This is a genomic window from Ensifer sp. Root423, assembly GCF_001426275.1.
GTDB lineage: Bacteria > Pseudomonadota > Alphaproteobacteria > Rhizobiales > Rhizobiaceae > Ensifer > Ensifer adhaerens.
Window position 1 is genome coordinate 279,415 of sequence record NZ_LMEG01000034.1, and the last position, 40,586, is coordinate 320,000.

Below are 40,586 nucleotides of genomic sequence, written 5' to 3' on the forward strand. Positions count from 1 at the left end.
GCAGACACCGTACCGGCGTCGATGAAGGGAACAACCCCGATCGTGTCGGTGATGGCGATGCGGGCTTCGAGCGAGGCGTTGACATAGGAACGTCCGCCGGTCTCCTCGTTGTCGGAATTGCGCGGGCCGATCTCCTGGTAGGAATAGCCGCGTACCGAGCCGCCACCGCCGAGGTAGAAGCGGCGGTTGGCAGGAATGTCTTCGAGCCCGCTGCCGCCGACGAGTATGCCGGCGCCGATCTTGCCGGCAAGCACGAAGCGCTTCTCGTCGCCGAGCGCATGGTAACCGGATGCCGAGGCTTCGAAGGACGAGAAGAAGGTCTGCCCCTTGATTTCGTAGCTCGGCTTGGCGTTGATCATCGCCCGGTAGCCTTCGGTCGCGTTCAGCTTGTCGTTGCGGGTATCGCGCACATATTCGAGCGGGATCGCGGCCGTCAGATAGGAGTTCGAGCCGAAGGCGTCGTCGATGTTGGCCCAGCTGAGCTCGCCGCCGCCTGAGACGGTGTCGGTGTCCGAGAGCTCGAAGGTGGCGCCGGCCGCTGCCGTCAGGATCTTGGCGCGGTAGGCGTCTGGGTCCTGGATGTTGGCCTTGACGCTCGCGGTAAAGGTGGAAGCCGGGCCGAAGGCACCGGGTTTGGCAAACAGGATGCCAACCGAATAGTCGAGCTTGTCCAGTTCCTTGGTCTCGCCGATGCGGTCGACCGATCCTTCGATGCGCAGCGATTCGGCGCGGCCGAAAAGGTTGCGGTGTCCCCAGTAGCCCGAAAGCCCGAGGCCGTCGGTGGTCGAGACCTGGGCGCCGAAGCCGAAATACTTGTGCTTGCCTTCGGACACCTCGATCTTCATCGGGAGAGATCCATCGGGCGAAAGCGCATTGGCTTCCTTGATGGTGACGCTCGAGAAGACGCCGAGCTGGCGCAGGCGCTCGGAGGCTTTGCGGATGTCCGCGGGCGAATAGGGACGGCCTTCGTTGAGGCGTGAGTAGTCGCGCACGAAACCCGGGTCGACGGTTTTCGTTCCGTCGACGCTGACTTCGCCGACTGGGGCAACCGGGCCGCCGCTGGCGCCGATGACGATGTCGACGGTCGAGTTGGCGTGGTTGGCGACAGCGCTGCGTTCGGTGAGCTTGGCCAGGGGGCGACCCTGCTCGCGCAGATCGTTCACGACCTTTTCGCCGGCCTTGATGATCAAGGTGGAATCGGCACGCGCGCCGCCGGGCAGGCCGTAATCAGCGGGACTGAAACCGGCCGCATCGCCTTCGAACTTGACGGAACCGACGTTGAAGACCGGACCCGGCGTCACGGTGACGGTGACCGGAATCGGCTTGCCATCCGGGAAAGACGGATCCGGCGGCAGACTGTCGATATCCTGGCCGTTGATGCGGATCGCGATGGTGCCGCCGTAGCGGGCCTTTTCGTAGAGTGCGGCAAGCAGCCGGTCGCGGTCGTCACGCGCCCGAATTGCCAGGCCAAGATCGCCGGAGACAGGCTTTTCCTGGCCCTGCACGAGCTGCGAGCTGTTTTCCAGCGCTTCCTTCAGTTCCTTGTCTTCGGTGCCGGCGTCGAAGGTGAGGGTATAGTTGACCGGGTCGATGACCGGCGCCTCTTCCTCGTCGCTCTCGAAAAACTTCATGCCGAAGAGCTTGAAGGCATAGGCCTTCTCGGCGGAAAGCGGGCCGAGCGCGCACGAAAAGGCAACAGCAAGCGAAGTCGCTGCCTTCCAGTACGCAATACTCGACCGTGGTGGGGACATTCGCTTCCGCATCCCGTCTTCAGGCGACCCAATACAAACTGCCTGCTTATGCGGCTGGGTCACTATCGCATGCCTAAGGTTTTCCATCTGTTAACGATGACGATCCGCTGCATCCACCCCTGATGCCGAATTTCGGTGCCGATTCCGTCGAAAAAGCGCGGAAATGTTGTCGGCGCAGCACAACCACCGCCGACAACCAGCAGGGCGCTGCGCCTTTTGGGAGGCTTAAATGCCGCCTTGTCCGCTGTATCGAGCCGCTACGCGGCCTCGGGCAGCGCCCGCAATTGCGGTACGCCGGAAGCGATGATGACGAGGAACTGGATGAGGAAACCGACCGCTGCGACGGCAAGGCACGCCTCGACGCCGAAGCGTGTGGCGACGACGGCGCCGAGCGCTGCACCGATCGGCCGGGCGCCGAAGGTGGCGGTGGTGATGAAGGCCGATACGCGCCCGAGCATCGCATTGGGGGTGACGGCCTGCCGCAAAGTGAGCGTGGCGATCGACCAGAGCACCGGGCCGGCGCCGAACAGGAAGAAGCTCAGACCGGCAAGGGCGCCTGAGGGAATCCAGATGGTCGAGAGCATCACGGCCGCAGCCGTCAACCCGCCGAGCGGGCCGAGGGCGATCATCAGGCCGAAGGGGATCCGGCGCGCAATGGCGGGGGCTGCGAAGGCGCCGATCATCATGCCGGCGCCATAGATGCCAAGCGTGATGCCGACGCCGGTCGCCGTCAGCCCGAGGGTCTGAATGGCATAGGCGACATAGACCGCCTGCAGCACGAACCAGGCCGTGTTGAAGACGATGGCGGTCACCAGAATGGGCCTGAGCAGCGGGTGGCCGCCCAGGAACCGGGCGCCTTCGGCGAGATCCTGAAGGAGGTTGCGCCTGGGAGCGGTCGGTTGCTGCTGGTCGCCAAGGCCGGCGAGCAGGACGACAGAGAGAAGGGACAGGGATGTGGCGGCGACATAGGCGAGCGATGCGCCGGTCCATGCGACGATCGCGCCGCCGATCGCCGGTCCGCCGGAATAGGCGAGACTGCGGGCGAGCTCCAGCCAGCGATTGGCGTCGGCGAGTTGGTGACGGGGCACGATCGCCGGCACCAGGGCTGGGGCGGCGACATTGTAGCAGACCGTGCCAATGGCGCCGACGAAGCCCATGACGGCGAGCAGCGGCAGCGACAGCAGGCCGCCGAGCATCAGCAACAGCGTGGCAACCAGCGACAGCGCGCGCAGCATTTCCGAGGAGACCATCAGCCTGCGCCGCGATGCGCGGTCGGCAACGAGACCGGCGGGAATGGAGAGCAGAAGGAATGGCAGCGTCTGCGCCATCTGCAGCCATCCGGTTTCCGCAGGGCCTGCGGCGAGCAGAAGCACGGCGGCGAGCGGAGCGGCGGCCAGCGCCATCTGCTCGGAAAACTGTGCGAACAGGTTGGACCAGCCGATGCGCTTGAAGGCCGGTGGCAGGGTGTCGCGTGGTGGGTTTGGCATGGAAGAACCTCGATCATGAAACGTCGAGGTCAGCAGACGAGATTGCTTCGGCGGTTGCCACCCGATTTCGGCGCCTTCGTTGGCCGCTGCGCGTTGTGTGCGGCAGAGGATGCGGTTGCCGCAACGAAAAACCCCCTCAGGGCGGTCAGCCGTGAGGGGGAAACATCAAACCAGACCGTCGGGCGGCTCAAGCTGCAGCCGACGGCAGGCTGCCTGTCGCCTTAGCGCGGGCAGGAGTCGATGTAGCGGCGGCCGTAGCGGTCGCGATAGTAGCACTGGCCGGGCTGCTCGGTGACGTTGCCGATGACTGCGCCGGAAACACCGCCGATTGCCGCGCCGACTGCAGCGCCACGGACGTCGCCGGTAACAGCGCCGCCGATGATCGCGCCGGAAACGGCACCGATGCCGGCGCCCTTTTCCGTCTGGGTGCAGCTTGCGACCGCCAGGGCGACCAGCACAAGTGCGATGGCTTTCTTCATGTTGTTCTCTCCGATGTCTACGGATCTCAAGCCTATCGCTCAGTCCGTCCCGTGGATGATGGCGAAGCCGGGAACATCCCGCTCCACCGGAACTTGCGGTTCGGAAAATACGCGGTCCCCATCGAAAGTCTACGGGAGCGCTGCGGTTTCTTCCTGCCGGCAAGATAATGATATCGTTCCTGAACGGGACATGAAGGCAGTTCCCTTCGGCACAACCGGCGTGGAAAAATTTTGTCGTTCGGCGGGCAGGGGCGGTTGCGGCATTCCAAAAAAAGACAAATGATACAAACAAGCCTGCGAAAATCCGGAGGAGCGGATCCGTGGGCGACGGGCATCGATATCAGTTGGCGCGTACCCTAGTCGCGTGAACCATCTCACCCGACTTTCCGGCCGCGCTCGTGTTGGCATTGACCGACCCCGGAGGAGCGAAATGGCGAAAGTAACAATGACGGTCAACGGCCGTCAGGTGAGCGGTCATTGCGACGACCGCACATTGCTGGTGCAATTCATACGCGAAAATCTCGGACTGACCGGCACCCATGTCGGCTGCGATACCTCGCAGTGCGGCGCCTGCGTCATCCATATGGACGGAAAGTCGGTCAAGAGCTGTTCCATCCTCGCCGCGCAAGCCGCAGGCTCTACGATCACCACCATCGAAGGGCTGGCGGCCGATGGCGAACTGCATCCGGTGCAGGCGGCCTTCAAGGCCAATCACGGCCTGCAATGCGGCTTCTGCACGCCCGGCATGGTGATGACGGCCGTCGACATGATCCGCAGGCATCAGGGTCAATTGGACGAGGCGACGGTGCGCGCCGAGCTCGAAGGCAACATCTGTCGTTGCACCGGTTACCACAACATCGTGAAAGCGATCCTTGCCGCCGCCGCCGAGATGAGCGGCGCCCGTGTGGCCGCAGAATAGCGGCAGAACGGGGGCGGGATCTCGCCCCTGACGCATGTCACTCAGGACCGATGCATGGCCGTCGGGACTGTCGCTGGATATCTCGGGAGGAGATAGGCAATGGGCGTTGAAGGCATTGGCGCGCGCGTGGCGCGCAAGGAGGACAAGCGGTTCCTGACCGGCAAGGGCCGCTATACGGACGACATGTCCGTGCCGGGGATGAAATATGCGGTGTTCGTGCGCAGCCCGCATGCGCATGCGAAGATCCTCAAAGTCGACGGGTCGGCGGCGATCGGCATGCCAGGCGTGATCGGCGTGCTCGACGGCAAGCAGTTGCTCGCCGATGGTATCGGCAACCTGATCTGCGGCTGGATGATCCATTCCAAGGACGGATCGCCGATGAAGATGGGCGCCTGGCGGCCGCTCGCGCACGAGACCGTGCGATACGTCGGCGATGCTGTGGCGATCGTCGTTGCCGACAGCGTCGCCGAGGCGCGTGATGCTGCCGAAGCCGTCGTCGTCGAATACCAGGAGCTTCCCGTCGTAATCGACGCCTCAAAGGCGCTTGAGGCGGGACAGCCGCAGCTTCACCCGGAAGCGCCTGGTAACCTGATCTTCGACTGGCAGATCGGCGACGAAGCGGCGACCGACAAGGCGATCGGCGCTGCGGCGCATGTCACCGAAATCACCATCCACAACAACCGGCTTTCGCCCAACCCGATGGAGCCGCGTGCGGCGCTCGGCATCTACGACGCCGGAGACGACCACTATACCTGCTACACGACCAGCCAGAACCCGCATGTGGCGCGGCTGGTGATGAGCGCCTTCTATAATGTCGCGCCGGAAAACAAGCTGCGGGTGATCGCGCCCGATGTCGGCGGCGGCTTCGGCTCGAAGATCTACATCTATCCGGAGGAGATCGTCTGTCTCTGGGCGTCGAAGCGCACCGGCGTGCCGGTCAAATGGACGTCGGACCGCACCGAAGCGTTCCTCACCGATGCGCATGGTCGCGACCATGTGTCGAAGGTGAAGATGGCCTTTGACGCCAACAATCGCATCATCGGGCTCAAGGTCGATACGATCGCCAATCTCGGCGCTTACATGTCGCTGTTCTCCTCGGCGGTGCCGACTTATCTCTATGCGACGCTGCTCTCCGGGCAGTACGACATCCCGGCGATCCATGCGAATGTGCGCACCGTCTATACCAACACCGCGCCCGTCGACGCCTATCGCGGTGCCGGGCGGCCGGAGGCGACCTATCTCTTGGAACGCACGATGGAGACGGCGGCCCGCGAACTCGGCGTCTCGCCTGCCGAATTGCGTCGGGTCAATTTCATCCGCTCCTTCCCGCACCAGACGCCTGTCATCATGAACTATGACGCCGGCGACTACGACGCTTCGCTCGAAGCGGCGATGAAGGCGGCCGACTGGAACGGCTTTGCCGGTCGCAAGGCGGAAGCCGCCGGTCGCGGCATGAAGCGCGGCATCGGCATGAGCTGTTACATCGAGGCCTGCGGCATCGCACCGTCGGCAGCGGTGGGTTCGCTCGGTGCTGGCGTCGGTCTTTGGGAATCGGCCGAAGTGCGGGTCAACGCCGTCGGTACGATCGAGGTCCTGACCGGCTCGCACAGCCATGGCCAGGGCCACGAGACGACCTTTGCCCAGCTTGTCGCCGACCGCTTCGGTGTGCCGATCGACAGCGTCAACATCGTGCATGGCGATACCGACAAGGTGCAGATGGGCATGGGCACCTATGGTTCTCGTTCCGGTGCCGTCGGCATGTCGGCCGTCGTCAAGGCGCTCGACAAGGTCGAAGCCAAGGCGAAGAAGATCGCCGCACATCTGATGGAAGCGGACGAAAGCGACATCGTCATCGAAAACGGCGAACTGAAGGTCGCCGGCACCGATAAGGCCGTGCCGTGGTTCCAGATGGCGCTTGCCGCCTATACCGCCCACAATCTGCCGGCCGGCATGGAGCCGGGGTTGAAGGAAGGGGCCTTCTACGACCCTGCCAACTTCACCTTCCCGGCCGGCTGCTACATCTGCGAGGTGGAGGTCGATCCGGAAACGGGCCGAACCAAGATCATCCAGTTTGTCGCGGCCGACGACTTCGGCAACATCATCAACCCGATGATCGTCGAGGGACAGGTGCATGGCGGCATTGCCCAGGGCATCGGCCAGGCGCTGCTCGAGGGCGTGCACTACGACCCATCCGGCCAGCTGCTGACGGCGAGCTACATGGATTACGCCATGCCGCGCGCCGACGATCTGCCGTCATTCCAGGTCTCGACCTCGAACACGCCCTGCCCGAACAATCCGCTGGGCATCAAGGGCTGCGGCGAGGCCGGCGCCATCGGCTCGCCACCGGCGCTGATCAACGCCATCACAGATGCCATTGGCAACAACGCACTTACCATGCCGGCGACACCGCAGAAGGTGTGGGCGGCGGCGCACGCGGCCAAGTGAACGGGAGGACACCTCATGTACGAGACCCAATATCACCGGGCGTCCTCGGTTCAGGACGCCGTCAGCCGAATGGATGCGGCCGGCGAAGGCAAGTACGTCTCCGGCGGCATGACCCTCATTCCGACGATGAAACAGCGGCTGGCGTCGCCGAGCGATCTGATCGACCTTCGGCACATCGCCGAGATGCAGGGCATCTCAGTCAACGGCCGATCCGTGCGGATCGGCGCGGCCACGACCCATTATGACGTCGCCTCGTCGGCGGCGCTCAAAGCCGTCTGTCCGGCGATCTGCAGCCTTGCCAGCCATATCGGCGATCCGCATGTGCGACACATGGGCACGATCGGCGGCTCCATCGCCAACAACGATCCGGCGGCGGATTATCCGGCAGCGATGCTCGGGCTCGGCGCGACGATCGTGACCAACCGGCGGGAGATCGCGGCCGACGATTTCTTCACCGGTCTGTTCGAAACGGCGCTGGAAGACAGCGAGATCGTCGTCGCGGTCAGCTTCGACGCCCCGGCAAAGGCCGCCTACCAGAAGTTCGCCAACCCGGCCTCGCGCTACGCGATGACCGGTGTCTTCGTCGCCAAGCGCGACAATGGCGAGGTCCGGGTCGCGGTCACGGGTGCGGGCGCAAATGGCGTTTTCCGTCAGGCGGAGATGGAGGCAGCCCTTGCTGCCAACTGGACGCCGGATGCGCTTGGCAATATTAGCGTCGATGCCTCGGAGCTGCTCTCCGACATTCACGCGGATGCGGCCTATCGCGCCAATCTGGTGAAGGTCATGGCCAAACGCGCCGTTGCGGCGGCATGACCAGCCTTCGCCGTCACACCAACATCGAAAAAGGGCGGCTTCGGCCGTCCTTTTTTCATCCTTGCTTGACTTCGATCAAGCTTGACGTGATGAACATGCACTAAGGCTTTCTTTGGAATGTTTCAAAACTAGGGCTGTTCCCGTTGAAACGGTTTCAGTGAAAGCAGCGAAGATGCTCAGGCTCAAAAATGCTAGATCATCTCGGATGCACTCGCTGGGAAGGCAGCGCGTCAAGGGCCTTTTGCCGCAGTTGGCAGATGCCGGGCATTCCGAGGTTGACCCCAGGTCGCTTTGATTGAAGAAAGCGGCCGGGCACTGGAGAAAATGATGGATTTCGAGAATTTCTTTAAGAACGAGCTGGACGGGCTGCATCAGGAAGGCCGCTACCGGGTTTTCGCAGACCTCGCCCGTCATCGCGGCCAATTCCCGAAGGCCGCGCGCCATACGGCTGAAGGCGTTCAGGAAGTCACCGTCTGGTGTTCGAACGACTATCTCGGCATGGGCCAGCATTCTGTCGTCACCGAGGCGATGAAGCGCGCCATCGACGAATGCGGCGCCGGCGCCGGCGGCACCCGCAACATTTCCGGTACCAACCATTACCACGTCCTGCTTGAGCGCGAGCTCGCGGACCTGCATGGCAAGGAATCGGCGCTGCTCTTTACTTCGGGCTACGTGTCCAACTGGGCCGCGCTCGGAACGCTCTGTTCCAAGATTCCCGGTGTTATCGTCTTCTCGGACGCCGGGAATCACGCTTCGATGATCGAGGGGATCCGTCACTCCAAGTGCGAACGCGTCATCTTCAAGCATAATTCGGTCGCTGACCTCGAGGCCAAGCTCGCTGCCGCCGATCCGCGTGCGCCGAAGCTCATCGCTTTCGAGTCCGTCTATTCGATGGATGGCGACATCGCGCCGATCAAGGAATTCTGCGACCTCGCCGACAAGTACGGCGCCATGACCTATCTCGACGAAGTGCATGCGGTCGGCATGTACGGTCCGCGCGGCGGCGGCATTGCCGAGCGCGAAGGCCTGATGCACCGCCTGACGGTGATCGAAGGCACGCTCGGCAAGGCTTTCGGCGTGATGGGCGGCTACATCACCGGCTCAGCCGCACTCTGCGACTTCATCCGCTCGTTTGCCTCCGGCTTCATCTTCACGACGGCGCTGCCGCCGACGCTTGCCGCCGGTGCGCTCGCCTCGATCCGCCACCTGAAGGAAAGCCAGGTCGAACGTTTCGCGCACCAGGAGCGTGTGCGTCGTCTGCGCTCGCTGCTCGACCAGCGCGGCATTCCGCACATGCCGAACCCGAGCCATATCGTGCCGGTCATGGTTGGCGACGCTGCCAAGTGCAAGTGGATCTCGGATCTCCTGCTCGACAATTTCGGCGTCTACGTGCAGCCGATCAACTATCCGACGGTGCCGAAGAAGACCGAGCGCCTGCGCATCACCCCGACGCCGCTCCATTCGGATGCCGACATCGACCATCTCGTCGGCGCGCTGCATTCGCTGTGGTCGCGCTGTGCGCTGGCCCGCGCTGTCGCGTAAGGCCAATCTTGCCGGCGCCATGCGCGCCGGTCAGAAAGCTCTGAATTACCGAAGCAGCCCGGCCGCCAAGTGCCGGGCTTTTTCGTCGGCGGCAAAGACGTCGTCCATCGTTGCGGCCGCCGGCAGGTCGGCAAGCTTGTCCATGACCTTTTCGACGATCTCTGCCATGGCGAGAAAGCCGGTGCGGCCGGCGATGAACGCGTCGAGCGCGGTTTCCTTGGCGCCGTTGAGGACCGCACCCTGCACGCCGCCTTCGACCATGGCGCGCCGCGCCAGGCGGATGGCAGGGAAGCGCACTTCGTCCGGCGCCTCGAAATCGAGGCGCGACAGCTTGGCGAAATCGAGCCGCTCGATCGGCAGGCTGCAGCGGCTCGGATAGGAGAGCGCATAGCCGATGGCGGTGCGCATGTCCGGGCAGCCGAGCTGGGCGAGCACCGATCCGTCGGTATAGCCGACCATCGAGTGGATCACCGACTGCGGGTGCACGATCACCTCGACCTGCGCGGGTTCGAGCGCGAAGAGGTGCTTTGCCTCGATCATCTCCAACGCCTTGTTGAACATAGAGGCGCTGTCGATCGAGATTTTCAGCCCCATCGACCAGTTCGGATGGGCGCGCGCCACGTCCGCCGTCACGTGACGCATTTCTTCCAGCGACTTGGTGCGGAACGGGCCGCCGGAAGCGGTCAGGATGATACGCTCGACCGCATGGCGCTGGTGTTCTTCCAGAACCTGGAAGATGGCATTGTGTTCGCTGTCGACCGGAAGCAGCCGACCGCCGCCTTTCTTCACCGCGTCGATGAACAGACTGCCGGCGGAAACCAGGCACTCCTTGTTGGCAAGCGCGATGTCGGCGCCGCGGCGGGCCGCGGCAAGCGTCGGCGCCAAGCCGGCATTGCCGACAATCGCCGCCATCACCCAGTCCGCGTTGCGCTCGGCCGCCTCGATCAGGCCGCTCTTGCCGGCGGCAACCTGAATGCCGGTGCCGGCGAGCGCGGCCTTCAGGTTTTCGTACTGGCTATCGTTGGCGGTGACGGCGAGTTCGGCGCGAACTTTCACGGCCTGCTCGGCGAGCAGGGGAATGTTGCCGTTGCCGGTGACGGCGACGACGTCGAAGCGCTCACGGCCGCCAAGGCGCTCGATAACGTCGAGCGTGTTGGTGCCGATCGAACCGGTCGAGCCGAGGATCGTCAGTCGGCGCTTCGCACTGTCGTGGGATGCCATGCCAATACCCATGTTCTTCTTTTCGGACGGAATGCCCGGCTGAGCCTTCGCCGCGGGCGCATGATCTTCACGAGATCGATCCGAGTCTTTTATGTTGTTTGCTAGGCTCTACAGGCGAAATCCGCCGGCAACAAGGGTGCGGTCTTCATTCCGTCTCGTCCGCAGGCTAAGAATTGGGTGCCTTGAGTCGGGGTCCGGAGGAGTTCGCGATGCTGAAAATCATAACCGCCGTTTCCTGCGCCTGTGTCGCGATCGAAATGGCATCGATGCAGCCGGTTGCGGCGGAAAACGTGCCGCCGCAGCTCGTCGCCACCTGGCTTGCCGAAGATATCGGTGGGGGTGGGGTCATCGACAATCTCCAGTCGACCCTGGAGATCCGCGAGGACGGGACCTATGGCGGCATGGCCGGCTGCAACCATTTCACCGGTACTTTCAGTCTCTCCGGCTCGAAGATCACCTTCGGCCCGGCGGCATCGACACGCAAGATGTGCGTGCCCGCGGTGATGAACCAGGAGCAGAAGTTCCTCAAGGCGCTCAGCAACGAGCTTTCCTGGTCGGTGGAAGGATCGAAGCTCGTGCTTGGCAAGGCCGGCGGCGGCATCGCCCTGAAACTGGCGTCTATGACGGCAGCGTCTGGAGGCGCCGACGTGACGATCCGCGTTCCCGGCGCCGATGCGGTGGACCGGCAATCGGTCCGCTACGACTGCGGCGGCAAGGCGATCGAGGCGGAATACATCAATGCCGGCCCGGTTTCGCTGGTGACCTTCACCATCGACGGCACATTCGTCGTCGCCTCAAACGTGATAGCTGCGTCCGGAGCCAAATATGCCGGCGGGCAATATGTCTGGTGGACGAAGGGCGAGGAAGCAACGCTGTATGATGCCACCAAAGGCGACGAGGATCGGGGAACCGCCTGCAAGCCGGCATCCTGAGCCGGCTTCTCGCCTGAGCGGAAACACCAGGCTCGGCCTGCGCCTGGGTGAACGAGTGGCATAAGTTGTCGCCTCGATTGGAACTTTTTCCTTCGCGTCCTAGTTACAATCCCGACGCCATCGCGGCGCTGTTGTGTGAAAATGGGAGTGTTCCATGGGGCTGCTTATCGGAATTCTGATTACCTTCCTCGTCATCGTGCTGGTGCTCTATCTCGTCCAGCGTCTGCCGCTCGACGCGCGCGCCAAGCAGATCGTCCAGATCATCGTCATCATCATCGGCATCATCTCTCTGTTGAAATATCTCGCCGTCTTCTGATGTGTCGCCTTCCAGCCAAAGGCCGCCGGATCGCAAGGCCCGGCGGCCTTTGGCTGTCCGGTTGATGCTGACAGGATCTGACAGCGGCAGTGCCTAGGGTCCGGGCATCGAAAAGGAGACCCGACGATGCTGTCACCGAACCTCATCCTGCTCTATGTCGAAGACCCAACCGGAAGCGCTGCCTTCTATACCGGCCTGCTTGGACGCGAACCTGTTGCATCCTTCCCGACCTATGTCGCCTTCCAACTCGAAAACGGGCTGACGTTCAGTCTCTGGTCCACCGGTGCACGGGATTTCGTTTCGTCGGGAAGCGGTCACCGCTCTGAAGTCGCCTTCATGGTGAAGGACGATGTCGAGGTCGAGCGCCTTTATGCGGAATGGCGCAGCAAAGGGATCACGATCGAGCAGGAGCTGAAGACGGCGGTCTTCGGCCGCACCTTCGTCGCGCTTGACCCGGATGGCCATCGGCTGCGCGTGTGCAGGCCCGATGATTGAAATCATCAGGTTTTGGTGGACCGAACGCGGATAGCAACGCTTATTGCGCGGCCGTCGGCGCTCTGCGGTCAAGGATGGCCTGGAACAGGGCGGCCTGACGCTCGGTCGCAGCGCGGATCGCGCTGAGCTGCCGCAGCATCGAGCCGAAAGCCGCGAGAAGTATGCCGCTCAGGATCGCGCTCAAGGCCCAAGGGAGCATGACGAGCGCCCGAAGCTGCGCCGTTGCCGGATCGGCAACGAGCAGCGCGATCGCGGCGGCCAGAGCGGCCAGGATGATGACGATGCCGATGATTTGCAGAAGCTTACCCATGGTGTCCTCCCGTCATGCGCGCACCGTCAGGCAGACTGCATCTCCTGTCAAGCCAGCCGCCCAGCGCGGCAACCTTGCGATCGTGATCGAAGGAACGGGACCGGCCCAACAAAAAAGGCCGGGGCAAACCCGACCTTCCTCATCACCTTCCGTCGATGCCAGTTCATCCGTGGTCATCAGGAAGATGTGAGTGTTGTTTAGCTGTCGTTCGTGACAGGCGCATGACGTCAGCGCGTTTCTTTTCCCCTGCGCTGCTCTGCGCCAGCAACGGGCGCTCCCACTCTACCATTTGCCCAGATGCGCGCCGCCGTCCACGTTCAGCACCTCCCCGGTTATGCGCGGCGCCCTGGTCAGGAACAGGACGGCATCCGCGATCTCGGCCACGCTGGAAATGCTGTGCATCGGCGAGAGCGTGTTCAGGAAATCCCGCGGGTTGTCCTTGTGGAGCGGCGTGTCGACGACACCGGGGGCCACGACGTTGACGCGGATTCCGTCCCTTGCGTATTCCATGGCGATGTTCTTCGAGATCGCGTTGATGCCGCCCTTGGTCAGCATGGCGACCGAAGCGTTCATGCCTGCAATCGGTCTGTCGGCAAGGGGTGTCGTGATGCTGACGATGCTGCCGCCTCTTTTCTGCGAAAGCATCTGCTTGATCACAAGCTGGGTCGTGTGGAGGAATCCCTCGATGTTGGTGGCGCTCAGCTGCCGGTAGTCTTCGGCGGTGTAGTCGACGAAGGGCTTGGTGAAGAAGATGCCGGCATTGTTGACGAGCGCGTCGATCGAGCCGAACCGGGCGATCGCGGTTTCGACCACGCGTTTCGCCGTCTCCGGATCGCCGATATCGCCGTCGACCCGGGCCAGCCGGTCCGATTCGGTGATTTCGCGCGATTGGCTGACATTGCGCGAGGTTGCGACGACGCTGTAGCCCTCTGCCAGAAAAGCGTTTGTGAGGCCCGCGCCGATGCCCTGGGATGCACCGGTGATGATGGCGACTTTGTTTGTCATCTGATCTCTCCGTGGATGGACGGTTTCGGTGAGATCAATATGGCTGCTGCCAGATTGTGCGATTAGGCGGAAATATCTGGAATTACTTTTCCAACGATGCAAAAATCTTCCCATGGTCGATCTGAACGATATCGCGGTCTTTGCGGCCGTTGCCCAATTCGAGAGTTTCAGCCGGGCGGCACGTTCGCTCGGCATGCCGGTCTCCACCGTCAGCCGCAAGGTCACGGCGCTCGAGGAGCAACTGGGCGTCACGCTCATCCAGCGCACGACGCGCAAGCTCAGTCTCACGGCGCAGGGGCGCGCCTATTATGCGGAATGCGGCGAACCGCTGAAGCAGCTTCGCGACGCGGAGCGGGTGCTGAGCGAGGCGCAGAGAAGACCGGAGGGGTTGCTGCGGGTCACCGTTCCCATGACCCTCGGGCAGCCGCCCTTCTTTGATTTCCTGTCCGCATTTCTGAAGACGTATCCCGAGATCGAGGTCGATCTGCTCGTCACCAATATGTTCATGGACCTCGTTGCCGAAAACATCGACGTCGCAGTGCGGTTCGGAGACTTGCGCGATTCGTCGCTTGTCGCGCAGCGTTTGGGTCGAAGCACCCATTTCCTGGTGGCCGCACCCGGCTATCTCGACAAACATGGCACCCCATCGCGACCCGAAGACCTGAGTGGCCACCGCTGTGTCCTGGTCAATGCCCGGGGCAACGAGGCCGAATGGCATCTGGTAAAGGGTGGCGAAGCGGCCAGCCTGCGTGTGACCGGGGCGGTGTCGGTCCACGATATCCAGTCGGCGAGTGCCATGACCGAGCGCGGCCACGGCATCGGCCGGCTCCCGCCGATCTTCTGCGACAGCCTGCTTGCGAGCGGCAAGCTTCTGCGCGTGCTTCCGGGATGGTCCGCGCCGGATGTCTTTGTGCATGCGGTCTATCCGACGCGGCGCTTCCTGCCATCGCGGCTGCAGGTGTTTCTGCAGGAACTCAAAGCCTGGCGCGGCCCGGCGTGGCAGCCGCTTCGGTGAGCGTGCGTTAGGGCATGATCTCCTCGAGCTTCTGCGCAAAGGCGCTGAAGCCGGCGCGGCGATAGGTAGCCTGCGCCTTCGGGTGATCCCATTCGTCCGTATGTAGCCAGATCCGGTTTGCACCTCGGTCCCAGACGGCGCGCAGCGCGCTATCGAGCAGAAATGGCCCCAGCCTTTGGCCGTAAACATCCGGGATCAGGCCGAAATGGGTGAGCTCGACATCCTCGGTATCGGCGCGGTCGAATTCACAGAGCCCGACTGCGCGGCCATCCAGCCGGAGGATGTAGAGGATCGTGGAGGCGCTTCTGAGAAAGTTGTCGAGATCGGCCGTCGGCATGCGCAGCCGCTGATCCCAGCGCAACGGTTCGCCGACGGCGCGATAGAGCGAAAGAAACGCAGCGGCATCCGGACGTTCGGACGCGACCACCGCTTGCGCGATCGGTGCCGGAAACGCATCGTCCGCCGGACGTTCGAGCATTTCCATATAGGTCACGAGCAGATGAACCGTGTTTTCTCCGGAGGGGGTTGCTTTGCTGTCATCCACGGCGTCAGCACGGCGTGCGCCGCGTCCAATTCGATTAAGGGGGGTCTTGGAGAATGGTGATCCCGCCGCGATTCGAACGCGGGACCCCCAGATTAGGAATCTGGTGCTCTATCCTGCTGAGCTACGGGACCACTTGAATAGCACCCATACAAAAGCAAGGGCTCTTCGCCAAGTGTTTTCGCGTGCGTGCCCGAGGAAATGCAGGCGGCGGCGAGCTTGGGTGGTCTCGTCCGGGTGGTGTCCCGACGCGGACCGGCAGGCTTGAAAACGACGATGAAACGGGGGCTGGTCTTCCATGTCCTCCGAATGCTAAGCAAAGCAAGCGCCGGCCCGAGGAAGCTGGCGCTCCCCATTGAGTCCTTCATCAGAGACCTGATCCACATATGTTCATCGGAATAGATTGGGGCGGCACGAAAATGGAAGTCATCGCGCTTGGCCGCGATGGCGAAACACGCGCCCGTCATCGCGTCTCGACCCCGACCAGCGGCTATGACGATTGCATCCGCGCCGTTCTCGATCTCGTTGCTGCCGCCGAGCAGACGGCGGGCGAACAGGGCTCGATCGGCATCGGCATTCCCGGCAGTCCCAATCCGCGCACCGGAATCGTGCGCAATTCCAATGCGGTGCTGATCAATGGCAAGCCCCTTGGGCGTGACCTCGAAACGGCGCTTGGCCGCCCGGTCCGGCTTGCCAACGACGCCAATTGCCTGGCGGTCTCGGAGGCGGTCGATGGCGCCGGCAAGAATGAGCATGTGGTCTTCGGCGTTATCGTCGGCACTGGCCATGGCGGCGGCCTTGCGATCGACAAGAAGGTGCACGCCGGCTACCAGGGCGTTGCCGCCGAGATCGGCCATTATCCGCTGCCCTGGATGACGCAGGACGAATATCCTGGCCACAAATGCTGGTGCGGCAAGCACGGTTGCCTCGACATGTATGCCTGCGGCACGGGTGTCGAGCTCGACTATCGCCTGACGACCGGCGTCGAGAAGCGCGGGCGCGATATCATCGAGGCGAAGCGGGCGGGCGATCTGGTTGCAACGGGCGTCTATGAGCGCTTCGTCGACCGGCTGGCGCGCAGCCTGGCACTGCTCACCAACATCGTCGACCCGGATGTCTACGTGCTTGGCGGCGGCATGTCGAATGTCGACGAGATCTACCAGGACGTGCCGCCACGGGTGGTCAACTACCTCTTCGGCGACACGTTCGAAACCCCCATCCGCAAGGCCCTGCACGGTGACAGCTCCGGCGTGCGCGGTGCGGCCTGGCTCTGGAAGGACTGACCCCCATGAATATCGACAAGGACCTCGCCCGCATCGCGCGGCAGGAACAGGAATTGCAGTTCGAGCGCTTCGATCTCGATGCGGCGTGGGAGCTTGGCTCACTGCTGCGCAAGATGGCGGCCGAGCGCAAGCTTGGCGTCGTCATCGACATCACGCTCTTCTCGATGCAGGTGTTCTATGCCGCGCTCGACGGGGCGACGCCGGATAATCCGAACTGGGTGCGCCGCAAGCGCAACACCGTGTTCCGCCTGTTCAAGAGCAGCTATGCCACCGGCCGCGAGCTGGCCAAGGCGCAGACCAATCTGCAGGCCAAGCTCGGCCTTGCCGATGCGGATTATGCGGCGCACGGTGGCAGCTTCCCGATCGTCGTCAAAGGTACCGGCTGTATCGGTGCCGTCACCGTATCCGGCCTGCCGCAACGCGAGGACCACAACATGGTGGTCGAAGCGCTCTCGGCCCTGCTCGGCAAGGATCATGGCGCCTTGAAGCTCGAGGACTGAGAATTGGCATTGGATATAATTTCGCGATCACGCGTGCTGTCGGATTGGCTGGCAGACAAGGCCCTGCCGCTCTGGCGCGACAAGGGTGTCGATCATTCAGGCGGCTTCGTCGAGACGATCGATATGGCAGGCGAGCCGACCCGCGCCAACCGGCGTGCACGCGTTCAGCCGCGGCAGGTCTACTGTTTCGCCGAGGCCGGGCGGCGCGGCTGGTCCGGTGATTGGCGCGGTGCCGCCGAAGGCGGGCTTGCCTATTTCGATCGCATTTTCAAGCAGCCGAGCGGCTTTTACGGCGCGCTCGCCGATGCCGACGGCATTCTGCTCGATCCGTCCTTTGACCTCTACAACCAGGCCTTCGCGCTGCTTGCCTTCGCCTATCTGGGCGAGGTCGTGCCGGCCCGCAAGGCCGAGATGATCGAGCGCAGCAATGACCTTCGCTCGCGGATCGAGGCGCATGTCAAGCATCCGGTCGCCGGCTTCGAGGAAGACAATCCCTCGCGCCTGCCGCTCTGCTCCAATCCGCATATGCATCTTTTTGAGGCGTGCCTGGCGAGCGAGACGGTCGAGGGCTTCGATCGGGTTGGCTGGGCGAACCTCGCCGACGAAATCGCGCATCTGGCGATGGATTATTTCATCGATGCCGAGAGCGGTGTGCTGCGCGAATTCTTCGATCACGACTGGGCGCCGATGGCAGGCGAAAAGGGCCGGATCGTCGAGCCTGGACATCTGTTCGAATGGGCGTGGCTGCTTTTGCGCTGGGCGGAGCGCCGCGGCAGCGCCGAGGCGATCGTCAAGGCCCGGCGGCTGTTCGATATCGGTGAGGCCCACGGCATCTGCGCGAACCGCAACGTCGCGATCATGACGCTTCTCGACGATCTGTCGGTGGCCGATCCGATCGCGCGGCTTTGGCCGCAGACCGAGTGGCTGAAGGCGGCCGTCCGCTTTGCCGCACTCACCAATGGTGCCGAGCGCGAGCGTTATCTTGCTTCGGCCGCGCGAGCAGCGGCGGCCCTTCAGACGTTTCTGGCGACGCCGGTTGGGGGCCTTTGGCGCGACAAGCAGAAGGCCGACGGCACCTTCGTCGAGGAGCCGGCGCCGGCGAGCAGCTTCTACCATATCCTCTGCGCCATTTATGAAACCGAGGACTGCCTAGCCCGGATCTGATTTGCCGATCCAGAGTATCGCTTTCGTTAAGGCCCGTCGCGATTGCGGCGGGCCATTTTCTTTGCTCCGAGGGGTAAATGTGATTGCTGCATATGTTGACATAAAGATATCTTTATGTGATTGACTTGCCCTAGTGTTTGTCGTTTTCAGAACGGGAGATTTCCCATGTCCGCCATCGACGCCCTTTTCGGCGATGTTTCCTCCAAGCCGGATGGCTCCGAGATCAAGCGGGCGCTGGCCCAGGCTGCGCGCGAACGCATCCTGATCATGGATGGCGCGATGGGCACGGAGATCCAGCAGCTCGGCTTTGTCGAGCAGCATTTCCGCGGCGACCGATTCGGCGGCTGCGCCTGTCATCAACAGGGCAACAACGACCTTCTGACGCTGACCCAGCCGAAGGCGATCGAGGACATCCATTACGCCTATGCGATCGCCGGCGCGGATATCCTTGAAACCAACACGTTCTCTTCGACCCGCATCGCCCAGGCCGATTACGGCATGGACGACATGGTCTATGATCTCAACCGCGATGGTGCCCGAGTGGCTCGGCGCGCGGCCAAGCGGGCCGAAGCCGCAGACGGTCGCCGCCGTTTCGTCGCCGGCGCGCTCGGGCCGACGAACCGCACGGCGTCGATTTCGCCCGACGTCAACAATCCCGGTTATCGCGCCGTCACCTTCGACGATTTGCGCGTCGCCTATGCCGAACAGATCCGCGGTCTGATCGACGGCGGCGCCGACATCATTCTGATCGAGACTATCTTCGACACCCTGAACGCCAAGGCGGCGATCTTCGCGACCAAGGAAGTCTTTGCGGAGAAGGGTATCGACCTGCCGGTCATGATCTCCGGCACGATCACCGACCTCTCGGGCCGCACCCTGTCCGGCCAGACGCCGACCGCCTTCTGGCACTCGGTGCGCCATGCCGAGCCTTTCACCATCGGGCTCAACTGCGCGCTCGGCGCCAATGCGATGCGCGCCCACATCGACGAACTTTCAAGCGTTGCCGATACCTTCGTCTGCGCCTATCCCAATGCCGGCCTGCCGAACGAGTTCGGCCAGTACGACGAAACGCCGGAGCAGATGGCCGCCCAGGTGGAAGCCTTTGCGCGCGACGGGCTGCTCAACATTGTCGGCGGCTGCTGCGGCTCGACGCCGGCCCATATCAGCGCGATCGCCAAGGCCGTTGCCAAGCATCCGCCGCGCGAGATCCCCAAGGTCGAGCCGCTGATGCGGCTCTCCGGGCTGGAGCCCTTCACGCTCACCTCCGACATTCCCTTCGTCAACGTCGGCGAGCGCACCAACGTCACTGGCTCGGCGAAGTTCCGCAAGCTGATCACTGCCGGCGATTATTCGGCCGCTCTCGACGTCGCGCGCGACCAGGTGGCGAACGGCGCCCAGATCATCGACATCAACATGGACGAGGGCCTGATCGATTCGAAGCAGGCGATGATCGAGTTCTTGAACCTCGTCGCCTCCGAACCCGATATCGCCCGCGTTCCCGTGATGATCGATTCGTCGAAGTGGGAAGTGATCGAGGCGGGCCTGAAATGCGTTCAGGGCAAGCCGCTGGTCAATTCCATCTCGATGAAGGAAGGCGAAGAGGCGTTCCTGCATCACGCCAGGCTTTGCCGCGCCTACGGTGCCGCCGTCGTCATCATGGCCTTCGACGAGGTCGGCCAGGCCGACACCCAGGCGCGCAAGATCGAGATCTGCACACGCGCCTACAAGCTCCTGACGGAACAGGCGGGCTTCCCGCCCGAAGACATAATCTTCGATCCGAACATCTTCGCCGTGGCGACGGGCATCGAGGAACACAACAACTACGGTGTCGACTTCATCGAGGCGACGCGCGAGATCATCAAGACGCTGCCGCACGTCCATGTGTCGGGCGGCGTCTCCAACCTCTCCTTCTCGTTCCGCGGCAACGAGCCGGTGCGCGAGGCAATGCACGCGGTGTTCCTCTACCACGCCATCCAGGCGGGCATGGACATGGGCATCGTCAACGCCGGCCAGCTCGCCGTCTATGACGCCATCGATGCCGATCTGCGCGAGGCCTGCGAGGACGTGGTGCTCAACCGCCGCGCCGATTCGACCGAGCGCATGCTGGAGATCGCTGAGCGCTATCGCGGACAGGGCGGCTCGCAGGGCCGCGAGAAGGATCTTTCCTGGCGCGAATGGTCGGTGGCAAAGCGCCTCGAACATGCGCTGGTCAATGGCATCACCGAGTACATCGAGGCTGATACCGAGGAGGCTCGGCTTGAGGCAGCGCGGCCGCTGCATGTCATCGAAGGCCCGCTGATGGCCGGCATGAACGTCGTCGGCGACCTCTTCGGTTCGGGCAAGATGTTCCTGCCGCAGGTGGTCAAATCCGCACGCGTTATGAAGCAGGCGGTCGCCGTGCTCTTGCCGCACATGGAGGCGGAAAAGCTCGCCAATGGCGGCGAGGCGCGCGAAAGTGCCGGCAAGATCCTGATGGCGACGGTCAAGGGCGACGTGCACGACATCGGCAAGAACATCGTCGGCGTCGTGTTGGCCTGCAACAATTACGAGATCATCGATCTCGGCGTCATGGTGCCCTCGGCGAAGATCCTCGAAGTGGCGCGCGAGCAGAAGGTCGACATCATCGGCCTCTCCGGCCTGATCACGCCCTCACTGGATGAAATGGTGCATGTCGCCTCAGAGCTTGAGCGCGAAGGCTTCGATGTACCGCTGCTGATCGGCGGCGCGACCACCAGCCGCGTGCACACTGCCGTCAAGATCAATCCGCGCTACGACCGCGGCCAGACGGTCTATGTCACCGATGCCAGCCGCGCGGTCGGCGTCGTATCGAGCTTGCTCTCGCCCGAAGCGCGCGACAATTACATGGAGACGGTTCGGGCGGAATATCGCAAGGTCGCCGACGCGCATGCGCGCAACGAGGCGGAAAAGCGCCGCCTTCCCCTGTCGCAGGCACGCGCCAATCAGCATCGGATTGACTGGTCGAGCTACCAGGCAAAAGCCCCGTCCTTCCTCGGCAGCCGCGTGTTCGAGAGCTGGGACCTGGCCGAACTCGCCCGATATATCGACTGGACGCCGTTCTTCCAGACCTGGGAGCTGAAGGGCGTCTATCCGAAGATCCTCGACGACGAGGCGCAAGGTGCGGCTGCCCGCCAGTTGTTCGACGATGCACAGGCGATGCTGAAAAAGATCATCGAGGAGAAGTGGTTCGCGCCGAAGGCGGTCGTCGGCTTCTGGCCGGCGGGCACGGTCGGCGACGATATCCGGCTCTTTACCGGAGAGGATCGGGCCGCTGAACTTGCGACCTTCTTCACGCTGCGCCAGCAACTCAGCAAGCGCGATGGCCGTGCGAACGTGGCCCTTTCCGACTTCGTCGCGCCTGTTGATAGCTGCTCCAACGACTATGTCGGCGGTTTCGTTGTCACAGCCGGCATCGAGGAAGTGGCGATCGCCGAGCGGTTCGAGCGCGCCAACGACGATTACTCCTCGATCATGGTGAAGGCGCTGGCCGATCGTTTCGCCGAGGCCTTTGCCGAGCGCATGCATGAATATGTGCGCACCGAACTCTGGGGTTATGCGGCGGACGAGACGTTTACGCCCGTGGAGCTGATTGGGGAGCCCTATGCCGGCATCCGCCCGGCGCCGGGTTATCCGGCCCAGCCCGATCACACTGAAAAGGCAACGCTCTTCCGGCTGCTTGACGCAGAAGCAACGATCGGCGTCAGCCTCACCGAGAGCTATGCGATGTGGCCGGGTTCGTCGGTTTCCGGCCTCTACATCGGCCATCCCGAAGCCTATTATTTCGGTGTCGCCAAGGTCGAGCGCGACCAGGTCGAGGACTATGCGACACGTAAACGCATGCCGGTGCGCGAGGTCGAGCGCTGGCTGTCGCCGATCCTCAACTACGTGCCGATGCCGGAGACCGAAGCGGCCGAGTAGCGTCGCTGGAGGGCGTGATGACGAGCCGACAAGGGCTCGTCACTGCCGTCATTGCGCGTCGCCTTTGGGCTCGTCTTCGAGTGCGACAAGGAAAGCCGTGAGCGCGGCATTGAAGCGGTCGGGCCGCTGCAGCGGGGCGAAGTGGCTGACGCCGTCGAGAAGGATGAACGCGGCGCCGGGAATGCTGCGGGCGAGATGGTCAGCATGCTCGTGTTTGATGAACTCGTCGTTTTCGCTTTGGACGATCACGACCGGCACGCGGATCTTGCCGAGATCTTCTGCCGTGTAGTTCGGCTCGGTTCTCTGCATTTCGCTGACGGCGTCGACGAAGGCGCTGAAATCGTCCGGCGTCGCCGACAGCGCGCGGTAGTCTTCGGCATGACGGCTAAAGCAGCGGTCGAGCACCGGGCTCGGCTCGATGTCCTTCGTTCCGCTCGGGTCCATGTTGCAGGCGAAGAAGAAGACGCCGCTGACGCGTTCCGGCGTCTGTGAGGCGAGGGTAAGTGCGATGCAGGCGCCATCGCTCCAGCCGGCAAAGGCGGCCTTCTGAATATCCAGCCTGTCCATCACGGCAAGCACGTCCGCCGCCATCAGTTCGTAGGTGTAGGGCTTTCGGTCGCGGGTGCTGCGGCCATGGCCGCGGCTGTCGATCAGGATGACGCGGTGGCCAGTGTCAAGCAGGGCCGGGACTTGAAAGCCCCAGTTGCCGCTGTGGCCAAGGCCGCCGTGCAAGAGGATAACCGGTTCGCCCGATCCATAGGTCGCATACCAGATTCGTGCGCCGTCACGCTCGACACGGCCTTCAACCGTTGCCGCGGGCAGGGGCGTTGCGCCATGCTCGGCGAAGGCCGCAAGGTTGTCATCGCTGTGTTCCATGCATGCGGCCTCCGCTGCCAAATTCGCGGCACGCCTAGTTTACCGGCTGCGGCTCGGGAAAGTGCCAGGTTCCGTCGAGGATTTCCTTGCGCGGCCGGTAGAGCCGCACCGTATAGTTCCAGCCGTCGACCACGGGCAGGCAGTTGGCGATCTTGCCGTCGCAGCCGCCGAACTGGATCGAGACGCTGCCATCGTCGCCCTTCTTGGCGGTGATGTTGTTGATCGCGTAGGCATTGTAGGCGTTTTTTTCGTAGAAGCCTTGCGCGTCGTAGACGCTGACCGACCAGAAGGCATCGACCGGTACGTCCTTGACGTCGAGCTTGTAGATGGTCTTGCCGTCGTTCTTGGCGGGCGTGACGTTGAGATAGGTCGCATCCTTGTCGGGGTTGCCGCCCCAACCGGTCGCGGTGCCGATCAGATGGCGGATCGGGTCGACGTCGGCCTTGGTGCCGAAGGCCTTCTTGAAGTCCGGCATAGTGGCGCCGAGCGCAAGCAGGGCTTCGCGCACCTTCTTCTGGCTGGCCGGGTCCCAGGCCGGGATTTCGAACGTGCCTTCCTTCTGCTGGGTCACCTTGATCGCATCCTGCAGGGCGTGGACTTCGGCGATATCCTTCTGGTCGGTCGGATCGACCAGGGTGCGGACGCCGACGACGGCGTAGCGTGTGCCGACCTTTTCCTTGGTCAACGTCACCTCTCCGGCGCCGTAGACGACCTCCGGCACATAGTGGTCCTCATTGACCACCTGCAGCGACATGAAGCGTTCTCCCGCGTCCGGCATGGTGACCGTAACCGGGCCCGCGTCGAGATCGAACACGGCCGATGAATAGAGCGTATCGCGGTTGAGGCGAATGACGGTCTGATTGTCGATCGAAGCCGGTTCGCGCCGATGCACGAATTTGCCGAAGGCGCCGTCCTTGACCATGGAGGCGAGGTACATGTCGCTCTCGGCACGAACGAAGTTGTCGACACCGACGGTTACGGGGTCGGCGGCGCTTGCCTGGGTTGCGGCAGCCATCGCCAGTGCACTGGCAATGAGGAACGAACGATAGTGTTTCATATTCAAATCCTCGTTGATCAGTTGGCGCGCCGCATCGGCGGCGCTTTCCATTTTCCGTCCAATGCGTCCGGCTTTGGCCAGTAGAGCCGCATGGCGGTGAAGAACGGGCCGCTCGGCGCCGGCAGCCAGTTTGCTTCCTTGTCAGGCCCAGGGCTCTCGTGCTGGACGTAGAGCGTCACGCCGCCATCGGCGTCCTTTTGCAGGTTCGGTAGCATCGGCGAGTTGATGAGATAGCGGTTAAGCGGATTGGCGTAGAGCAGGCTCGACGGCAGTTCGTAGAGGGTGAGCGACCAGAAGGCGTTGACCGGCGGCAGTTGCCCGGGTTCGAAGCGCAAGGTGTAGTGGCCCGACCCGATCAGCGGCTTCTTCTGGTCATCGACGAAATAGGCGGGATAGAGAGCTTCGTCCTTCGAGTTGCCGTAGATACCGAGAACCGCGCCGGACATGCGCTGCATATAGTCGTTCTTCAGGAACTCCCGCGTGCCGAACGCGTCGGCACTCGAAGCCTTGCCGGTGTCGATTTCGGTTTCCTTGTGTTCCTTGAACGCCGCCCAGGCGTCCGCCATGCCGTCAGTGATCGCCTTCTGGATCTCCGGCGAGAAAGCCGTGATGTCGAACGTCTTGCCCGCACCGATGTTCAGATCGGCGAAACGCTGCATCAGCGCCGTTTCGGACGGGTGCGTCGGGCAGTACTGCAGGATAAAATTCAGGACCCTGTAGAAGTCAGGCGAGGTCTTTTCGTCAGCCGCGCTCAACGGGGTGATAAAATCGACGGCCGCGGCCGGTGCCGGAGCCGGCTGACCAAGGAAGCTCGACAGCGGCTCGACCCTGTAGCCCGCCTGGATCTTCTTGACGTTCTCGATGTCGGCGGGATCAAACATCTGCGTGCGGTAAAGCACGAAAGCGAATTCCGTTTCCGACCGGATCACCGCGTTGATCCCGGGCGGGGTTTCACCCTTCCAGCCCGGTCCCGCCAGCAGGAAGGTGCCAGCCTCGCTGCCGGTGGCGCGACTTCCGACATAGGCGAAATTGAACGTGTACATGTCGACGAACTGGAGCGAGTAGTAGCGCTCCTTCTCGACCGCCGGCACGGTCAGGACCAGCGGCTCGGCGCGCAGGTCCGCGCCCAGGAAGGAGTAGGGCGTATCGGAATTTGGCGTCTGGATAGCCTTGTCGTCAGGCGTATAGACCCGCGCGGTATTGTTGAGCGTATTCCAGCCGCTCTTGAACTCGGGATTGCCGTGATCGACGAAATAGGAATGCTGCACCCTGTAGCTGTCGACCAGCGGGAAACCGTAGATATAGGCGTCTTTGGCAATGGCGCGCGCCTCGTCCGCCGTGAGTGCGGAATCGGCGGCGCCTGCCCGCGTTACCTTGAATGCCGGCAGTGCCGTTGCAAGGGCGCCGAACATCAGCAGTGACCGTCTTTTCAGCATGGCACATTCCCTCAGATGATCGCCTGTAATCGTGGCACTTCAGCGAGGTCCTGCAAGTACGTAACGGTTACGGCCTGGTCGACGCGTCTCATCCATGCGTGCCGATGGCGCCGCCCGCCAAGCTGCGGTACCATTGCCGCTGGAGTACATCGCACGTTGAGAGCCCGTCGATGGAGCGCCGTCTCGCAGCCGTCCTGATCGCGGATGTCGTCGGTTACAGCCGCTTGAGCCGGCTGGACGAGGAAGGGACGCGCTTGCGATTCCAGTCGGATCTCGGCCATATTCTCGAGCCGCTTTTCCGCGAGCATCACGGGCGTCTGGTGAAGACGATGGGCGATGGCCTGCTCGTCGAATTCCGCAGCGTTGTCGACGCGACCCAATGCGCAGTCGAGATCCAGCGGCGCAAGGCGGAGGCGGAAGCCGACAAGGCGCCAAATGGCGAGAGGCTGGACTTCCGCATCGGCATCAATCTTGGCGACATCATCGTCGAGGGTGACGACATCCATGGCGACGGCGTCAACATCGCCGATCGGGTCCAGGGACTTGCCGAGCCGGGTGGTATTGCGATCTCCGGCACGGCTTACGACCAGGTCAGCTCCAAGCTGAAAGTCGGATTTGCGTCCCTGGGTCAACAGACGGTCAAGGGGCTTGCCGAGCCGATCCGGGTTTACCGGGTCCTCCTCGATCCGGGGGCCGCCGGCAGGACGGTTGTCGAGAAGCCTCGACGCAATGCGGCCTGGGTGAAGGGATCGGTCGTTGGTCTCGTCGCGATTGCGCTGTCGACTGCGGTCGCCTGGTGGCAGCCGTGGACGTGGATCGGGCAGGAGGGGATGGCGCAGCGTTTCGCCTATCCGCTGCCGGACCAGCCTTCGGTTGCCGTGCTGCCCTTCATCAATGTCAGCGGCGACAGCGATCACGACCATTTGGCCGAGGGGCTGACGGACGATCTCATCACAGAACTCTCGAAAGTGTCCGGCCTCTTTGTCATCGCGCGCCATTCGGTGTTCGCGCTGAAGGGCAGTACCGACAAGATCCAGGACGTGGCCGCCGAGCTTGGCGTACACTATGTGCTGGAGGGCACGCTGCAGCGGGCGGACCAGCGGTTGCGCATCAACGTCAAGCTGATCGATGCGATGAGCGGTCTTTCGCTCTGGGCCGAGCGCTACGATCGGCAATACGCCGACCTCTTTGCGGTTCAGGACGACGTGATCGGCAAGATCATCGCAGCGCTCGAGGTCAAGCTCAGCGAGGGCGAACGCGACCAGCTGGCGCGCATTCCGACGGACAATCTCGAGGCCTACGACAACTACATGCGCGCCGAGCAGCAGGGCTTGATCTGGCGCGACGTCGACACCTATCGCCAGACGCTTTCCTATTATCAGCGGGCGATCGATCTCGATCCGAAATTCGCCGATGCGCATGCCGGTATCGCCCGGGTCGCCGTCGACGTCTGGCGCAACGACTACAACTATCTCTGGTCCGCGGCCGTGGCGCGCAAGATCGCCTATGATGCGGCGGGACAGGCCCTGAAGCTCGACGCCAACAACGCCCGCGCCCATACCGTGCTGGCGCTGCTGCAGCTGGTGGACGGCCGTCCCCTTGAGGCAAAGGAATCAGCGCTTCGAGCCGTCTCGGCGCAGCCGGGGGATGCCGAGGCGCTCGCCAATCTGGCGCTGATACTGGCCCAGACCGGTGAACACGAGCAGGCGCTCGACGATATCGAGCGGGCGCTGAGGCTTGATCCGTCGCCATCTTCGAGCCTGCAACTGCTTTCGGGCATCGTCTATTACACGACGCGTCACCTTGAGAAGGCGATCCCGCTGATCGAAGCGGCCGGCGCATCCTTGCCAAAGGCGGAGGCGGTGCGGGAGTATCTGGCGTCGGCCTATGCCCAGCGCGGCGACCAGCAGAGTGCGGCCGCCGAAGCGGCCGAGCTGTTGAAGCTCTTCCCGGACACGAACCTGAGCTACTACGGCTATCTCTACGACTACTGGCGCGAAGAGGATCTCTATCGCCACCTCTTCGGCCTTCGCGTCGCCGGTATTCCGGAATGGCCCTTCGGCTTCGTCGGCGCCGCCAGCGACCGGCTCGGCCCGGCCGAGCTGAAACAACTGACCACCGACAAGACCTGGGTCGGCGTGCACAAGAACGGCACGGGCTTTGCGCAGTTTTTCGACATGGACGGCAACACCGCCTATCGCACCAGCAACACCAACATCACCGGTCGGATTGAAGTGAAGGGCAACCAGCTCTGCGAAAAATATGACGGCTATTTTCTCGACCGCATGGTCTGCGGCTATGTCTACCGCAATACGGCAAAGGGCGAGCGCACGGCGGACTACATCAATGTCACGCCGCAGTCGCTGAAGTTCTTCTCGATCGAGAAGTGACGGTTGTCATCGCCGAGCCGCCGGCCTTCAGGGCCGGGGCTGCGTCCAGTTGATGTTCGCCTTCTCGGTGAGCAGCGTCTGCTCGACCTCGGACCAGTGCTTGCGCGAATCGACCACCTTGTTCGGGTTCTTCACCAGTCCGTCGGCTGCGCCCGGATCGTAGCTGAGATAGAGCTTGTCCTTGATGATGCGCCAGGCCTTGGGATCGATGTTGGTCGTGACCGTGCCGAAGGAGACGCCATCGGCGCAGTAGCCGCCATATTGCGGCGCATAGCGGGTGGGCTCCTTGATGAACTGGTCACGGTGTTCGGCGCTGGCAAACTGCCAGGTGGCGCCGAGCCAGCGATAGCTGAATTCGGGTGATCCTTCGACAGCCTTGTTCTCGGTGAAATAGGCGACCGGGTCGTAACCCTTGATCGCCACGTCACCGAAGTAGCCGGTGTTGACGGGCTCTTCTGCCAGTGACGGGACGGCCGGCGCAAGGAACGCCGCTGTCGCCGCGATTATAAATCGTATGGAGTGTCGAGACATGCCGTTTCCTCCGTTTCCGGATCTATTGACGTTTCGTGCATTCGCCGTAGAGCCATTCGCCGACAAGCTCGGCCTTCTGGCAGGTGGCGCCGGCCTTCAACAGAAGTTCGGCGGCCGGCCAGTAGGACCGCCAGCCGGCCTGGGTGAGCGGCGTATAGCCATTGCGCTCCTTGGCTTCGATGTCTGCCTTGTTGGCAAGCAGGAAGGCGACCACTTCGGCGTGGCCCTCTTCGGCCGCCGCATGCAGCGGCGACATCTTGTAGAAGTTGGCGACGTCGTTGACCGCCGCGCCCTTGGCGACGAGTAGTTTGACGGTTTCGAGATTGCCGCCATAGGCCGCGGCGTGAAGCGCGGTGAGACCGCCCTTGTTGCGGATCTCGATGTCGTTGCCGCGGTCGATGAGAAGGGCGACGACCTCGGCGCGACCCTTGAGAGCGGCAATCAACAGCGCCGGTTCACCGGCCGCATCCGGCTCGGTTATATCGGTTCCCTGATCGAGCAACTGTTTGACGCGTTCCGTGTCGCCGTCCCGTGCCGCGTCATGCAAAGGACCCGCGTTCGCCGCCGCGGCGAAGAACGCCACCGCGACCAGCGAAGCAAAGAGAGATTTCATCGCGTAACCTCCGCCCCAGCTTCGGTCTCGCCAATTAGGAAGGGCGAAAATACCACAGGGCGGCCGGCGGAAACAGGCATTAGCGCCGCCCGATCCATACTCCTTTTGGGTGTCTGCGATGAGGAATGCCTGTCAGGCGGCGACCTGCATCAGGTCGAGCATGCGGCCGATTGCGCTCGGGATGGGGGCGATAATCGGCGTCGAAAACATCGGCTGGAGCTCGTCGGCCGCCTGGCCGAGCGGGCCGCCGCCGATGATGACGGCCTCGGCGCCGTCGAGCTCGATGCATTGGCGGACCGCCTCGCCGAGAGCCGAAAGCAGCCGATCCGGGTGGGCGGAAAGCGCCAGCGGATCACCCGAAGTGCAACGGATGCCGGTATATTGTTCCCAGACGCCGAGATCGCGGGCGCGGTCGTCGATCGCCTGGATCAGTTCCGGCGTCGTGGTGGCGACGCCGAATTTGCGGCCGCCCTGTGAGGCCTCGATCATCGAGGCCTCACAGATTCCGATGACGGGGATATCGAGCCGGTGCTTGAGCGCGGCAAGGCCGGGATCGCCGAAGGCGCTGACGACGATGCCGAGGCATCCGACCTCATGCTTTTCGCCGATCTCGACGACCTCGGCAGCGGATGCGTCCAGCTGCTCCGGTGTGACGATCATCGGCGGGTTCCGCATGGCCGTGGCGACTGCCACGGCCATGCGTCCTGATGCTGCCCGGCGTGCGATGGCGACCATCATGTCGCTGGTGGCACGCGAACTGTTCGGGTTGATCAGAAGGATATGTGCGCTCACGTTCTCAGTTCCACGCCGACTTTGATTTCAGAAGTGTCAGCCTTTGCCAGGTCGGCATCGGCAGGCTGGGTGAGGTCTTCCATCGACATGCCGTAGGTTTCGGGGCCGAGCTGGATGCAGAAGGCAAAGACCGCATACATGCCGGCGGCAAGCCCGAAGACACCGACCATGCCGTAGACGTCGAAGAGGGCGCCGGCGATGGTGGGGACGAAGGAACCCGCGGCCGAACCGGTTGCCAGGATCAGCGCCACGCCGAAGGCGCGGATGCGGGTCGGAAAGAGTTCGGGCGCATAGATCCAGATCGAGGTGTTGAGCAGCAGCACGAAGAACTGGAAGATCGCGCCGAACATCAGCACCAGATAGATGTTGGTGCCGAGATAGGCGATCGAAACCGCCGCAAGGCAGGCGAACACGGCGCCGAGCGTCAGCACCTTCTTGCGCGGGAAGTAGTAGCCGAACATCGAGGCGGCGATGGCACCAAGCACGCTGCCGCTCTGGATGATCATGCTGTAGAGCAGGCTGCCCTGCAGCGTATAGCCCATGGAGACGAAGATGATCGGCATCAGCGTCAGCACCGAAAGCTGGGCGCCGTAGCTCATCAGGATGGCGATGGCGACGGGGATCGTGCGGCCGATGAAGGGCGCGCGGAAGAGTTCCTTCCAGTCGCTCTTGGCCGGCTCTTCGTCTTTCAGGTGATCCTTGGTCAGATACTCCTGGACCTTGAGATTGCGCGGGCGTAACGAGCCGGAGGCAAGGATGGAGAGCACCTTGTTGGCTTCGTCGATCTTGCCCTGTGAAGCCAGGAAGCGCGGGGTCTCCGGCACGAAGCGGCGATAGAAGACGACGAGCAGAGCCGGGAGCGCGAGGGCGGCGAAGAGCCAGCGCCAGCTGTTTTCACCCGGGAAGAGGGTGAAGATCATCAGGCCGAAGGCGGGCGCCAGGAAGTTGCCGAAGCCGCCGGCGCCGACATTGACGAGGCCGGCCGCCGTGCCGCGGAATTTCGGCGAGCAGAATTCCGACAGCATGGTAACGGCCGTCGAGATTTCGCCGCCGACGCCGAAGCCGACGATGGCACGGGCAAAGCAGAGCGTGGCGAAGTTCGGCGCCATGGCGCAGGCGGCCGAGCCAATGGTGAAGAGCAGGAGGTTGATGGTCAGCATCACGCGTCGGCCGTAGCGGTCGCCGAGGATGCCTGAAAGCAGGCGGCCGATCGCCGCGCTGCCGAAGGTGATGGTGTTGAGGAAACCGATGTCGGTGCCGGTAAGGCCCCAATGTTCTTTCAGGATCGGGCCGGCAACGCCGATGGTGTTCTGTTCGAAGCTGTCGAACAGGCAGCCGATGAGCACGAGGGCGAGAATTTGCTTGTGGGCGCCGGTGACGCCGATCTTGGTGAAGGCTGATTCCAACTGTCTGATGACCGGCGATGACCTGCCGGACGGTACCATATTTTCCGCTGCCATGGTTCGTTCCCCTTTATGGCTTAACAACGTGAAAATGTGAAAATTCAGTTTCATGAAATCTACAGCATGAAATCTGAGTTTCATAGGAGATTCTATGACGCGCTGCGAAAGGAAATGGCCGCTCGCAACCCAGGCTATGGAATGCAGATTTCGTGCCACTCGGTGGGAAACGAAAGTTTCTCGTTTGCCGTCAAAAGCTTGGCGACAAATTGCACTCTAACGGGCGGTTGAAACCCAGATTTCTTGTGCTCGAAAAATGTTCTGCCGTTTCAGGCAAATGCCCAATCGGCGCTCACAATTCGTCGAGCGCGTCGTTGATCGCCTCGATGCCGCGCAGGCGGTTTCGGCCGGCGGGACCGGCGATTTCGATGCAACGCGTGGTGAGCAGATGGCAGAGCGCCATCACAGAGACGTGGTTGAACAGGGGCCCCGGCGCTAGCGTCTGGCAGCGGAAATGCCATTCTGCCTGGTTGAGGAAGGGAACGCCTTCGTCGGTGATATAGAGCAGCCTTGCGCCCGATTTTTCGAGCTGCGCGAGGATCGGTTCCATCAATGTGACGCGCCGGCGCAGGCCGAAAAGGATGACGACGTCGTCGTTGTTGATGCTGACCAGATGTTCGCCGAGCGTCTGGCCGCCGCCGGGAATGGCCGAGATGTGCTCGACCACCTGTGTCATCTGCCATTGCAGATAGGTGGCGAAGGAATGGCTGGCGCGAAAGCCGATGACCCAGACTTTGCGGGCGCCAAGGATGGCGGTTGCCGCCGCCGTCACCTGGGTTTCGGAAATGGCGAGAAAGGTCGCTTCGATATTGGCCACGCCCTGCGCCACATGGGACGTGAGCGACTGCTCGCCGCCGCTGTCGGTGGCGGTTGCAAGGAACAGGCGCGAACCGGTCTGCTTGTCGGCGCGGGCATGCCGACGCGCTTCTTCGTAATTGTCGTAGCCGAGCCGCTGGATGAAGCGAGAGACCGTCGCCTTCGACACATGTGCGAGCGCCGCCAGTTCCTGGGCTGAGTAGCTGGCGACCTCGCCTGGAAAATCGCAGAGGAAGTCGCCCAGCCGCCGCTCGGCCGGATGCAGTTCCGGCAGCACTTGGCGAACACGGGTGAGGAAGGAACGTTCTTTCGGGCTCATGCGATGTCCATGAAACTGGCGTTTCACGGCAATCTCTGATTTTCGCGGGGATATTGCAAGCGAGGCGGGCGGATGCCGCCTTGCTTTCAACGGCTGCAGACGCGGGCAGTTGCCCGCGTGCGTCAGTATTTCGACGGCACGTAGAGTTCCGGCGGCAGAACCTTGCGCTCGTAATCCGGGTTGAAGACGCGTTCCGGTAGGGAGATTTCCTCGTGCGGCACGTCCTCGTAGGGGATCTGCCTCAACAGGTGGTCGATGCAGTTCAGACGGGCGCGCTTCTTGTCGTTGCCTTCGACGATATGCCAGGGCGCTTCCGGGATGTTGGTTCGGGCGAAGGTCTCCTCCTTGGCCTTGGTGTAACCTTCCCAGCGCACCCGCGACTGCAGATCCATCGGCGACAGCTTCCACTGCTTCAACGGGTCGTGAATGCGCACCAGGAAGCGCATCTGCTGCTCCTCGTCGGTGATCGAGAACCAGTACTTCACCAGCCGGATGCCGGAGCGAACCAGCATGCGCTCGAATTCCGGCACGTCGTCGAAGAACTGCTCGACCTGGTCCTCGGTGGCGAAGCCCATGACGCGCTCGACGCCGGAGCGGTTGTACCAGGAGCGGTCGAAGAGCACGATCTCGCCGCCGGCCGGCAGGTGCGGCACGTAGCGCTGGAAATACCATTGCGTCTTTTCGCGGTCGGACGGTGCCGGCAGCGCGACGACACGCACGACGCGGGGATTGAGCCTCTGGGTGATGCGCTTGATGACGCCGCCTTTGCCAGCGGAATCGCGGCCCTCGAAGATCACCACCACCTTTTCCTTGTGATGGACCACCCAGTCCTGAAGTTTGATCAGCTCCGACTGCAACTTCAGCAGCGAGCGGAAGTAATCGATGCGCGGGATCGATGGCGGGTGGTTCTTGCGGTAGATCTTGCGGATCTCTTCCGACAGCGCCGGTTCGGAAAGCTCGAGTTCGTAGTCCTCGTCGAGCGTGTCGGCCAGTTCTGCTTCCAGCCAGTCCTGCGTTTCGATCTCGTCGTTCGACCTGTTCATCTGACCCTCCGGATTGCGTGTGTTCGACGACAACTTTGCGTGATGCCATCGTTAGTCGGCTTATTTCACAGCCGCATGAAGGGAATTTGACGCTGACCTCCACGCCCCGATCGGCGCTATCCCTTGATGTACCAGCCCCAGGGCTCGTCGGCGTCGAAACTGGTGATCTGCTTGGTCTCCAGATAATTGGAGAGGCCCCAGCGGCCGAGCTCACGGCCGATGCCCGATTGCTTGTAGCCACCCCAGGGTGCTTCGGCGAAGGTCGGCTGCGAGCAGTTGATCCAGACGATGCCAGCGCGAAAAGCGCGGGCGACGCGCTCGCAGCGGTCCCTGTCGGCCGACATGACGGCGGCTGCAAGACCGAAGCGGCTGTCGTTGGCCATGCGGATCGCGTCGGCCTCTTCGCCAAACGGCTTGACGCAGACGACCGGACCAAAGATCTCCTCGCGCCAGACGTAACTGTCTTCGCGCATATCGGTCAGCACCGTCGGTTCGATGAAGTAGCCGCTGTTGAGGCCGGCCGGGCGGCCGCCGCCGGCAGCCACCGTGGCGCCGTCCTGGCGGGCGCGGTCGATCGCGCCCATGATCTTGTCGTACTGCCCCTTCGAGACGATCGGCCCGAGCAGGGTGCCGTCTTCCAGACCATTGCCGATGGTGATCTTCGCCGCTTCTTCGCAGAGGCGCTTGACGACGGTCTCGTAGATTGACTCCTCGACGAGCACGCGCGAGGTCGCCGAGCAGACCTGGCCCTGGTTCCAGAAGATGCCGAACATGATCCATTCGACGGCCTTGTCGATGTCGCTGTCGGCAAAGACGACGAAGGGTGACTTGCCGCCGAGTTCGAGGCTGACATTCTTGATGTCCTGGGCACCGGCCATCATCACCTTGCGGCCGGTGACGACGGAGCCGGTGAAGGCAAGCTTGTCGACCAGCGGATGCTCGGTCAGCGGCTGGCCGGCGTCCTGGCCGGTGCCGGTGAGGATGTTGAGCACGCCGGCCGGCAGCCCGACTTCCTCGGCGATGACGCCGAGCTCAAGTGCTGTCAGCGGTGTCAGCTCCGACGGTTTGAGCACGATGGTGCAGCCGGCGGCCAGCGCCGGCGCCACCTTCCACGACACCATCAGCAACGGATAGTTCCACGGGGTGATCGCGCCGACGACGCCGAGCGGTTCGCGCACGGCGCGTGACGTGAAGCGGCTGTCGCCGACGGCGATCGCCTCCTCAGGGCTGGTGTCCAGTTCCTCGGCGAGACCGGCATAATAGCGGAAGCAGCCTGCGGCATCGTCGATGTCCCACAATGCTTCCGGCAGCGGCTTGCCGTTGTCGGCGACTTCGAGCCGGGCCAGCGAGTGGCGCTTTTCCTCGATCTTGGCGGCGATTGCACGCAGATAGGCGGCGCGCTCGTTGCCCGAAAGTTTTGGCCAGGGGCCGCTGTCGAAGGCGATGCGGGCCGCTTTTGCGGCCCTGTCCACGTCTTCGTAGGTTGCCGCAGGCGCACGATGGATGATCTCCTCCGTCGCCGGATCGATCACGTCGAGCGTGCCGCCGCGCCGCGGTTTTTCCCATTTGCCATCGATGAACAACCGGTCCTGCATGCAATACCCCTTTATAGCCCGGTGCGAGTATGGCCAGTCAAAGCGAAACACGCCAGCCGTAAGTTACGGCTGGCGTTGATCTTTTTGCCGCGAGACACTGCTCTGACGGTCGGTCGCCGACCCGCGCCACGCGAGGAACGGCAGAACCGGAAGCACGACGCAGGCGCTGGCAAAGAGCCAGAACTGCCCGAGGGTCACGAGATTGCTGGTATAGAAGGCTCCCGAGACGATGCCGGCGATCAAGCAGGCATCCATGAGTGGCAAGCTCACGGCGTAAAACACTGCCTGGCGCTCCAGGGACAGGCAGCGTTGCAGGAGGGTAAAGTAGGTAGCGAAAGCGATCATCTCCGGTATGCCGCCGACGATCAGCAGTCCGCTGGCCACCAGGGAGTTGGGGGCAAAAATCAGCGCGAAGGACGAAAGGCCTTCGAGCAGGCTGGAGAGAAGATAGGCGCGAAGCAGCGCCTGCGTACTGGTCAAAGCTCCCGCCAATCGGTGCGAGACGACAGCACCAATCAGGGCGCCGGCGCCCTGTGCCGCCAGAAGCAAGGTCCACATCTCCGGGCCGAGATGAAACTGGTCACGACTGAGCCAGAACAGGAACGGCTGCAGTGTCCCGAGCGAGACCATGTAGCCGAAGGCCGGGAGCAGCAAAGCCCAGAGCAAGGGGTTTTCGCGAAACATCGCAAGGGTTTCCCGTCCGAAGCCCGATGCGTGCGAGGGTGCCGCGTTCTCTTGCCCCGGCTTGTCGCGTGGTTGAAGCACCAGCAGAAGGGCTGCCCCGATCTGGGCAAGGGACAGCGCAAGAAGGGTTGTCACGATCGAGGTGGAGGCAGCTGCCAGACCCGCCGCCGGCGGACCGAAAATCTTGGCGAAGCGGTCGATCGCCTGGAAGGCGGTGTTGGCCTCCATGTTGCGGCCGGCTGGAACGACGGCGGCGCGCAGCATCAACAGACCCGGCGTGACCACCGCGTCCGCAGCGCCGATGACCAGGACGATCACGTGCAATGTCATTGCGTCCGGCGCGAACGCAAGGCCGGGAATGGCGATGGCGGTCACCGACAGGCAGCACAGCACCGGAAGCTGCGGGCCGCTGCGCCGTAGGAGCGAGGCGACGATCGGCGCAAGCAGGAGGCTCGGCAGCAGACGCAAGGCAAGACTGCCGACCAGTTCCGCACCGGCGCCGAAGCGGCGTGCAACGACGAGCGGCAGCGCGGCGACGAGCATCCAGGAGCAGAAGGAATCGACGGTGAGGACGAGGCTGATGCGCCGGAAGGCGGCAACGCCCCAAAGATTGGATTTGTCCATAGGAGAGCCCGATGAGACGCAATCGATCTCGGGTCTGCTGTATTGGGCAGGTTTGATGAGATCGAACGCGAACAGGATAAGCCCGCGCAAGAGGCGGACGGTTCTGGGCTCACAGATGCAAACCCCGCCTTGCGGGGCAAATCAGGCCATCAAATGGGGTTCGCTCGACATGGTCAGCCATTTACCATGGGTGCTTCTCAGGTGACAAGCGGCAGCCTTGATCGTCATGGCTGCCGCTGCCGAGATGCGGCTCTGTGCTATCGCGGCGCGTTGGCCAAGGCCGGCGTGACATTGGCGATCTGGGTGATCACCATGCCGCCGACGATGAAGAACAGGCCGGTCAGCCGCGCCGCATTGACCGGCTTTTGCGGGAAACCCATCAGGCCGTAGTGATCGATCAACATGGAAATGGCCATCTGGCCGGCGATGACGGCGACAATGAAGCTTGCCGCGCCGAGCTTCGGCGCAAGGAGGAGAGCCGCGGTGATGTAGATCACGCCGGCGAGGCCGCCGATCCAGATCCACCACGGACCCTTGAATGCCACAGCCAGGCTGGGCAACGGCGCCCGGAAGGCAATCAGCATCGGCAGGATGAGCGCGAGACTGACGCCGAGCGAGACGACCGTCGCCCAGAGCGGATGGCCGAGGAGGCGGCCAAGGTTGGCATTGGCGCCGGCCTGGAGGGGGACGACGGCGCCGGCGAAGATCGCCACGGCAAGCAACAGGAGGGAGGAGAGATTGGGCATTGTTTTTCCTTTTTGTTGCGGCGATCCTCCATCATCTATCTTGGGAATGGAAATTCCAATTTTTCACGTGCTATATTCGTATGATGAATAATCTCGGCGCAATCGACCTGAACCTGCTCGTGGTGCTCGACGCGCTCCTGGCGGAGCGCCACGTCTCGCGCGCGGCTCTGCGGTTGAACAAGAGCCAGCCTGCCGTCAGCCATGCGCTGGCGCGGTTGCGCGCTCTGTTCGACGATCCCTTGCTGGTTCGCCATGGCGGCCAGCTCGAGCCGACGGTGCGGGCGCTGGAGATCGCGCCGCAGCTTGCCGAAGCGCTCGCGCATATGCGTCTGCTCATGGGGTCTCATCCGTTCGATCCGGCGCGCGAGCCCCACGTCTTCCGGCTGGCGATGTCCGACTACGCTGCGCTTGTGCTGCTGCCGCAACTGATGACCGTGCTGCGCCGGCAGGCGCCGAACGTCGATCTCCTCGTCAGCCAGGCAAGCCGCGAAGTGATGATGGCACAGGCCGTCGACGGCGAAATCGATCTGGCGCTCGGGGTTTTCCCGACGCTTGCCGAGGATCTGAGGACATCATTGCTGTTCGAGGAGCACTTCGCCTGCCTGGCCGATCGCGCGAGCCTCGGCGGCGAAAAGACGATGGAACTTTCGGCCTATCTGCAGCGGCCGCATATTCTCGTCTCCCTGCGTGGCGATACCGGCAACGAGATCGACCTTGCGCTTTCGGCTATTGGACACAAGCGCCGCATTGCGCTGGCCCTGCCTCATTGGAGTGCGGCGCCGGGTCTCGTTCCCGGAACCGATCTCGTGCTTACGGTTGCGCGCCGGATCCTGCCCCGCGACGGGGAGATCGGGCCGCTCGCCATCTTCGCGCCACCCTTCGCGATCCCGCCCTTCGCCTTCCGGCAGATCTGGCACCGGCGGCGCGACGGCGACCCCGCCCATCGCTGGCTGCGAGATCTGATCACCGGCATCCTCGCGCCGCCGACTGGGGCCCCCGCGGCCGTGTGATTGGACAAGCCTGAAAACGGAAAGGCCCGGTGCGGAGATGCCGACCGGGCCTTTTTTATAGGCTTTGCTGCGCGTCAGTCGTGGCTGACGCCCTGGATCGCCGAAACCTGCCATTCGGAACCCGGCTTGCGCACGAAAGTCCAGAGCTCGACGGCTTCCGTGAGATTGTCCGGATCGCCGCTGATCACCTTGCCGGTGGTGCGGTCGCGCATGACGTCGATGCTCTCGTAGCGCATGGCGACGGTCGCAAATTCGGTTCCGTTTTCCGACCAGGCTTCGGCGACGTCGCCCTGAACGAGGTGCACGTCGCGCACATCGTTCTTGACGCCGCTCGTGGCGTTGTCGCTGAGCTCTTCGGCTAGGTACGACATGGCTTCCGGCGTCGTCAGGCGACGCAGCGTGCCGTAGTCTTCCGCGGCGTAAGCCGCCTGCACGTCTTTCAGCATCTTTTCGAACTGCTCGAGGTCAGACCCCTGGACGCCGATTTCATCGGCCGGGCCGTCGGTGACGGGCGCCGCCTGAGGGGCTGCCTGGGGTCGAGCCTGCGCCTGACCGCTTGCCTGGCCGCCGCCGATGCTCGGGATCTTGAACGACGGCATGCCGTTCGATGGCTGCTGGCCCGACGAGCGCTCGGACGGGCCGGCATAGGCTGTCTGCTGGCGGTTGCGGTTAAAGAAGCGCATGGCGAGCATGATCAGGCCACCGATCAGGAGCATCTGCACGATCAGGCCGAGGAAGCCGGCAGCACCGCCGAAACCGCCGCCCATCAGCATGCCGATGAGGCCGCCAACCATCAGGCCACCGAGCAGCGAACCGCCGAAGCCGCTGAGGAAGCCCGGACGGGCGTTCGGCTGGGTGGCGTTCGGGCGCGTCTGGCCGGCTGCCGGATTGGTTGCGGCCGGGCCTGCGTCCTGGCGCGGCGTCATCGAACGGTCGATCGGTGCCGCGTTGGTCGGCGCGGTACGGGTGACCGGCGGCTGCGAGAAGGTGCGGGTGCCGCGGCTACCGAAGCCGCCGCCCGAACGCCGCGCTTCGGCGACGTCCACAACGGTCAGCGCAACGACCATGCCGATCGCCATCATTGCCAGAGTTCGTCCAAAACGCCCAAATCGCTGCATTGCCATCACAACCCCTAAATCTTGCTTGGGCTCAAACCGAGCCATCAGGACCTGATATAGGGGCTCAACGCCTGAGATTTAAGCTTTTCGCGTCGCTTTTCGGCCAGTTTACCGTTATCCGACACCGCTAGCTGGCCGAATCCGGCGTGGAATCAGCATCTTCGGCGGACGCCCGAGTGCAGCCCGCCCTTGCCGCTGACACCTAGCGATTGACTGCCAGGATCATCGTCGCCGCCTTTTCGGCGATCATGATCGTCGGCGAATTGGTGTTGCCCGAGGTGATCGTCGGCATGACCGAGGCGTCGGCGATGCGCAATCCCTTCAGACCGCGCAGGCGCAGTTCCGGATCGACGACGCTCTCCGGATCGGCGCCCATGCGGCAGGTCCCAACCGGATGGAAGATCGTCGTGCCGATATCGCCGGCCGCGCGCTTCAGGTCCTCCTCGGTCTCGTAGGACGGGCCCGGCTTGAACTCGACCGGGTTGAAGCGGGCGAACGAGGGTTGCTTGACGATTTGCCGCGTCAACCGGATGGCGCTGACCGCGACATCGCGGTCGGCCTCCGCCGTCAGGTAGCGCGGCCTGATGTCCGGCGCGGCGGCAAAATCCGGACCCTTCAGATGTACCGATCCGCGGCTTTCCGGGCGCAGATTGCAGACGCTGGCGGTGATTGCCGGGAAGGAATGAACCGGCTCGCCGAACTTGTCGAGCGACACCGGCTGCACGTGATACTGCAGATCCGGGGTTTCCTTTTCCGGCCCGGAGCGGGTGAAGATGCCGAGCTGGCTCGGCGCCATTGCCATCGGCCCGGAACGCTTCAGCAGATATTCGAGCCCGATCGACGCCTTGCCGAACAGCGAGTTTGCCTTTTCGTTGAGCGTCGGCACGCCGGTGACCTTGTAGGCCATGCGGAGCTGCAGATGATCCTGCAGGTTTTCGCCGACGCCGGCGCGTTCGTGGCGAAGCTCGATGCCGTTTGCCTGCAGCACGTCACCACGGCCGATGCCGGAGAGTTCGAGGATATGGGGTGAGCCGATCGCGCCGGCGGAGAGCACAGTTTCGCGGGTTGCGCCGGCGCGCTTGACTGTGCCGTCATGCTGGAATTCAACGCCGGCGATGCGATCGCCCTCGATGATCAGCTTGCGCACATGCGCCTTGGTCAGAACTGTGAGGTTGCCGCGCTTGTGCGCCGGGCGCAGGAATGCCTTTGCGGTGTTCCAGCGGATGCCGGAACGCTGGTTGACATCGAAATAACCGGAGCCTTCGTTGCTGCCGCGGTTGAAATCCGGCGTCTCGGGAATGCCGGCTTCGCTTGCCGCCTTC

Annotated in this window: 35 protein-coding genes and 1 tRNA gene (2 of these 36 only partly in view); 14 read left to right on the forward strand and 22 right to left on the reverse strand. The window is 63.2% G+C overall.

The window, feature by feature from the left end:
• The 3 genes from ASD01_RS24955 to ASD01_RS24965 form a co-directional block, all read right to left on the reverse strand.
• Positions 1-1,751 carry the 5' portion of an autotransporter assembly complex protein TamA gene (locus ASD01_RS24955; protein WP_082572989.1) on the reverse strand. It extends 163 nt beyond the left edge of the window, so the window shows 1,751 of its 1,914 coding nt (coding positions 1-1,751); it begins with the start codon at positions 1,749-1,751; its stop codon lies beyond the left edge, outside the window.
• A gap of 257 nt (positions 1,752-2,008) precedes the next feature.
• The gene (locus ASD01_RS24960; RefSeq protein WP_034802403.1) at positions 2,009-3,238 is read right to left on the reverse strand and encodes an MFS transporter; all 1,230 of its coding nucleotides are present in this window, start codon (positions 3,236-3,238) and stop codon (positions 2,009-2,011) included.
• Between the two features lie 221 nt (positions 3,239-3,459).
• A complete protein-coding gene (locus tag ASD01_RS24965; protein WP_034802400.1) occupies positions 3,460-3,717 on the reverse strand; it encodes a glycine zipper domain-containing protein in 258 nt (85 codons plus the stop codon).
• A 430-nt stretch (positions 3,718-4,147) separates the two neighbouring features.
• Between ASD01_RS24965 and ASD01_RS24970 the strand changes: the two genes are divergently transcribed.
• The 4 genes from ASD01_RS24970 (at position 4,148) to hemA (ending at position 9,436) form a co-directional block, all read left to right on the forward strand.
• Positions 4,148-4,636 (forward strand): (2Fe-2S)-binding protein, encoded by a 489-nt coding sequence (locus tag ASD01_RS24970; RefSeq protein ID WP_034802397.1) that lies wholly within the window; start codon positions 4,148-4,150, stop codon positions 4,634-4,636.
• Positions 4,637-4,735: 99 nt separating this feature from the next.
• The gene (locus tag ASD01_RS24975) at positions 4,736-7,081 is read left to right on the forward strand and encodes a xanthine dehydrogenase family protein molybdopterin-binding subunit (RefSeq protein WP_034802395.1); all 2,346 of its coding nucleotides are present in this window, start codon (positions 4,736-4,738) and stop codon (positions 7,079-7,081) included.
• Positions 7,082-7,096: 15 nt separating this feature from the next.
• On the forward strand, positions 7,097-7,894 hold the full coding sequence (locus ASD01_RS24980) for an FAD binding domain-containing protein (RefSeq protein WP_034802393.1): 798 nt from the start codon (positions 7,097-7,099) through the stop codon (positions 7,892-7,894).
• A 327-nt stretch (positions 7,895-8,221) separates the two neighbouring features.
• Positions 8,222-9,436: a 5-aminolevulinate synthase gene (gene hemA / locus ASD01_RS24985; RefSeq protein ID WP_034802389.1), complete on the forward strand. Its 1,215-nt coding sequence runs from the start codon at positions 8,222-8,224 to the stop codon at positions 9,434-9,436.
• A 45-nt stretch (positions 9,437-9,481) separates the two neighbouring features.
• Here hemA and dxr read toward each other — a convergent pair whose 3' ends face one another.
• Positions 9,482-10,657, reverse strand: coding sequence for a 1-deoxy-D-xylulose-5-phosphate reductoisomerase (dxr, locus tag ASD01_RS24990; RefSeq protein ID WP_034803071.1), 1,176 nt, complete (start codon positions 10,655-10,657; stop codon positions 9,482-9,484).
• A 209-nt stretch (positions 10,658-10,866) separates the two neighbouring features.
• On the opposite strand from dxr, the gene ASD01_RS24995 reads away from it, so the two are divergent.
• The 3 genes from ASD01_RS24995 to ASD01_RS25000 all read left to right on the forward strand — a co-directional run bounded on the left by ASD01_RS24995 (position 10,867) and on the right by ASD01_RS25000 (position 12,400).
• Entirely contained in the window at positions 10,867-11,589 is a 723-nt protein-coding gene (locus ASD01_RS24995; RefSeq protein ID WP_034802387.1) for an META domain-containing protein, read from the forward strand.
• Positions 11,590-11,743: 154 nt separating this feature from the next.
• Positions 11,744-11,905: a Thivi_2564 family membrane protein gene (locus ASD01_RS36260; protein WP_089044368.1), complete on the forward strand. Its 162-nt coding sequence runs from the start codon at positions 11,744-11,746 to the stop codon at positions 11,903-11,905.
• A 126-nt stretch (positions 11,906-12,031) separates the two neighbouring features.
• Complete coding sequence (locus ASD01_RS25000) at positions 12,032-12,400, forward strand: VOC family protein (protein WP_034802384.1); 369 nt, start codon at positions 12,032-12,034, stop codon at positions 12,398-12,400.
• 40 nt (positions 12,401-12,440) lie between these two features.
• Here the strand turns inward: ASD01_RS25000 and ASD01_RS25005 are convergent, their stop codons facing one another.
• Together ASD01_RS25005 and ASD01_RS25010 are read right to left on the reverse strand one after the other, a co-directional pair.
• Positions 12,441-12,710: a hypothetical protein gene (locus ASD01_RS25005; protein WP_034802382.1), complete on the reverse strand. Its 270-nt coding sequence runs from the start codon at positions 12,708-12,710 to the stop codon at positions 12,441-12,443.
• Positions 12,711-12,992: 282 nt separating this feature from the next.
• Positions 12,993-13,715 (reverse strand): SDR family NAD(P)-dependent oxidoreductase, encoded by a 723-nt coding sequence (locus tag ASD01_RS25010; protein WP_034802380.1) that lies wholly within the window; start codon positions 13,713-13,715, stop codon positions 12,993-12,995.
• A gap of 112 nt (positions 13,716-13,827) precedes the next feature.
• Between ASD01_RS25010 and ASD01_RS25015 the strand changes: the two genes are divergently transcribed.
• A complete protein-coding gene (locus tag ASD01_RS25015; RefSeq protein ID WP_034802377.1) occupies positions 13,828-14,730 on the forward strand; it encodes a LysR family transcriptional regulator in 903 nt (300 codons plus the stop codon).
• 7 nt (positions 14,731-14,737) lie between these two features.
• Here the strand turns inward: ASD01_RS25015 and ASD01_RS25020 are convergent, their stop codons facing one another.
• Both ASD01_RS25020 and ASD01_RS25025 read right to left on the reverse strand, forming a co-directional pair.
• On the reverse strand, positions 14,738-15,274 hold the full coding sequence (locus ASD01_RS25020) for a GNAT family N-acetyltransferase (protein WP_234798714.1): 537 nt from the start codon (positions 15,272-15,274) through the stop codon (positions 14,738-14,740).
• 54 nt (positions 15,275-15,328) lie between these two features.
• Positions 15,329-15,405, reverse strand: a tRNA-Arg gene (locus tag ASD01_RS25025).
• A 252-nt stretch (positions 15,406-15,657) separates the two neighbouring features.
• On the opposite strand from ASD01_RS25025, the gene ASD01_RS25035 reads away from it, so the two are divergent.
• From ASD01_RS25035 to metH, 4 genes are all read left to right on the forward strand, one after another.
• On the forward strand, positions 15,658-16,554 hold the full coding sequence (locus tag ASD01_RS25035) for an ROK family protein (protein ID WP_034802372.1): 897 nt from the start codon (positions 15,658-15,660) through the stop codon (positions 16,552-16,554).
• Between the two features lie 5 nt (positions 16,555-16,559).
• A complete protein-coding gene (locus ASD01_RS25040; RefSeq protein WP_034802370.1) occupies positions 16,560-17,054 on the forward strand; it encodes a heme-degrading domain-containing protein in 495 nt (164 codons plus the stop codon).
• 9 nt (positions 17,055-17,063) lie between these two features.
• Positions 17,064-18,218 carry an AGE family epimerase/isomerase gene (locus ASD01_RS25045; protein ID WP_034802367.1) on the forward strand — a complete coding sequence of 385 codons (1,155 nt, stop codon included), beginning with the start codon at positions 17,064-17,066 and terminating at the stop codon, positions 18,216-18,218.
• A gap of 165 nt (positions 18,219-18,383) precedes the next feature.
• The gene (gene metH / locus ASD01_RS25050) at positions 18,384-22,154 is read left to right on the forward strand and encodes a methionine synthase (protein ID WP_034802365.1); all 3,771 of its coding nucleotides are present in this window, start codon (positions 18,384-18,386) and stop codon (positions 22,152-22,154) included.
• 48 nt (positions 22,155-22,202) lie between these two features.
• On the opposite strand, the gene ASD01_RS25055 is transcribed toward metH, so the two are convergent.
• From ASD01_RS25055 to ASD01_RS25065, 3 genes are read right to left on the reverse strand one after another with little or no spacing between them, the layout of a single operon-like run.
• On the reverse strand, positions 22,203-23,030 hold the full coding sequence (locus ASD01_RS25055; RefSeq protein WP_034802362.1) for an alpha/beta fold hydrolase: 828 nt from the start codon (positions 23,028-23,030) through the stop codon (positions 22,203-22,205).
• A gap of 34 nt (positions 23,031-23,064) precedes the next feature.
• Positions 23,065-24,087 carry a DUF1254 domain-containing protein gene (locus ASD01_RS25060; RefSeq protein ID WP_034803068.1) on the reverse strand — a complete coding sequence of 341 codons (1,023 nt, stop codon included), beginning with the start codon at positions 24,085-24,087 and terminating at the stop codon, positions 23,065-23,067.
• 17 nt (positions 24,088-24,104) lie between these two features.
• Positions 24,105-25,523 carry a DUF1254 domain-containing protein gene (locus tag ASD01_RS25065; protein WP_034802360.1) on the reverse strand — a complete coding sequence of 473 codons (1,419 nt, stop codon included), beginning with the start codon at positions 25,521-25,523 and terminating at the stop codon, positions 24,105-24,107.
• 170 nt (positions 25,524-25,693) lie between these two features.
• Between ASD01_RS25065 and ASD01_RS25070 the strand changes: the two genes are divergently transcribed.
• Positions 25,694-27,913: an adenylate/guanylate cyclase domain-containing protein gene (locus ASD01_RS25070; protein ID WP_034802358.1), complete on the forward strand. Its 2,220-nt coding sequence runs from the start codon at positions 25,694-25,696 to the stop codon at positions 27,911-27,913.
• Between the two features lie 27 nt (positions 27,914-27,940).
• On the opposite strand, the gene ASD01_RS25075 is transcribed toward ASD01_RS25070, so the two are convergent.
• The 9 genes from ASD01_RS25075 to ASD01_RS25115 all read right to left on the reverse strand — a co-directional run bounded on the left by ASD01_RS25075 (position 27,941) and on the right by ASD01_RS25115 (position 37,136).
• Positions 27,941-28,444, reverse strand: coding sequence for a YHS domain-containing (seleno)protein (locus ASD01_RS25075; protein ID WP_051659626.1), 504 nt, complete (start codon positions 28,442-28,444; stop codon positions 27,941-27,943).
• Between the two features lie 22 nt (positions 28,445-28,466).
• A complete protein-coding gene (locus ASD01_RS25080) occupies positions 28,467-29,057 on the reverse strand; it encodes an ankyrin repeat domain-containing protein (protein WP_034802356.1) in 591 nt (196 codons plus the stop codon).
• Between the two features lie 132 nt (positions 29,058-29,189).
• On the reverse strand, positions 29,190-29,849 hold the full coding sequence (locus ASD01_RS25085; RefSeq protein ID WP_034802354.1) for an aspartate/glutamate racemase family protein: 660 nt from the start codon (positions 29,847-29,849) through the stop codon (positions 29,190-29,192).
• A complete protein-coding gene (locus tag ASD01_RS25090) occupies positions 29,846-31,309 on the reverse strand; it encodes an MFS transporter (RefSeq protein ID WP_034802351.1) in 1,464 nt (487 codons plus the stop codon). The genes ASD01_RS25085 and ASD01_RS25090 overlap by 4 nt, the downstream gene beginning before the upstream one ends.
• 292 nt (positions 31,310-31,601) lie before the next feature.
• Positions 31,602-32,444 (reverse strand): MurR/RpiR family transcriptional regulator, encoded by an 843-nt coding sequence (locus tag ASD01_RS25095; protein ID WP_034802348.1) that lies wholly within the window; start codon positions 32,442-32,444, stop codon positions 31,602-31,604.
• A 122-nt stretch (positions 32,445-32,566) separates the two neighbouring features.
• Entirely contained in the window at positions 32,567-33,487 is a 921-nt protein-coding gene (gene ppk2 / locus ASD01_RS25100; protein WP_060530005.1) for a polyphosphate kinase 2, read from the reverse strand.
• 116 nt (positions 33,488-33,603) lie between these two features.
• Positions 33,604-35,082 (reverse strand): aldehyde dehydrogenase family protein, encoded by a 1,479-nt coding sequence (locus tag ASD01_RS25105; protein WP_034802338.1) that lies wholly within the window; start codon positions 35,080-35,082, stop codon positions 33,604-33,606.
• 63 nt (positions 35,083-35,145) lie between these two features.
• Entirely contained in the window at positions 35,146-36,390 is a 1,245-nt protein-coding gene (locus ASD01_RS25110; RefSeq protein ID WP_034802335.1) for an MFS transporter, read from the reverse strand.
• 257 nt (positions 36,391-36,647) lie between these two features.
• Complete coding sequence (locus tag ASD01_RS25115) at positions 36,648-37,136, reverse strand: DMT family transporter (RefSeq protein WP_034802333.1); 489 nt, start codon at positions 37,134-37,136, stop codon at positions 36,648-36,650.
• Between the two features lie 80 nt (positions 37,137-37,216).
• On the opposite strand from ASD01_RS25115, the gene ASD01_RS25120 reads away from it, so the two are divergent.
• Positions 37,217-38,146, forward strand: a complete 930-nt coding sequence (locus tag ASD01_RS25120; protein ID WP_234798713.1) for a LysR family transcriptional regulator — start codon at positions 37,217-37,219, stop codon at positions 38,144-38,146.
• Between the two features lie 74 nt (positions 38,147-38,220).
• On the opposite strand, the gene ASD01_RS25125 is transcribed toward ASD01_RS25120, so the two are convergent.
• Entirely contained in the window at positions 38,221-39,225 is a 1,005-nt protein-coding gene (locus ASD01_RS25125) for a Tim44 domain-containing protein (RefSeq protein ID WP_371273172.1), read from the reverse strand.
• Positions 39,226-39,466: 241 nt separating this feature from the next.
• A protein-coding gene (locus ASD01_RS25130) for a GMC family oxidoreductase (protein ID WP_034802327.1) crosses the window boundary here: on the reverse strand, positions 39,467-40,586 show its 3' portion. Its footprint extends 476 nt past the window's final position; 1,120 of the gene's 1,596 nt are visible here — the last part of the coding sequence; its start codon lies off the right edge, out of view; its stop codon occupies positions 39,467-39,469.

Bases quoted from the DNA above. Each gene is read 5' to 3' on its own strand.
- ASD01_RS24980 (WP_034802393.1), top strand. From the start codon at position 7,097: ATGTACGAGACCCAATATCACCGGGCGTCCTCGGTTCAGGACGCCGTC.
- metH (WP_034802365.1), top strand. From the start codon at position 18,384: ATGTCCGCCATCGACGCCCTTTTCGGCGATGTTTCCTCCAAGCCGGAT.
- ASD01_RS25080 (WP_034802356.1), bottom strand. From the start codon at position 29,057: ATGAAATCTCTCTTTGCTTCGCTGGTCGCGGTGGCGTTCTTCGCCGCG.
- ASD01_RS25060 (WP_034803068.1), bottom strand. From the start codon at position 24,087: ATGAAACACTATCGTTCGTTCCTCATTGCCAGTGCACTGGCGATGGCT.
- ASD01_RS25070 (WP_034802358.1), top strand. From the start codon at position 25,694: ATGGAGCGCCGTCTCGCAGCCGTCCTGATCGCGGATGTCGTCGGTTAC.
- ASD01_RS25000 (WP_034802384.1), top strand. From the start codon at position 12,032: ATGCTGTCACCGAACCTCATCCTGCTCTATGTCGAAGACCCAACCGGA.
- ASD01_RS25065 (WP_034802360.1), bottom strand. From the start codon at position 25,523: ATGCTGAAAAGACGGTCACTGCTGATGTTCGGCGCCCTTGCAACGGCA.
- ASD01_RS24960 (WP_034802403.1), bottom strand. From the start codon at position 3,238: ATGCCAAACCCACCACGCGACACCCTGCCACCGGCCTTCAAGCGCATC.
- ASD01_RS25035 (WP_034802372.1), top strand. From the start codon at position 15,658: ATGTTCATCGGAATAGATTGGGGCGGCACGAAAATGGAAGTCATCGCG.
- ASD01_RS25125 (WP_371273172.1), bottom strand. From the start codon at position 39,225: ATGGCGATCGGCATGGTCGTTGCGCTGACCGTTGTGGACGTCGCCGAA.
- ASD01_RS25075 (WP_051659626.1), bottom strand. From the start codon at position 28,444: ATGTCTCGACACTCCATACGATTTATAATCGCGGCGACAGCGGCGTTC.
- ASD01_RS25015 (WP_034802377.1), top strand. From the start codon at position 13,828: ATGGTCGATCTGAACGATATCGCGGTCTTTGCGGCCGTTGCCCAATTC.
- ASD01_RS25105 (WP_034802338.1), bottom strand. From the start codon at position 35,082: ATGCAGGACCGGTTGTTCATCGATGGCAAATGGGAAAAACCGCGGCGC.
- ASD01_RS25095 (WP_034802348.1), bottom strand. From the start codon at position 32,444: ATGAGCCCGAAAGAACGTTCCTTCCTCACCCGTGTTCGCCAAGTGCTG.
- ASD01_RS25110 (WP_034802335.1), bottom strand. From the start codon at position 36,390: ATGGACAAATCCAATCTTTGGGGCGTTGCCGCCTTCCGGCGCATCAGC.
- ASD01_RS25120 (WP_234798713.1), top strand. From the start codon at position 37,217: ATGATGAATAATCTCGGCGCAATCGACCTGAACCTGCTCGTGGTGCTC.
- ASD01_RS25090 (WP_034802351.1), bottom strand. From the start codon at position 31,309: ATGGCAGCGGAAAATATGGTACCGTCCGGCAGGTCATCGCCGGTCATC.
- ASD01_RS25010 (WP_034802380.1), bottom strand. From the start codon at position 13,715: ATGACAAACAAAGTCGCCATCATCACCGGTGCATCCCAGGGCATCGGC.
- ASD01_RS25040 (WP_034802370.1), top strand. From the start codon at position 16,560: ATGAATATCGACAAGGACCTCGCCCGCATCGCGCGGCAGGAACAGGAA.
- ASD01_RS24975 (WP_034802395.1), top strand. From the start codon at position 4,736: ATGGGCGTTGAAGGCATTGGCGCGCGCGTGGCGCGCAAGGAGGACAAG.
- ASD01_RS25005 (WP_034802382.1), bottom strand. From the start codon at position 12,710: ATGGGTAAGCTTCTGCAAATCATCGGCATCGTCATCATCCTGGCCGCT.
- hemA (WP_034802389.1), top strand. From the start codon at position 8,222: ATGGATTTCGAGAATTTCTTTAAGAACGAGCTGGACGGGCTGCATCAG.
- ASD01_RS25115 (WP_034802333.1), bottom strand. From the start codon at position 37,136: ATGCCCAATCTCTCCTCCCTCCTGTTGCTTGCCGTGGCGATCTTCGCC.
- ASD01_RS24995 (WP_034802387.1), top strand. From the start codon at position 10,867: ATGCTGAAAATCATAACCGCCGTTTCCTGCGCCTGTGTCGCGATCGAA.
- ASD01_RS24970 (WP_034802397.1), top strand. From the start codon at position 4,148: ATGGCGAAAGTAACAATGACGGTCAACGGCCGTCAGGTGAGCGGTCAT.
- ASD01_RS25055 (WP_034802362.1), bottom strand. From the start codon at position 23,030: ATGGAACACAGCGATGACAACCTTGCGGCCTTCGCCGAGCATGGCGCA.
- ASD01_RS24965 (WP_034802400.1), bottom strand. From the start codon at position 3,717: ATGAAGAAAGCCATCGCACTTGTGCTGGTCGCCCTGGCGGTCGCAAGC.
- ppk2 (WP_060530005.1), bottom strand. From the start codon at position 33,487: ATGAACAGGTCGAACGACGAGATCGAAACGCAGGACTGGCTGGAAGCA.
- dxr (WP_034803071.1), bottom strand. From the start codon at position 10,657: ATGGCATCCCACGACAGTGCGAAGCGCCGACTGACGATCCTCGGCTCG.
- ASD01_RS36260 (WP_089044368.1), top strand. From the start codon at position 11,744: ATGGGGCTGCTTATCGGAATTCTGATTACCTTCCTCGTCATCGTGCTG.